The 54,207-nt window shown below is 69.9% G+C and carries 63 protein-coding genes (2 of these 63 only partly in view); 29 read left to right on the top strand and 34 right to left on the bottom strand.

Translation table 11 applies throughout. The features are described 5' to 3' along the window. The 5 genes from ACGFNU_RS33425 to ACGFNU_RS33405 form a co-directional block, all read left to right on the top strand. Positions 1-137, top strand: partial view of an ArsR/SmtB family transcription factor gene (locus tag ACGFNU_RS33425; protein ID WP_392600170.1) — the final stretch only. 232 nt of this gene lie to the left of the window's left edge; only the last 137 of its 369 coding nucleotides appear in the window; its start codon lies off the left edge, out of view; its stop codon occupies positions 135-137. Next, positions 134-802: a cation transporter gene (locus ACGFNU_RS33420; protein WP_392600168.1), complete on the top strand. Its 669-nt coding sequence runs from the start codon at positions 134-136 to the stop codon at positions 800-802. The genes ACGFNU_RS33425 and ACGFNU_RS33420 overlap by 4 nt, the downstream gene beginning before the upstream one ends. A 25-nt stretch (positions 803-827) precedes the next feature. After that, positions 828-1,427, top strand: coding sequence for a methyltransferase family protein (locus tag ACGFNU_RS33415; protein WP_392600166.1), 600 nt, complete (start codon positions 828-830; stop codon positions 1,425-1,427). Positions 1,428-1,594: 167 nt separating this feature from the next. Next, entirely contained in the window at positions 1,595-2,035 is a 441-nt protein-coding gene (locus ACGFNU_RS33410; RefSeq protein WP_392600164.1) for a cysteine dioxygenase, read from the top strand. 311 nt (positions 2,036-2,346) lie between these two features. Beyond that, a complete protein-coding gene (locus tag ACGFNU_RS33405) occupies positions 2,347-2,793 on the top strand; it encodes an iron chaperone (RefSeq protein WP_392600162.1) in 447 nt (148 codons plus the stop codon). Here the strand turns inward: ACGFNU_RS33405 and ACGFNU_RS33400 are convergent. Next, positions 2,774-5,557, bottom strand: coding sequence for an ATP-binding protein (locus ACGFNU_RS33400; protein WP_392600160.1), 2,784 nt, complete (start codon positions 5,555-5,557; stop codon positions 2,774-2,776). The two genes, ACGFNU_RS33405 and ACGFNU_RS33400, sit on opposite strands and share 20 nt — an antisense overlap. Before the next feature lie 123 nt (positions 5,558-5,680). Between ACGFNU_RS33400 and ACGFNU_RS33395 the strand changes: the two genes are divergently transcribed. From ACGFNU_RS33395 to ACGFNU_RS33380, 4 genes are all read left to right on the top strand, one after another. Next, positions 5,681-6,025, top strand: a complete 345-nt coding sequence (locus tag ACGFNU_RS33395) for a VOC family protein (RefSeq protein ID WP_392600158.1) — start codon at positions 5,681-5,683, stop codon at positions 6,023-6,025. Between the two features lie 25 nt (positions 6,026-6,050). After that, complete coding sequence (locus ACGFNU_RS33390) at positions 6,051-6,296, top strand: hypothetical protein (RefSeq protein WP_392600156.1); 246 nt, start codon at positions 6,051-6,053, stop codon at positions 6,294-6,296. Beyond that, the gene (locus ACGFNU_RS33385; protein WP_392600154.1) at positions 6,293-6,436 is read left to right on the top strand and encodes a hypothetical protein; all 144 of its coding nucleotides are present in this window, start codon (positions 6,293-6,295) and stop codon (positions 6,434-6,436) included. Before ACGFNU_RS33390 ends, ACGFNU_RS33385 begins: the two co-directional genes overlap by 4 nt. Before the next feature lie 337 nt (positions 6,437-6,773). Then, the gene (locus ACGFNU_RS33380) at positions 6,774-7,040 is read left to right on the top strand and encodes a hypothetical protein (protein WP_392600152.1); all 267 of its coding nucleotides are present in this window, start codon (positions 6,774-6,776) and stop codon (positions 7,038-7,040) included. A 590-nt stretch (positions 7,041-7,630) separates the two neighbouring features. On the opposite strand, the gene ACGFNU_RS33375 is transcribed toward ACGFNU_RS33380, so the two are convergent. The 3 genes from ACGFNU_RS33375 to ACGFNU_RS33365 all read right to left on the bottom strand — a co-directional run bounded on the left by ACGFNU_RS33375 (position 7,631) and on the right by ACGFNU_RS33365 (position 8,657). After that, positions 7,631-7,834: a hypothetical protein gene (locus ACGFNU_RS33375; RefSeq protein ID WP_392600150.1), complete on the bottom strand. Its 204-nt coding sequence runs from the start codon at positions 7,832-7,834 to the stop codon at positions 7,631-7,633. Between the two features lie 181 nt (positions 7,835-8,015). After that, a complete protein-coding gene (locus ACGFNU_RS33370; RefSeq protein WP_392600148.1) occupies positions 8,016-8,267 on the bottom strand; it encodes a hypothetical protein in 252 nt (83 codons plus the stop codon). A gap of 111 nt (positions 8,268-8,378) precedes the next feature. Further along, positions 8,379-8,657, bottom strand: a complete 279-nt coding sequence (locus ACGFNU_RS33365) for a hypothetical protein (RefSeq protein ID WP_392600146.1) — start codon at positions 8,655-8,657, stop codon at positions 8,379-8,381. Positions 8,658-8,971: 314 nt separating this feature from the next. Between ACGFNU_RS33365 and ACGFNU_RS33360 the strand changes: the two genes are divergently transcribed. Next, a complete protein-coding gene (locus ACGFNU_RS33360) occupies positions 8,972-9,742 on the top strand; it encodes a hypothetical protein (protein ID WP_392600145.1) in 771 nt (256 codons plus the stop codon). Positions 9,743-9,827: 85 nt separating this feature from the next. Here ACGFNU_RS33360 and ACGFNU_RS33355 read toward each other — a convergent pair whose 3' ends face one another. The 3 genes from ACGFNU_RS33355 to ACGFNU_RS33345 all read right to left on the bottom strand — a co-directional run bounded on the left by ACGFNU_RS33355 (position 9,828) and on the right by ACGFNU_RS33345 (position 11,659). Then, positions 9,828-10,061 carry a hypothetical protein gene (locus tag ACGFNU_RS33355; protein ID WP_392600143.1) on the bottom strand — a complete coding sequence of 78 codons (234 nt, stop codon included), beginning with the start codon at positions 10,059-10,061 and terminating at the stop codon, positions 9,828-9,830. Continuing rightward, positions 10,058-10,537, bottom strand: a complete 480-nt coding sequence (locus ACGFNU_RS33350) for an RNA polymerase sigma factor (protein ID WP_392600141.1) — start codon at positions 10,535-10,537, stop codon at positions 10,058-10,060. Before ACGFNU_RS33350 ends, ACGFNU_RS33355 begins: the two co-directional genes overlap by 4 nt. Before the next feature lie 156 nt (positions 10,538-10,693). Beyond that, a complete protein-coding gene (locus ACGFNU_RS33345; protein WP_392600139.1) occupies positions 10,694-11,659 on the bottom strand; it encodes a LysR family transcriptional regulator in 966 nt (321 codons plus the stop codon). Between the two features lie 155 nt (positions 11,660-11,814). Between ACGFNU_RS33345 and ACGFNU_RS33340 the strand changes: the two genes are divergently transcribed. The 5 genes from ACGFNU_RS33340 (at position 11,815) to ACGFNU_RS33320 (ending at position 16,747) form a co-directional block, all read left to right on the top strand. Further along, entirely contained in the window at positions 11,815-12,189 is a 375-nt protein-coding gene (locus tag ACGFNU_RS33340; RefSeq protein WP_392600137.1) for a hypothetical protein, read from the top strand. 64 nt (positions 12,190-12,253) lie between these two features. Beyond that, entirely contained in the window at positions 12,254-13,987 is a 1,734-nt protein-coding gene (locus ACGFNU_RS33335; protein ID WP_392600135.1) for a multicopper oxidase domain-containing protein, read from the top strand. Between the two features lie 170 nt (positions 13,988-14,157). Further along, positions 14,158-14,532 carry a hypothetical protein gene (locus ACGFNU_RS33330; protein ID WP_392600133.1) on the top strand — a complete coding sequence of 125 codons (375 nt, stop codon included), beginning with the start codon at positions 14,158-14,160 and terminating at the stop codon, positions 14,530-14,532. Between the two features lie 4 nt (positions 14,533-14,536). After that, positions 14,537-15,562, top strand: a complete 1,026-nt coding sequence (locus ACGFNU_RS33325; protein ID WP_392600131.1) for a polyprenyl synthetase family protein — start codon at positions 14,537-14,539, stop codon at positions 15,560-15,562. Positions 15,563-15,592: 30 nt separating this feature from the next. Then, on the top strand, positions 15,593-16,747 hold the full coding sequence (locus ACGFNU_RS33320) for an oxygenase MpaB family protein (protein ID WP_392600129.1): 1,155 nt from the start codon (positions 15,593-15,595) through the stop codon (positions 16,745-16,747). Between the two features lie 9 nt (positions 16,748-16,756). On the opposite strand, the gene ACGFNU_RS33315 is transcribed toward ACGFNU_RS33320, so the two are convergent. After that, a complete protein-coding gene (locus tag ACGFNU_RS33315; protein WP_392600127.1) occupies positions 16,757-17,521 on the bottom strand; it encodes a hypothetical protein in 765 nt (254 codons plus the stop codon). Positions 17,522-17,618: 97 nt separating this feature from the next. Then, entirely contained in the window at positions 17,619-20,546 is a 2,928-nt protein-coding gene (locus ACGFNU_RS33310) for a helix-turn-helix transcriptional regulator (protein WP_392600125.1), read from the bottom strand. A gap of 230 nt (positions 20,547-20,776) precedes the next feature. Here ACGFNU_RS33310 and ACGFNU_RS33305 point away from each other — a divergent pair, with 230 nt between their 5' ends. Further along, positions 20,777-21,826, top strand: a complete 1,050-nt coding sequence (locus tag ACGFNU_RS33305; protein ID WP_392600123.1) for a trypsin-like serine peptidase — start codon at positions 20,777-20,779, stop codon at positions 21,824-21,826. Positions 21,827-21,906: 80 nt separating this feature from the next. On the opposite strand, the gene ACGFNU_RS33300 is transcribed toward ACGFNU_RS33305, so the two are convergent. The 6 genes from ACGFNU_RS33300 to ACGFNU_RS33275 all read right to left on the bottom strand — a co-directional run bounded on the left by ACGFNU_RS33300 (position 21,907) and on the right by ACGFNU_RS33275 (position 27,511). After that, entirely contained in the window at positions 21,907-22,095 is a 189-nt protein-coding gene (locus tag ACGFNU_RS33300; RefSeq protein ID WP_392600122.1) for a hypothetical protein, read from the bottom strand. A 65-nt stretch (positions 22,096-22,160) separates the two neighbouring features. Further along, entirely contained in the window at positions 22,161-23,087 is a 927-nt protein-coding gene (locus tag ACGFNU_RS33295; protein WP_392600120.1) for a TauD/TfdA dioxygenase family protein, read from the bottom strand. A 14-nt stretch (positions 23,088-23,101) separates the two neighbouring features. Then, positions 23,102-23,929, bottom strand: a complete 828-nt coding sequence (locus tag ACGFNU_RS33290) for an ABC transporter permease (RefSeq protein WP_392600118.1) — start codon at positions 23,927-23,929, stop codon at positions 23,102-23,104. Beyond that, positions 23,926-24,657: an ABC transporter ATP-binding protein gene (locus tag ACGFNU_RS33285; protein ID WP_392600682.1), complete on the bottom strand. Its 732-nt coding sequence runs from the start codon at positions 24,655-24,657 to the stop codon at positions 23,926-23,928. Before ACGFNU_RS33285 ends, ACGFNU_RS33290 begins: the two co-directional genes overlap by 4 nt. A 59-nt stretch (positions 24,658-24,716) precedes the next feature. Then, the gene (locus tag ACGFNU_RS33280; RefSeq protein WP_392600116.1) at positions 24,717-25,739 is read right to left on the bottom strand and encodes an ABC transporter substrate-binding protein; all 1,023 of its coding nucleotides are present in this window, start codon (positions 25,737-25,739) and stop codon (positions 24,717-24,719) included. 323 nt (positions 25,740-26,062) lie between these two features. Continuing rightward, positions 26,063-27,511 carry a pentapeptide repeat-containing protein gene (locus tag ACGFNU_RS33275; protein WP_392600114.1) on the bottom strand — a complete coding sequence of 483 codons (1,449 nt, stop codon included), beginning with the start codon at positions 27,509-27,511 and terminating at the stop codon, positions 26,063-26,065. Between the two features lie 109 nt (positions 27,512-27,620). On the opposite strand from ACGFNU_RS33275, the gene ACGFNU_RS33270 reads away from it, so the two are divergent. Further along, positions 27,621-27,764, top strand: a complete 144-nt coding sequence (locus ACGFNU_RS33270) for a hypothetical protein (protein ID WP_392600112.1) — start codon at positions 27,621-27,623, stop codon at positions 27,762-27,764. Between the two features lie 97 nt (positions 27,765-27,861). Here ACGFNU_RS33270 and ACGFNU_RS33265 read toward each other — a convergent pair whose 3' ends face one another. Then, entirely contained in the window at positions 27,862-28,314 is a 453-nt protein-coding gene (locus ACGFNU_RS33265) for a peroxiredoxin family protein (RefSeq protein ID WP_392600110.1), read from the bottom strand. A 41-nt stretch (positions 28,315-28,355) separates the two neighbouring features. Then, complete coding sequence (locus ACGFNU_RS33260) at positions 28,356-28,934, bottom strand: RNA polymerase sigma factor (RefSeq protein WP_392600108.1); 579 nt, start codon at positions 28,932-28,934, stop codon at positions 28,356-28,358. A 213-nt stretch (positions 28,935-29,147) separates the two neighbouring features. Here ACGFNU_RS33260 and ACGFNU_RS33255 point away from each other — a divergent pair, with 213 nt between their 5' ends. Together ACGFNU_RS33255 and ACGFNU_RS33250 are read left to right on the top strand one after the other, a co-directional pair. Next, positions 29,148-29,669 (top strand): EF-hand domain-containing protein, encoded by a 522-nt coding sequence (locus tag ACGFNU_RS33255; RefSeq protein ID WP_392600106.1) that lies wholly within the window; start codon positions 29,148-29,150, stop codon positions 29,667-29,669. Beyond that, positions 29,666-30,109, top strand: coding sequence for a cupin domain-containing protein (locus ACGFNU_RS33250; protein ID WP_392600104.1), 444 nt, complete (start codon positions 29,666-29,668; stop codon positions 30,107-30,109). The genes ACGFNU_RS33255 and ACGFNU_RS33250 overlap by 4 nt, the downstream gene beginning before the upstream one ends. A 489-nt stretch (positions 30,110-30,598) precedes the next feature. On the opposite strand, the gene ACGFNU_RS33245 is transcribed toward ACGFNU_RS33250, so the two are convergent. The 3 genes from ACGFNU_RS33245 to ACGFNU_RS33235 are packed head-to-tail and all read right to left on the bottom strand — an operon-like array spanning position 30,599 to position 32,690. Further along, positions 30,599-30,760, bottom strand: coding sequence for a hypothetical protein (locus ACGFNU_RS33245; protein WP_392600102.1), 162 nt, complete (start codon positions 30,758-30,760; stop codon positions 30,599-30,601). A gap of 25 nt (positions 30,761-30,785) precedes the next feature. Beyond that, positions 30,786-31,631 (bottom strand): LLM class flavin-dependent oxidoreductase, encoded by an 846-nt coding sequence (locus tag ACGFNU_RS33240; RefSeq protein ID WP_392600100.1) that lies wholly within the window; start codon positions 31,629-31,631, stop codon positions 30,786-30,788. Between the two features lie 39 nt (positions 31,632-31,670). After that, positions 31,671-32,690, bottom strand: coding sequence for an aldo/keto reductase (locus ACGFNU_RS33235; protein ID WP_392600099.1), 1,020 nt, complete (start codon positions 32,688-32,690; stop codon positions 31,671-31,673). A 97-nt stretch (positions 32,691-32,787) separates the two neighbouring features. On the opposite strand from ACGFNU_RS33235, the gene ACGFNU_RS33230 reads away from it, so the two are divergent. Beyond that, a complete protein-coding gene (locus ACGFNU_RS33230; protein ID WP_392600097.1) occupies positions 32,788-33,375 on the top strand; it encodes a TetR/AcrR family transcriptional regulator in 588 nt (195 codons plus the stop codon). A 100-nt stretch (positions 33,376-33,475) separates the two neighbouring features. On the opposite strand, the gene ACGFNU_RS33225 is transcribed toward ACGFNU_RS33230, so the two are convergent. Both ACGFNU_RS33225 and ACGFNU_RS33220 read right to left on the bottom strand, forming a co-directional pair. After that, positions 33,476-35,191, bottom strand: a complete 1,716-nt coding sequence (locus ACGFNU_RS33225; RefSeq protein ID WP_392600095.1) for an ABC transporter ATP-binding protein — start codon at positions 35,189-35,191, stop codon at positions 33,476-33,478. After that, entirely contained in the window at positions 35,188-37,074 is a 1,887-nt protein-coding gene (locus ACGFNU_RS33220; protein ID WP_392600093.1) for an ABC transporter ATP-binding protein, read from the bottom strand. The genes ACGFNU_RS33225 and ACGFNU_RS33220 overlap by 4 nt, the downstream gene beginning before the upstream one ends. A gap of 42 nt (positions 37,075-37,116) precedes the next feature. Between ACGFNU_RS33220 and ACGFNU_RS33215 the strand changes: the two genes are divergently transcribed. Further along, a complete protein-coding gene (locus tag ACGFNU_RS33215) occupies positions 37,117-37,638 on the top strand; it encodes a TetR/AcrR family transcriptional regulator (protein ID WP_392600091.1) in 522 nt (173 codons plus the stop codon). Here ACGFNU_RS33215 and ACGFNU_RS33210 read toward each other — a convergent pair. Next, positions 37,610-39,037, bottom strand: a complete 1,428-nt coding sequence (locus ACGFNU_RS33210; protein WP_392600089.1) for an MFS transporter — start codon at positions 39,035-39,037, stop codon at positions 37,610-37,612. The genes ACGFNU_RS33215 and ACGFNU_RS33210 overlap by 29 nt on opposite strands. Positions 39,038-39,124: 87 nt before the next feature. Here ACGFNU_RS33210 and ACGFNU_RS33205 point away from each other — a divergent pair, with 87 nt between their 5' ends. Then, a complete protein-coding gene (locus ACGFNU_RS33205) occupies positions 39,125-39,811 on the top strand; it encodes a TetR/AcrR family transcriptional regulator (protein WP_392600087.1) in 687 nt (228 codons plus the stop codon). A 236-nt stretch (positions 39,812-40,047) separates the two neighbouring features. After that, the gene (locus ACGFNU_RS33200; protein WP_392600085.1) at positions 40,048-40,332 is read left to right on the top strand and encodes a sterol desaturase family protein; all 285 of its coding nucleotides are present in this window, start codon (positions 40,048-40,050) and stop codon (positions 40,330-40,332) included. Between the two features lie 149 nt (positions 40,333-40,481). On the opposite strand, the gene ACGFNU_RS33195 is transcribed toward ACGFNU_RS33200, so the two are convergent. Beyond that, positions 40,482-40,952, bottom strand: a complete 471-nt coding sequence (locus tag ACGFNU_RS33195) for a hypothetical protein (protein ID WP_392600084.1) — start codon at positions 40,950-40,952, stop codon at positions 40,482-40,484. Positions 40,953-41,144: 192 nt separating this feature from the next. Here ACGFNU_RS33195 and ACGFNU_RS33190 point away from each other — a divergent pair, with 192 nt between their 5' ends. From ACGFNU_RS33190 to ACGFNU_RS33180, 3 genes are all read left to right on the top strand, one after another. Beyond that, positions 41,145-42,032 (top strand): alpha/beta fold hydrolase, encoded by an 888-nt coding sequence (locus ACGFNU_RS33190; RefSeq protein ID WP_392600082.1) that lies wholly within the window; start codon positions 41,145-41,147, stop codon positions 42,030-42,032. A gap of 62 nt (positions 42,033-42,094) precedes the next feature. Beyond that, positions 42,095-43,255, top strand: coding sequence for a sensor histidine kinase (locus ACGFNU_RS33185; RefSeq protein ID WP_392600080.1), 1,161 nt, complete (start codon positions 42,095-42,097; stop codon positions 43,253-43,255). Continuing rightward, a complete protein-coding gene (locus ACGFNU_RS33180; protein WP_392600079.1) occupies positions 43,252-43,911 on the top strand; it encodes a response regulator in 660 nt (219 codons plus the stop codon). Before ACGFNU_RS33185 ends, ACGFNU_RS33180 begins: the two co-directional genes overlap by 4 nt. 84 nt (positions 43,912-43,995) lie before the next feature. On the opposite strand, the gene ACGFNU_RS33175 is transcribed toward ACGFNU_RS33180, so the two are convergent. Then, complete coding sequence (locus ACGFNU_RS33175) at positions 43,996-44,163, bottom strand: hypothetical protein (RefSeq protein ID WP_392600077.1); 168 nt, start codon at positions 44,161-44,163, stop codon at positions 43,996-43,998. Between the two features lie 98 nt (positions 44,164-44,261). Here ACGFNU_RS33175 and ACGFNU_RS33170 point away from each other — a divergent pair, with 98 nt between their 5' ends. Then, complete coding sequence (locus tag ACGFNU_RS33170) at positions 44,262-45,506, top strand: LuxR C-terminal-related transcriptional regulator (protein ID WP_392600075.1); 1,245 nt, start codon at positions 44,262-44,264, stop codon at positions 45,504-45,506. Between the two features lies 1 nt (position 45,507). Here the strand turns inward: ACGFNU_RS33170 and ACGFNU_RS33165 are convergent, their stop codons facing one another. The 3 genes from ACGFNU_RS33165 to ACGFNU_RS33155 form a co-directional block, all read right to left on the bottom strand. Continuing rightward, complete coding sequence (locus tag ACGFNU_RS33165; RefSeq protein WP_392600073.1) at positions 45,508-45,906, bottom strand: VOC family protein; 399 nt, start codon at positions 45,904-45,906, stop codon at positions 45,508-45,510. Positions 45,907-46,248: 342 nt separating this feature from the next. Beyond that, positions 46,249-48,087 carry a pyruvate dehydrogenase gene (locus tag ACGFNU_RS33160; protein WP_392600072.1) on the bottom strand — a complete coding sequence of 613 codons (1,839 nt, stop codon included), beginning with the start codon at positions 48,085-48,087 and terminating at the stop codon, positions 46,249-46,251. Further along, the gene (locus tag ACGFNU_RS33155; protein WP_392600070.1) at positions 47,991-48,572 is read right to left on the bottom strand and encodes a hypothetical protein; all 582 of its coding nucleotides are present in this window, start codon (positions 48,570-48,572) and stop codon (positions 47,991-47,993) included. Before ACGFNU_RS33155 ends, ACGFNU_RS33160 begins: the two co-directional genes overlap by 97 nt. 691 nt (positions 48,573-49,263) lie before the next feature. Between ACGFNU_RS33155 and ACGFNU_RS33150 the strand changes: the two genes are divergently transcribed. Further along, the gene (locus ACGFNU_RS33150) at positions 49,264-49,518 is read left to right on the top strand and encodes a hypothetical protein (RefSeq protein ID WP_392600068.1); all 255 of its coding nucleotides are present in this window, start codon (positions 49,264-49,266) and stop codon (positions 49,516-49,518) included. Positions 49,519-49,608: 90 nt separating this feature from the next. Here ACGFNU_RS33150 and ACGFNU_RS33145 read toward each other — a convergent pair whose 3' ends face one another. Together ACGFNU_RS33145 and ACGFNU_RS33140 are read right to left on the bottom strand one after the other, a co-directional pair. Next, entirely contained in the window at positions 49,609-49,992 is a 384-nt protein-coding gene (locus ACGFNU_RS33145; RefSeq protein ID WP_392600066.1) for a hypothetical protein, read from the bottom strand. Beyond that, a complete protein-coding gene (locus ACGFNU_RS33140) occupies positions 49,973-50,281 on the bottom strand; it encodes a hypothetical protein (RefSeq protein ID WP_392600064.1) in 309 nt (102 codons plus the stop codon). Before ACGFNU_RS33140 ends, ACGFNU_RS33145 begins: the two co-directional genes overlap by 20 nt. A 132-nt stretch (positions 50,282-50,413) precedes the next feature. Between ACGFNU_RS33140 and ACGFNU_RS33135 the strand changes: the two genes are divergently transcribed. Further along, entirely contained in the window at positions 50,414-50,968 is a 555-nt protein-coding gene (locus ACGFNU_RS33135; protein WP_392600063.1) for a peptidoglycan-binding protein, read from the top strand. A 101-nt stretch (positions 50,969-51,069) separates the two neighbouring features. On the opposite strand, the gene ACGFNU_RS33130 is transcribed toward ACGFNU_RS33135, so the two are convergent. The 4 genes from ACGFNU_RS33130 to ACGFNU_RS33115 all read right to left on the bottom strand — a co-directional run. Beyond that, complete coding sequence (locus ACGFNU_RS33130) at positions 51,070-52,077, bottom strand: serine hydrolase domain-containing protein (RefSeq protein WP_392600061.1); 1,008 nt, start codon at positions 52,075-52,077, stop codon at positions 51,070-51,072. Further along, positions 52,064-52,987 (bottom strand): DUF6895 family protein, encoded by a 924-nt coding sequence (locus ACGFNU_RS33125; RefSeq protein ID WP_392600059.1) that lies wholly within the window; start codon positions 52,985-52,987, stop codon positions 52,064-52,066. Before ACGFNU_RS33125 ends, ACGFNU_RS33130 begins: the two co-directional genes overlap by 14 nt. Continuing rightward, complete coding sequence (locus ACGFNU_RS33120) at positions 52,984-53,661, bottom strand: hypothetical protein (RefSeq protein ID WP_392600057.1); 678 nt, start codon at positions 53,659-53,661, stop codon at positions 52,984-52,986. The genes ACGFNU_RS33125 and ACGFNU_RS33120 overlap by 4 nt, the downstream gene beginning before the upstream one ends. A gap of 521 nt (positions 53,662-54,182) precedes the next feature. Next, positions 54,183-54,207: the 3' portion of a hypothetical protein gene (locus ACGFNU_RS33115; RefSeq protein ID WP_392600055.1), read on the bottom strand. Its footprint extends 317 nt past the window's final position; 25 of the gene's 342 nt are visible here — the last part of the coding sequence; its start codon lies off the right edge, out of view; the stop codon is at positions 54,183-54,185.

Raw genomic sequence — 54,207 nt, 5'->3', positions numbered from 1 at the left:
CCCCCGAACTCCTGGACCTGCTGCGTTCGGCCGAGCACCTGCTGGCCGCCACCGACCGCGCCGTCGCGCTCTGCCCGACCTACGGCACCGGCGCCGACCAAGCGCTCGGCGCCTGCTCGCCTGAGGCGCGGCCATGACCACGCTGTCGCTCGGTCCCTCATCACGACGCCGGGCGGTGCTGGCTCGGCGGGTGCGGTGGCTGGTGGCCGCGACCATCGGCTACAACGTGATCGAGGCCGTCGTCGCGATCACCGCCGGGACCCTGGCCTCCAGCGGGGCGCTGGTCGCGTTCGGGCTCGACTCGGTGATCGAGGTCGCCTCCGCGTCCGCCGTGGCCTGGCAGTTCTCCGCGCGCGACCCCGAGCTGGTCGAACGGCGGGAGAGGCGCACGCTGCGGATCATCGCGATCTCGTTCTTCGCGCTGGCCGCCTACGTCACCGCCGAGTCGGTGCGCGCTCTGGTCGGCGGCGGCGAGGCCGAGCACTCGTCCGCGGGGCTGGCGCTGGCGGCGTTGAGCCTGGCGGTCATGCCGTTCCTGTCGTACGCCCAGCGCCGCGCGGGCCGCGAGCTCGGGTCGGCCAGCGCTGTCGCCGACTCCAAACAGACCCTGCTCTGCACGTACCTGTCGGGCGTGCTGCTGATCGGCCTGGCAGTCAACAGCCTGTTCGGCTGGTCGTGGGCCGATCCGATCGCCGCGCTGGTCATCGCCGCCGTCGCGGTCAGGGAAGGCCGCCGAGCCTGGCACGGCGACGCCTGCTGCGCCGTCCCCACCAAGGACCATGCGTCCTGCGAGTGCTGCTGACTTTCAAACGAACGCGGAGGACATCGTGGCAATCACCGCACTGGTCATCTACCTGCTCTGGGCCGCGCTGGCGTTCGGGCTGCGCACCTGGATCCAATGGCGCCGCACCGGCGACACGGGCTACCGCGGCGCCGGCCTGGCCAAAGGCAGCACGCAGTGGTGGGCCCGGATCCTGTTCACCGGCGCCCTGGTGATCGGCGCCGCGGGCCCGATCGCAGCGCTGGCCGGTCTGCCGGCCATCGACGTCCTGGATCACACCGCCCTTCACATCATCGGGGTCGCGCTGGCAGCGGCCGGAATGGCGGCCACGCTGGCCGCGCAGATGTCGATGGGCGCCTCCTGGCGGATCGGCGTGCAGGAGGACGAACGCACCGAGCTCGTCACCAGCGGCGCGTTCGCACTGGCCCGCAATCCCATCTTCACCGCGATGATCGCCACCGCCGCCGGGCTGGCCGCCATGGTCCCCAACCCAATCTCCCTGTTCGGCCTGGCCTTGACCGTCGTGGCGATCGAGATGCAGGTCCGCGCCGTCGAGGAGCCCTACCTCCTGCGTGCTCACGGCGCCACCTACGCGGTCTACACCGCCCGCGTCGGCCGCTTCCTCCCCGGCATCGGCCGCGCCTAGAAGACTATTCAGATTGACTTAGTATGGAATTTCGTCCATCCTGGGTTCCATGCATCCGAGCTTCCCTCTGTGGTCGCGCCTGCACGTCGACTTCCGGCGGCAGGCGAGCGACCTGTGTCGCTGAGCCTTGAAACCGAGGTCGGACGACACAAGGAGAGGAAACCCGGATGACCACGACCGTAGCGTCCCGGCTGGCCGAGACGGCCCGCGCGCTGGCCGCCGCACCCGACGAATGGCTGCGGCGGGTCCGGCTGAGCCCGGAGGGCCGCTGGTACGAACGCCTGCACCGCGACGACGACCACGAGATCTGGCTGATCAGCTGGCTGCCCGGCCAGGCGACCGGGCTGCACGACCACGGCGGCTCGCGCGGCGCGTTCGCGGTGGCGCTCGGCGAGCTGGAGGAGCACGACCTGGCCGTCACCCGGCAGCTCACCACCGGGCAGACCCGGGCGTTCGGCCCCGACTACGTGCACGACGTCCGCAACACCTCGACCGCGCCCGCGGTGAGCGTGCACGTGTACTCACCGCCCCTGAGCGTCATGAACCGCTACGACCTCACCGGATCCGGCCTCGTCCGGCTCGCCACCGAAGAGGCCGGACAATGGTGACGGACATGCCCGTCCAAGAGCTCGCGGCACACTTCCTCGGCGTCACCAACACCACGCAACACCTGTCCTCTCGCGGTGGTGCGTGACCACGGTCGTCGGTACGGCGGACGTGCGCACGCCATCGTCAAGCAGATGGCGTAGATCCGGACGGGGCGGGTGTATTGGCTGAGTTTGGGCACGCACGGAGTCGTGTTCCGTGGTGGTTCCGTGGTCGGCACGGAGGCGGCCTGTGCTCCTTCTGGGGGAGGTTATGACCACAGCGATCAGCCCGGTGGCATACGCCGCGGCGATCATGACCTCAAGGAGTGATCATGGGTAGCACCAGCACGTACGAGGGATTCACGGTCGAGGAGCGGGCCGCGATGAAGGAGCACGCCCAGGAGCAGAAGAAGGCCGTGCGCCGCGCCTCCCGCGCCGACAAGGCGGCAGAGGCCGAGCGGGACGTGCTGGCGAAGATCGCCGAGATGGGGGGCTCGGACCGCATCCTGGCCGAGCGCGTCCACGCCGTGGTCACGGCCAGCGCCCCCGTCCTCGCGCCGAAGCTCTGGTACGGGATGCCCGCCTACGCGCTGGACGGCAAGGTCGTCTGCTTCTTCCAGAGCGCGGCGAAGTTCAAGGCGCGCTACGCGACGCTCGGGTTCAACGACCCGGCGAAGCTGGACGACGGCGCCATGTGGGCGACCGCGTTCGCCCTGACCGACGTGACGGAGGAGGTCGGGGCGCGGATCGCTGGGCTGGTCAAGCGGGCGGTGAGCTGACCGGGACGAGGCCCAGGGCGGCGAGCGCGGCCTCGCCGGCGGCGGTGTGCTCGGCTCCGGCCAGCAGCAGTGTGCGCGCCGACTGATAGGGGCAGCCGGCTGTCTCGAAGGCGTTCGTTGTGGCGAGGATCCGCTGCTGGTCGTTGTCGAGCAGCGCTTCGGCCCGCTCCACGATGGCGCTCGCGACGGGGTTTCCGGCCGTGATGGTCCGGGCCTCGGCCAGGCGGTCGCGGGCGTCGGGGCTCCCGGCGAGGACGGTGGCCTCCGCGCGCAGCGCCACGTACCAGTGGAGCCAGATCCAGGTGACCCACTTCCAGACGTCAGAGGGTTCGGGAGCCATCCGCTCGAGCGCGTCGGCTGGTTGTCCACGGTGGAGCAGGAGCAGCGCGTCGAAGACCGCCCCGTAGCCGTGGACGCGCTCCGGCGGGGTACCGAACTCGTCCAGAACCGCGACCCATTCGCGCTGGGCCTCATGGTCGTCGCGGAGGCCGTGGATCATCAGCACCGCGGCCACCGCCGGGCCGAGGGCCGTCCTGGCAGGGCTGCCGGCCCGCCGCCACGCGTCGAGGAACCGGAGGCCGCCGGTGAGCACCTGGTCGACGTTGCCCGCCAACGCGTCGGCGACCAGCAGCCAGCCGACGGCGCGATGCCCGACCTCGGCGAGCAACGGGTGGTCCGCGAGTTGCCGTCCCCACCTGCGGGCCCCCGGCAGGTCGCCGGTGCCGAGGTCGGCCTCGGCGGCCTCACCGAGCGCCTCGATCAGCTCATGCGTGGCGGCCGGCGTATCCGGTGCGGACGCCAGCAGCGTGACCCGGCGGCGGGCCGTGGCGGCGGCGGCGAAACTGTCACCGGCCCAGCTCAGGGCGCCGGTCAGCACATCGAGCGCGGCGGACTCGGCGAGCGGATCACCCGTACGGCGGGCCAGTTCGACGGCACGTTCGGCACGTTCGATCGTCTCCGGCACGGAGTCGCCGGGACGGCCCTGGGCGGCGCCGACCGCGTCGATGAGGGCCCGCCCGGCCTCGGCCAGAGCCACCGCGGCCCGTGCCGCCAGGTCATCGCCGGCCAGGTCCCGCGCCTGGACGATGAGCGCGGCCGTCTCTTCCGGTGGGAGCTTCCGCACGAACTTGCTCGAGAACCGGCACGCCGTGGTGACGATGGCAGCCAGATCACAGGCGGCGCCGGCGGTGTCCCCCGCCTGGCGGGCCGCCTGCGCGGCGGCGCTGAGCAGGCGGTACATGTCGTCGCCACGCATCCGGCAGCCGGCCACGGCGGCGGCCAGCCGGAGCATCGACGCGGTGACGGCCGGGTCGCCGGCGAACGCGGCGGCCTGCTCGTAGCGCAGCTGGGACTCGCCGATCAGGTGACGGGTGAACGTCAGCTCCGCCAGGCGCCGGGCGAGGCGGTACGCGTCCGTGCGCTGTTCGGGCTGGTCGGCCGCCCACGCCAGGGCGGCACGCAGATCGTCGGCCACCGCGCCGAACCGGGCCCGCCAGTCCTCGCGTACCTCCGCCAGGCCATCGGCCTTGGCCAGGCACCAGAGAACGTGGCGTGATCGGGCGTCAGTCAGCTCACCGGTCTCGGCCAGGCGCTCCATCCCGTACTGGCGGATGGTCTCCAGCGCCCGGTACCTGGTCCCGTTCGCGGACGCCGTCACCACCAGCAGGCTCTGCTCGGCCAGCCGGGCCAGCCCCTCGGCGACGATGCCTTCCTCGGACCCGGCGACCTCCGCCGCGGCGGCAGCGGTGAACGGCGCCACGAACACCGACACCTGGCGCAGCAACGCCCGGTCGGCCGGCTCCAGCAGAGCATGGCTCCAGTCGAGCGCCCCCCGCACCGAGCGATGCCGATCGTCGGCACGAGAGCCGCCGGTCAGCATCCGGAGCGGATGGGAGAGGGCGGCGGTGATGCCGTCCAGCCCGAGCGCGGGATACCGGGCCGCGGCCAGCTCGATCGCCAGCGCCATCCCGTCCAGCCGCTCGCAGATCGCGGCGATCTGGTCGCGCGACGGGTGATCCAGCGGACGGCCGACCGCCGCCGCGCGCTCCATGAACAGCGCGACCGCGTCCGACTCGCCCTCGACGGGCAGCGACAGCGGCGCGACCTGGTACACCCGTTCGAACGGCACCATCAACCGCGCCCGGCTGGTCGCCAGCACCCGCACGCCGGGGCAGGCCGCCAGCAGCCGTTCGAGGAACGGCGCGACCCCGTCCACCACGTGCTCGCAGTTGTCCAGCACCAGCAGCGCCCGGCGGTCGGCCAGCGCGGCGACCACCGACTCGGTCATGTCGCGGCCGGGCTGCTCACCGAGGCCGAGCGCACCGGCGACCGCGGTGGCGATCATGCCCGGGTCGGTGACCGGGACGAGGTCGACGAACCACACCTCGTCGGAGTACCCGGCGGCCACCGCCAGCGCGAGCCGGGTCTTGCCCACCCCGCCGGGCCCGACCGCCGTCACCTGCCGGTGCGCCTTGATCAGCTCGGCCAGCTCGGCCCGCTCGTTCACCCGGCCGATGAACGAGGTCAGCGGCGCCGGCAGGACCGTCGCCGGCCGCGACGGCCCGGCGCCGGCCGGCTCGGGCGCACGCTGGGCGAGCGCCCGCCGGTCCGGCACCGCCAGCTTGCGCAGGAGCGAGGAGACGTGACTCTCCACGGTGCGTACCGAGATGAACAGCCTGGCCGCGATCTCGGCATTGCTGAGATGCGCCCCGACCAACTCCAGTACCTCGGCTTCACGAGGCGAGATGTCCACACCTGTCACCACCGTCCCAGTTTGCCGTATCGACCACGCACCGCCGATCAGTGGCCGGTTCCGTGGTCGCCACGGAGGCGGACCGGCCGGGCCGGAAGCCAAGCTTTGACCACGCACTCGACGACAGGAGCGCCCATGACCGGCTCTATCAAGACCGTTCTGCACCCCGTGTCCGACCTGGCCAAGGCCAAGGCGGTGTACGCGGCCTTGCTCGGTGTCCCACCGCAGACCGACTCGCCCTACTACGTCGGCTTCGAGGCCGGGGGCCAGCACATCGGGCTGGTACCGGGCGGCGGACCGCAGGGCATGACCTCGCCGGTGGCCTACTGGCACGTGCCGGACATCGAGGCGACGCTGGCGGAGATGATCGCCGCGGGAGCCACCGTGAAGGAGGCCCCGCACGAGGTCGGCGGAGGCCGCATGGTCGCCACCGTCGTCGACCTGGACGGCAATGTCCTCGGCCTCCTGCAAGACCACTGAACCCCGACACACAAAAGGATCCGCCATGACCTCCTTCGAATCCGTCACCTTGGAAGTTCCCGACCCCACCGCCGCGGCCGCGTTCTACAAGGCCTTCGGCCTGGACTCATATGTGAACGTCCGCGCCTCAGATGCGACGACGACCGGCTTTCGCGGCTTCGCGCTGTCCCTCGTGGTGTCCCAGCCGGGCAACGTGGACGCCTTCGTCACCGCCGCCCTCGACGCCGGCGCGACGACGCTGAAGCCGTCGACACCGCGTCGTCGGCCGTGACACTGGCGCTCTACCCGCGCCGTGCGCTCGCCAAGGACACCGGCGTCCCCCAGGAGGGCGACGGATCACACCGGATGGTGATCGGCAGCGATGCCGCAACCTTCACCGACCCCGACGGCTTCGTATGGGAGACCACCTGAGGCCGACGAAGCCACGTCACGTTCACTGACCGGCCACCGTCCGGATCATTGCAGAAGCCGGATCTGGGCCGCGACCGTGAGCCCTGCCGGGATCACGGGGCGGCCACGCTTGGCCGTCCATGCCCATGGCCTGCGGCATTGCCGGCGGGGTTGGAGCCAGTCCGATGCGTCGCGGGCATCGAATCTGAAGTGCGGTCAACGCCTGGCCGGATCGGGCCGGTAGGGGGACGGAACGCGCGGGGCCGGGCGGCGTACCGTCAAGGGCGTGGAGTCTGAGCGCCCGAACCCTCCCGCGACACGGCCAGGGGCCGGTCTCACACCTCGTGAGACGCGTGCCATGCGCGTCTTCTGCTTCCTGCTGGGCGTGGGGTTGATCGCCTGGGCGGCTTTTCGCCTGGTCACCGATGCCCCCATCGGCGTCAACGAAAGCCCGAGCCGGAACGACGTCCTGCAGCTGATCTTCTTCGTCCTCCAGGTCGGCCTCGGTGCCCTGCTCGTCTACATCGCCGTCTTCGACCCACCTGATTTCAGCGCGGCCGACAGTGCTGATCAGGAGGAGAGCGGATTCGGCGCGGACCTCGACTTCGACATCGATCTCGACTGACAGCGACACGCCGCTGGTAGCGCTGCGCCTCGGGAGCCCGGAACCCCTCTCTTTGGCAGCGGATATTGTGGTCAATTGGCCAAGTTGCGACAAATATAGGTTCTCCGCCTGCGATAGCTAATTGACTCCATCATGAACGAACGATGTGCTAATTTTTAGTAATCGGGTGCATGGCGGGCATCTTTGCTGTGGACCGTTTATTGACGGCCATACATTCACCCTCCCTTTTCGTTTATGGCGGCTTTGTGTCGTCGGCGATTGTGTGAGGAGACTCCCCCGTGTCTGCTCAATATGGCCGTCGGGCCCTGGCGGGCTCGTCCGTGCCGCTGGTGGTCGCCGCGCTGCTGGCGGCCTCCCCGTCGGAGCCGTGCTCATCGAATGGTGAGCGGCCGTCCTGCCAGTGGGCCAGGGTGAGGCGCGGGACGCGGTGCCCAAGCCCGATCCGACCCGGCCGCCTGCCTGTCTGGCCACCCTTGACCTCGCCGGTCTGGAGCGGGCCGCTTGGGCATTGAATTGTGTGCGGCCCCGGACCTGAGGTCCGGGGCCGCACAGTGAAGTGGTTGCGCATTCGCACCCGCGCTTGGCCGCATTCAGCTCCAGTCGCTGTCGCTCCAGTCGCTGTCACTCCAGTCATTGCCGCCCCAGTCGGGGTCGGCGAACGGCGCGGCCATTACCTTGGCCGACGGGGCGGCGGCGCTGTCAGCGGTACTGGCGGCGGCCACGGGCAGCGCGGCGGCGGTGAGTACGCCGCCGAGTACAGCGGCCTTGATGACGGTCTTGAACATGCCGGACATGACACCCTCCACTACATAAAGTAACAAGATCAATACTCTGTGTACCCATTGTGGGATGGGTGAATCAGCCCATGTCGACCGTCGCAGGGAATTGCGCCCGGGTCTGCGATCGAGGGTTGTTCAGAGCATGGCCTGGCTGCAGGGGTGCCGCCGTCGCGGGAGCGACTGGCCGCTGTGTGGGTCAGTTGGCTTCGCTGAAAGTGTGGTGGACGCTCGCTCCGCCAATGCCCGCCCGATAGTAGGAATCGCGGAAGCCGACCGCGCCGCGTTCGTCCACGTACGAGGAGCGAATGTGCAGCTGGCTGCCCATAGAGTCCATTTTTATCCAGGTCTGGACGTAATTGGCATCTGCATGTGCGACCCCGGGGGCAACGGTCAGAAGGCCGACCGCGGCGCACGCCATAACGGCGGCGCGACCTGACTTGGAGAGCATCTGAGTCCTTTTCTTAGGCGTGGTTGAGATGGCCCTCACGCACCGCGCAGGCGGCCCCGTCCAACGGGGCCGCCTGCTTAACCAGTGTGCGCTGGTCCTGCGAGAACGCTATCAATCAGCGGCGCTGAAGACCTTGGACGAAGTGGCGCCCCCCGGGCCCGCCGTCTGGGTCTTCTTGACATAAATCACCTTGCCGCCGCCGTGGTGGTGATGGCCCCTGCCCCAGTCGCCGTTGAAGGCGCCGGAGAACAGGTCGGTGGACGAAGCGCCACCGGGGCCCGCCACGTCGCTGCTCTGGCCATGGATGGTGTCGGCCATGGCGGCGGGACCGGCGAGCGCCAGGCCGGCCGCGGCGAATCCGATGACGGCGATGCGATGCACCTTGTTCATGAACCCATTCCCTCTCGTCCGCGCCAGGTCAGATCACTGCGCGGTTTAGGTCTCTCCAGTCGGGACACTCCGCATTTCGGGCGAAGGTCCGATGCGTACAGGAGTCTTCATTACCAGCCGGAGTTGGTTCAATACAGTGCGTGAGTAATAGTCATTTTGTGCGTCCATGGCCCTTTGCGGGGCCACCGGCCGCAAGTTGCCGCGTCCACCCGGTACGCGGGGGATGTGGTCCGCTACTCGTAGTTGCCGGTTGATTACAATAGGCGCCTGTACGGGTGCGATCGCCGCATCCAGCGCACCAGAGAAGGCAGCACATGTGGGGATTCATCAATGCCCGGCTCCGGGGGAGCGGACTGCTGTTGCTCCCGGCCGTCGCCGCGGCGCCATTGCTCGCGACCTCTTCGTCCGCACTCGCCGCGCCGACAGGGTGTACCAACAAAGTGGGAGATGTGGCGGTTCTGGCCGAAGCCTTCCGGGCCGGAGGTGATCATCAATTGGGCAAAGACTGCGTCTATACGCTGTCCAAGCGCGCGGGGAAGGATTCCATACTTCCGGCCATTACCAAGAACACCACCATAGACGGCAATGGAGCGTCCATCGTCTGGTCCGGCCGCGACTCCGTACCCATGCTCGATATCGGCGCGGGCGTGCGTCTCAGGTTGGCCGACGTCACCGTTGTGACAAGGGGACGGGCCGCCACCACTCCGTCCTTCCATATGGAGCCCGGCGCGACGTTGTTGCTCACCAACGGCGATCTCGCCGTCAGGTTGCATCGGCCCGGACCCGTGACCACTCCGGACAAGTCCAGCGACACATCCAGCGCACATACGGTCGGATCATGCGAGGCCACCGTAATCACGACTTTCAACGCATCACCGCGCCAAATCACCTCTGATCTGGCGGTCCCAAAGGTAATCAACCCGGACCCTTTGGACGAACTCAGCTCGGCACGTACCGCCACGTCCGCGCCAGTGGTCACGCACGGCTCGCCCTGCGAAGAAAGCAGCAGCAAGTCCGTCACAGAGCTCGCCACCTCGGCCGGCACGACACGCCAAACGGCATGCTGCACCACCTCGGCACATTGACCAGAGGCGACTCGGCTCGCCCAACACCGAACAGGCCGCTGAGCACCTCAGCGGCCTGTTCGCTGTCACGAAGAACTGCACATCGTCAGCGCTGGCCCGGCTTGTCGACGACCTTGCCCGGCAGGTAGCCGACGTTGATCAGCACCTGTCCGGCGCGCTGGACCTCGGGGCTCCGGTCGGACGGCGGACGGGACGTCCCCGGAGCGCTCCTCTTGGGCATGGTCCGGTCGCGGGTGGCGACCGTCCGGTATCCGAGGAATCGGTAGGTCGTCGGGTCCAGGATCAGCTCATCGCGTTCGGTTCCGTCGTCGCGGGTCACGGCGATGCCGGGGCGTCCGCCCAGGCGATCATCAGCAGCAGGTCGCGTTCCCGTGCCGAGAGCCTGCTCAGCGCCGACGCGATCCGGGGGGCCATGTGCTGCGCGCTGAGCCGCGTGTCCGCGCCGTCGCCGTCGAACGGCGCGACCCACTCGGCGTTCACCTGGGCGAGCACCTGATGGCGGCGCCGCTCGGCCCGGCGGTGCTGGCCGATCAGATTGGTCGCGATGCCGTACAACCACGGCCGCGCGTCCGTGCGGGTCAGGTCGTACCGCGCGCGGCTGCGGAAGGCCACGGTGAAGACCTCCGCGCTGACGTCCTCGGCGTCCGCCGGGCCCAGCCGCCGGTAGACGTAGCGGTGGATCTCCTCCCAATGCCGATGAAAGATCTCGGCGAACCTCTCCGGGTCCGTGATGGACGCGCTGATGGCCGCGTCATCGGACACCTCCTCGGCACCGAGCGGGTCGCTGGTCGCCACAGGCGGTTTCTCCCTTCGACCGGACAATTGACATCCGGTACTTGGCACGGCGATGCCCCGCTGTTCCCTGTTTTTCTCGCGGCCGGCCCGCCGGTGCCGCGACCGCGGCGCCTGCCCCGACCCGAGCGCGCCCCACTCAACGCCCAGCCCGGCCCGTCATCGGTCTCTGTGCGGCTCGCCGGTGGTCCAGTTCCAGTCGGTGATCGTGGTGCGCATCAGGCGGGCGGCGGTCGAAAGATGGCGGTCGGCGGCCCAGATCAGGGTGAGCCTGCGACGGCAGTCGGGGTCGTCGACCTCGATCCAGGCGGCGGGGGCGCTGACGGCGGTGCGCCGGGCCATGGCGGGGACGAGGCCGATGCCGAGCCCCGCGCTGATCAGGTCCGCGATGGAACCGGCTTCGTCGCCCTCGCAGACGATCTTCGGTGTCAGGCCCCGTCCCGCGAAGAGCCGGTCGAGAAGCCGGCGCTGCCAGTGTCCCGCGCGGGCGGTGACGAAGGGCTGGCCGGCGAGGTCGTCGATGCTCACCGAGGAACGGCCCGCCAGCGGGTGATCGAGCGGCGTGGCGACCCAGACCGCCTCGTCGAGCAGCTGGACCACCTCCAGGCCGTCGGCGGCGATCGGCTGCGAGGCGATGCAGAGGTCGACGTCCTGGGCCCGCAGGTGGCGGGCCATGTCCTCCGCCGGCATCTGATGCAGCACCACCTCGACAGAGGGATGGGTTCGTTTGAACGCCGCGAGCGGCCCGGTGAGGGTGAAGAACGTCTCCGATGCCAGCCGCACACTGCCGAATCCCTCGCCGGTGGCCTCGGCAACGGCTCGCCGCCCCGCCTCGAGCTCCCCCAGGGAACGCTCGACGTAACCGCGGAAGAGCTTCCCGGCGTCGTTCAGCCGGAGCCGGCCGGCCCGATCGAACAGCGGCGTGCCGAGTTCGTTCTCCAGCCGGGTGATGGTGCGGCTCAGCGACGGCTGGGCGACGCGAAGCTCGTCGGCCGCGCGGCTGAGATGTTCCAGCCGTGCCACCACGAGGAACTGCCTGAGCGTATTCAGATCCACGGGCCCCATGCCTTCCGGGTCATAACGGCATAGCAATATTGATCTTGGACAAGATAACTCACCACTCATAGTTTCGTGGGCGATCGCGAATCGGGAAGAGAGTGAGGAGGTCGCCCATGGTCACCGCACCCAGCGGGTTCCGCCCGGCCCTGCCGGCCCGGTCCGACGCCGCACATCGGACCAGGCCCTCCGGGTGGGTACTCCGGGCCGTCGTCAGCGCCCACGTGGTCGTCATCTTCGGTCAGCCGGTGTTCGCCGGCGTGTACATGAGCGGGGACTACGACGGCCTGAGCCGGCATCTGGCCGGCGCCAACATCGTCACCTCGATCGGCTACCTGCAGCTGATCGTGGCGATCGCGGTCTGGGTCCGGCTGCGTCAGGTCTGGCCGTTCCTCGGAACGCTGGCCCTGGTGGCGGCCGAGACGGTGCAGTACTTCGCCGGGATGGCCGGCGCGCTTTGGCTGCACTTTCCGCTGGGCGTGATGACCATCGTCGCGCTCGTGGTGCAGTTCATCGCCGTATGGCGCCGGCCTCTCCGGCTGCGGCCGCGGGGTGACCAGGCGCAGGCCGCGGCGGAGCCGGAGGCCGGCGATGCGTGAGCAGGACGACCGTCTGGGCCGTGCCGATGGATCGGACAGGGACCGATCCGGGCCTGCCCGTGGCATGGGCAGGCGTCACGTGCTGGGCATCGGCGGGGCGCTCGGCCTGGTGGCGGTCACCGGGCTGTCGACGTCGGCCGCCCTGGCCCGCCGCCCACCGGCCACGGGTGCGCAGTTGCGCAGCGCCGTGCCGCTGCCGCCCGCGTTCCAGGTGCCGTTGCCCCTCCCCGCCGTACTCGCGCCGGTCAGCCGCTCAGGCGGTGCCGACCGGTACGAGATCACCCAGCGCGAGGCGAACTTGGAGGTCCTGCCCGGTGTCAGAACGCCGATGTGGACGTACGAGGGCACCTTCCCGGGCCCCACGATCGAGTCGCGCCGCGGCCGCCCGATCGTCGTGACGCATCGCAACGAACTGCCCGTGCCGACCGTCGTCCACCTGCACGGCGGACGCACCCCGGCGGCGTCCGACGGCTACCCGACCGACCTCGTCCTGCCCAACCACTGGCCGGACGCGCTCGCCCGAACCAGTCACGGCACGGCGAGCGGGCACAGCCCGGAGCCCACCGGTCAGGGCGGGCACGGCACGCCGGGTATGCGCGGCATGCAGGGCGGACACCCCGCGCAAGGCGGCCACGACATGCAGGGCAGGCAAGGTGGGCACGCCGCGCAGAGCGGGCATGGCGCTGGGCACGGCACGCACAGCATGCATGATCCGCGGGCCGTGGTGACCACGCTGACGCGGGACTACGCGTTTCCACTGGATCAGCGGCCGACGTTGCTCTGGCACCACGACCACCGGATGGACTTCACCGCCCCCGCGATCTGGCGGGGCCTCGCCGGGCTGCAGATCGTGCGCGACGACGCCGAGGACTCGCTCGGCCTGCCCGCGGGACGGCGCGAACTGCCCCTCATGATCGCTGACCGCGCGTTCGCCGCCGACGGCAGCCTCGAGTACCCCGCGCTCGACCCCACCCTGCGGGAGCGGCCGGGTGTTCGCGGCGCCTATGCCGCCGGAGTCCTCGGTGACGTGATTCTGGTGAACGGCGCCCCCTGGCCCGTGCACGAGGTCGACGCGGCCCGGTACCGGCTGCGCGTTCTGAACGCCTCGAACGCCCGGCACTACGGGCTCGAAGCGGTTACCGACGACGGGCGCCGGCTCGATCTCGTCCAGATCGGCGCCGACCAGGGGCTGCTCACGGCGCCGATCACCCACCGGAGCCTGCCGATCGCGCCCGCCGAACGCTACGACGTGGTCATCGACTTCTCGGGTGTCCCGGTCGGCGGCCGCGTCCGGATCGTCAACCGGCTGGGCTCCGGGCGCACCCGCGACGTGATGGCCTTCCGGGTCGCGCGCAAGGCCACCGACGACAGCCGCGTCCCGCGCGTCCTCTCGAACGATCTGCCGGCATGGCGCCGGTCGGACGCCGTCAGGGTGCGCGAGTTCTCCTTCCGCGCCGGACGCATGCGGGGCGACCACGGATGGCTGATCGACGGGCTGCCGTTCGACCCCGCCCGGTCCGACGTCACCACTCGTCTCGGCGACATCGAGGTGTGGCGGCTGGTCGCCGACGTTCACCATCCCGTTCACCTGCATCTGGCCGGCTTCCGGGTGCTCTCGCGTGGCGGCCGGCCGCCGCTGCCCCACGACGCGGGCCTCAAGGACACCGTCTCGCTGCGGCCCGGCGAATCAGCGGAGATCATCACCCGTTTCGACGGCTATCGCGGCCGCTATCTCTTCCACTGCCACAACGCCGAGCACGAGGACATGGGAATGATGGCCAACCTCGAAATCATCTGACATGTCGGGCGAATGGGGCGTCCGACATAGACCATTGTATTTGGCAGGGCTCCTGGAATTAACCGTGCCGCGAACCTAGGGTTATTGACGAGAACTGTGCCAGCGAATGACCTGTGCCAGGGCATTCCGGCCGGATCCGCTCATGATCCACTGTTCCCCCGGGAGGCGTCATGTCGGCTGAATCCGACAAGATCAAATTGAGCGATCTGGTGTACGTCGCGGCGGGCGCGGTCGACGTGACCCTGACCGCCATGCAGCAGCCGTTGCGGCGCCTCCAGAGTCAGCTGCGCAGGTCTGACCTGGCCGACATCGCCGGGGAGGGGCACGACGACCTCAGGGTTCGCGGCAGGCTGGCGGTCCGGCGGCTGCGGCCGGAGCCGCATCTGGAGCACCTCGCCCAGCGGGCGATCGCCCGGCGGGCCGCCGGGCACAGCGTGATTCCCGAGCAAAGAACTCCCGAGCGGAAGGCCGCCGCCGGGCAAGAGGCAATTGCGACGCAAGAGATAAATCCGGAGGAAAAGATTGCCGGGCACGACCATGCATGACTTCTTGCGGACGAGGATCGACGCGGCCCTTGAGACGTTCATGGCCGAAGAGATCGAACAGCTGCTCGGCCTGCATGGCGAGCTGGTGCCTTTCCTGGCGCAGGTGCAGACGTCCGTCCGGGGTGGCAAGCGCGTGCGCGGCGCGTTCTGCTACTGGGGCTGGCGCGCGACCGGGCAGCCCGACGACGACTCGGTGATCCGGGCGGCCGCGGCCATCGAACTCGCGCACGCCGCGGCGATCGTCCACGACGACATCATCGACGGCAGCGACGCCCGGCGGGGCGGGCCGTCGTCGCACGTCGCTCTTGAGGCACTGGTCAAAGACCCGCGGCACGCGTCAGTCCACGCCACCGGCCTGGCGATCCTGACCGGCGACCTGCTCATGGCGTGGGCGGGCCAGCTGTTCCTGGCGTCCGGGTTGCCGCGGGCCTATCTCGGCCGCGCCCGCGCGCTGTGGTTCGACCTCGCGCGGGAGCTGGTGGCGGGGGAGTGCCTGGAGATCCTCAGTACCCACGGCGAGCCCGGGATCGACCGCGCGCTGGAGATCATCCGGTTGAAGACGGCCAAGTACAGCATCGAGCGTCCCCTCCACATCGGCGGCACCCTCGGCGGCGCGTCGCCCGGGCTGCTGGCGACGTTCACCGCGTACGGCATCCCGCTGGGCGAGGCGTTCCAGCTCCGCGACGACCTGCTCGGGGTGTTCGGTGACCCGAGCCAGACCGGCAAGTCCAACATGGACGACCTGCGGGGCGGCAAACCCACCGCGCTGCTGGCCGCCACGATGGCGGCGGCGGACGAGACCGAACGCAAGGAACTGGACCGGCTGCTGGGGTGCCCCGACCTCGATCGCGACGGCCTCGACGCCGTCAGGCAGATCATGGAGCGTACCGGTGCCCGCCGCCGCGTCGAGACCATGATCGAGGAACGGACCGAGGCGGCCCGGGCCGCGATCGCGAGCCCGCTGCTGTCCCCCGACGCCTCGACCGCACTGGCCCGGTTGGTGTCGCCGACGGCCGTCCGAGAGTTCTGACCCGCTTCCCCGACCCCGACGGAGAGCCCCGTGGCCTACACGACCGAGTACATGGACTCGCTCCGGCAGCGCAGCGACACTCTGGCCGACGACGTCGTGCGCAGTCTCTTCGAGAGCGGCGAGGTCGGAAAGTTCAACACCCTCATGCGGTGGTTCACCACGTCCGGTCAGCCGCTGCCGCCGGGCCTTCCGGACGCCGCCCGCGAGTACCTGGAGTCGACCAGCACGCCGCCCGACTGGGTCGACTGGGACACGATGGAGCTCGCTCGGCAGTTCTTCATCGACAACAACGCGCACATCTCCACGGCCCTGGCCTTCGCCGCGATGCCCGCCGGGTACGCCGTCCCGCCGCTGGCGAAGCTGCTGAGCTGCACGCACGGCCTGGCCTACCCGTCCCGCCGGATGGCCGAGACCGGGCAGCTCACGACCTACATGATGCAGCCCGACTCGTTCGAGGCCGGAGGCAAGTTCATCCCCGCCGCGCAGAAGGTGCGGCTGATGCACGCCGCGATCCGTCACCACCTGCGGCGGCAGAACCTCTGGGACGAGGAGACCTGGGGCATGCCGATCTGCCTGGAAGACATGATCGGCTCACAGATGTGCTTCTCGATCTTCGTTCTGGACGCCCTGCACCGCATGCACATCCGCATGTCGCCCGAGGGGGCGGAGGCCTACTACTACGCCTGGAAGGTCGTCGCGGCCATGCTCGGCGTCGACGTCGACGACATGCCCGCCGACACGACCGCGGGCCGGGAGTTCAGCGACCTCTACTTCATCCGCCACATGGCGCCCACGCCGGAGGCGGCGCATCTGACCAAACAGCTGATCGACCTCTACCAGGAGGTCGTGCCGGGGACCTTCGCCGACCCGGTCGTCCCCGCGCTGATCCGTTTCCTGGTCGGGGAGACGGTCGCCGACTGGCTGGAGGTGCCGCGTTCCCCCTGGGACGCCGTCGCCACGGTCGTGCCCGCCATGCTGAACGTTCTCGAACGCATTGAGGACGCCAGCCCGTACGGCAACTGGCTGCTGGACCGCGCGCAGCGGGCAGTCGTGTCGCTGGAGCTCAACTCGCTCACGCGGGGACGGGTCATGCACTACTCGATCCCCACCCAGCTGAAGAAGGACTTCGGCATGTCCTCAATGAACGCCCGCCGCTGGACCCCACCCCCGCTGACCCTGCCGTAGACCGCCCTGTCATGAGCCAGTCGTGCGTGTGGCGGCGACCAAGACGGCGCCCAGCTGCACGGCGACCGACCTGCGGATCTCGATGGACGGCAGGGACTCGGCCTCGGCCAGCCAGCGCTCGAAGCGTTCGGTGAGCACCTGGTGCTGGGAACGGATGGCCGGAGTGGGATTGCCCGCGCTGATCTCGGCGTCGAGCATGCGCGGAAAGGTGCCGAGCAGCCGTAGCCGGAACAGATGCACCGCCTGCCGGTGGTCAAACCGCTCGGCGACAGTGGCAACCCGCCCATCCCCGCCAACCGATCCGGGGTCCTCGGTGAGTGATTCGGTCTGCTCTGTGAGGGTGCGGAACGTCTGCAGGGTGGCTTCGGTGGAGCTACGGAACGGCGATCGTACGGTCAGGTCGTTGGCGACGGCCGCCAGCGCGTCCTCCAGCATGCCGATCAGTTCGTGGCGAGCCGCCAGCGCGGTGGCGACGACCTCTCGGTAGCCGACGTCGGTCTCGGTCTGGTCGGCCACCCGTTCGTCGGCCCACATGGGCACCTCGGTGACCAGGTGCAGCGCGCCGAACCGGGTGGCGTAGTCGGCGCTGCTGGCGCCCGCACCGAACGCCGCGCCCACCTCCGCTCCGCTCGGGGTCAGGTGGACGGCAGGAGCGATCGGCCGGGAGCCCGGCAGTTCCGGCTCGCCATGATGCAACGGAAGCCCCTCCAAGCCCGGGAGTAGCGACGGCTTCACCTCGTCCATCAGCCGCATCAGCGCCGCGGTCTCAGGCAACGTCCGGTCGAAGCGGGACGGTCAGCTTCCGAAGGGTGCACTTCGCCGGAGGCAGGGTCGCGCAGTACTTCGCGTCCCGGCAGGCTTGAGCGGCTGGTTATGGTGGGGCGAATCCGGATTCCTTGGCTACGGCGGCGGCTTGGACTCTGGTGGTGACGCCGAACTTTCGGAGGATCGCTGAGACGTGCACGCTCGCCGTCTTGGTGCTGATGAAGAGCGCCTGGGCGATCTGGCCGTTGGACAGGCCCTGAGCGAGCAGGGCCACGACCTCCCGTTCGCGGCGGGTGAGGTCGAAGTCGCAGCGGTCGTACGAGACGGGTGGCTTCGGCGGCTCGGTGAGGGCGATGCCGGCCCGCCTGGCGAGCTCTTCGATGTCGGCCGCCAGCGGCGCCGCACCGAGCTCCCGGGCAAGGCGAAGGGCCTCGCGCGCCGGTGGCGCGGCCTTGCTCCGGGGGCCTCGGCGCAGCAGGACCGCCTCAGCCTGGCGGAACCGACCGTAGGCGGTGAGAAAGGGGTCGGTGGCGGCGGTGCGGTTGGTCGCGAACTCGGCCCAGATCGCCGGATCCGGCTCGGTGGCGAGCCGGGATCGCTCCGCCCTGGCGAGCAGCAGGTGGCCGAGCAGATCGGGACCCGCGGTCTCGATCGCGGTGACGATGGCCTCGGCCCGGCGGACCAGCCGATCGGCCTCGGCCAGTGCCGCCTCCCGGCTCGAGCGGCGGCCGTTGATCACCGCGTCGTGGTGGGCGTCGGCCTCGGCGCGGGCACCCAGCGCGCACAGTGTCAGATCGAGCGCAGGGCTGTGGGAGGCATCGACGCACAGGCCCTCCCGTACGGCTGTGCTCGCCTCGGCGAAGCGGCGCTGGGCCAAGGCGAGTTCCGCGCGCTCGGCGGTGAACGATTCGCCGCCGTCCTCCTCGATCAGGCGGTCGAGCAACGCAGCCGCCTGGGTGAGGCGGCCGCGTCTGGTCTCCAGCAGCAGGACGTGCGGGTGGACGAACTTGACCAGGGCGCTGCTCGGCGCGTCCTCCAGCCCGGCCAGCGCTTTCTGTGCGGCGTGCTCGGCGTCGTCCCAGCGGCCGAGCCGGGTGAGGGCACGGGCCGCATAGCCGTGGAACTCCGGTTCGTAGGCCGGCGCGATCCCGCAGCGGCGCATGTGCGCGATCGCCTCCTCGGTGGTGCTGAGGGCCTCCGCGTGCCGCCCTACCTCGGTGAGAGATTCGGTCAGGTTGTTGAAGGCCCGCTCGATCTCGGCCGCGTCGTCCAGCGTGAGCGCGATCGTCACCGCCCGGCGCAGCAGGGGCAGGCCTTCCTGGGGACGGCCGAGAACGCACAGGCAGGTGCCGAGCGTGTTGCTCGCATGGCCCTCGGCCGCGGCGCACCCGACCGCGCCGGCCATCTCGATCGCCTTCCTCGCGCAGGGGATCGCCTCGCCGTCTCGTGATCGCAGCATCAGGCTCTGCGACAGCGCCGCGAGCACCTGGGCGCCCTCGGGGGACGGGGGCCGGTGCGCGACCAGACGACCGGCCTCCTCATAGGCGGCCCACGCGGCGGACGGGGAACCCGCCAGCCACCTGTGCCGGCCGAGCCGTTCGAGCAGCGCCGCGGCACGGACGGGGTCGGACGCCTCGTCCACCAGCGTCAGCGCCTCGGCGACCAGGTCACCCGCCCGCTCGTAGCGCCCGGCGAGCGACGCGACCTCCGCGGTGCCGGCCAGCAGCGCGAGCCGGTCGGTGCCGGCGAGCGCCGCCGCCTCGGGGACCGCGGGCCACAGCCGCAGGGCCCGCTCGTACTGGGCATGGGCCTCCGCCGGGGCGGCCAGCGCCTCCGCCGCGCGGCCTGCGCGCATCGAGGCGGCCAGGGCTTCGGGCGCCCGCCCGGCCGCGTCCCAGTGGTGCGCGATCTCGGCCGCCGTGACCGCCTCGTCGAGAGCCTGGGGGACGCTCTCGGAGAGGGCGACCGCGATCCGCCCGTGCAGCCGGGTGCGCTCTCCGGGGAGCACCGCCGAGTAGACGGCTTCATGGATCAGGGAGTGCCGGAAGGAGTAGCCCTCGTCCGTGGCCACCAGCAGCCCGTGCGTCATGGCCTCGCGAAGCCCGGCCTCCAGCCGGCCGGCGGGCAGTCCGCAGGCCGCCGCGACCGCGTCGTGGCCCATCGCCCGGCCGATCACCGCTGCGGCCCGGACGACCTGGCCCGCGGCACGCGACAATCCGGACAGCCGCGCCAGGACGATCTCGCTCACGGTCGGCGGCACCGTCCGTCCCTCGGGGTCGGCCGCCAGGAGCTCCTCGACGAAGAACGGGTTGCCCTCCGCGCGTCCGTACAGGCTGCGGGCCAGGGCGGCGGGCGGCCGCGCGCCGAGGATGCCGGTCAGCTGCTCGGCGACCTCACCCCGCCCGAACGGCCGCAACCGCAGCCGGACGGCCCGCCTGCCACGGGTCAGCTCGGTGAGCATGGCCAGCAGCGGCCCGCCCGCCGTGAGCTCGTCGCTGCGAACCGTGGCGACCAGCAGCACGGCGGCGTGCTGGAGCGCCCGGGAGAGGAAGACCAGCAGGTCACGGGTGGACGTATCGGCCCAGTGCAGATCCTCGATAACCACCAGAGTGGACGCCTGCACACTGGCCTTCCCACTCGCCTGCCCGCCCGCCAACTCGCCCGTCACGCTGCCCGCCAGCTCGCCCGCCGCGCCGCTCGTTGCGCTGCTCGCCAGCGTGTCGGCGACGTACCGGAAGAACTGGTCGCGGCGCCCCGGCCAGGCTGGCGCTGCGTTCTCGCCTAGCTGATGCAGGATCTCCAGCATCGGGGCATAGGGCAGATCCTCGGAGAGCGGCAGGCAGCAGCCGCGCAGAACCCTGGCTCCCTGCTCGGCGGCGGCCCCGGCGAACGCCTCGACCAGGCGGGTCTTGCCGATGCCGGCCTCGCCCTCGACCACGACGAGGGCACCCGATCCGCTGGCCCACGCGGCGCGCAGGACCGCGAGCTCCTCCGACCGCCCCACGAAGGTCGGGCACGACAGCGGCCGCGACATCACTGCTGCGTCACCCCGCTCACGTGTCCCTCGACGTTCACGTGCCCTCTCGGTGACGGAGAGGTCTTGACCGCTTACCGTACGAGTCCCCTCGAAGCCGGTCAACCCCGTATCTGAGGTAGCAGAGCGGTCGGAAATAAGGCATCGCCCGATGCGCGGCGAACACCGGCGGCGGACCCTCGAAGTCACCACATTCACCCCGCGACCCGAGGAGAGAAGAGCCAGGTTCCATGAACATGGGCATCAAGCTCATCACCACCGCGATGGCCGCAGCGGCGGCCCTCACCGCGCTGAACGGCCCGGCGATCGGCGCCACCGCCCCGTCCAGCGCCACCGGCCCGTCCAGCGCCAGTGACCCGTCCGCCTCGACCAGCGCGGACGCCAGGCTCGCCGACGGCAGCCGCGTCAACTCCCAGGCCGCCGCCGGCAAGGTCACGCGTTACTGGACCAAGGACAGGATGCGGCGGGCCGTCGACGTGTCCCAGTCCACCGACTCGTCGTCACCCGCTCTCAGAGCCGCCGCGCCGCACGGCAAGCCCGCGGCGACTCCAGCGGCCGATCCCACCGCACAGGCCGTCAAGGCGGCGGCCCGCAAGCTGGCCGGGGGCGACGCGAGGCTGGCGATCCAGATCGCCGAGTCGGCCACCGTCGGGAAGGTGTTCTACACCAAGCCCAGCACCGGCCTGCCGGGCTACAAGTGTTCGGCGAGCGCGCTGAACACGCCGTCCCTGCAACTCGTCATCACCGCGGGGCACTGCGTCCACGAGGGCGCCGGGGGCACCTGGATGCGGAACTGGACGTTCGTCCCCCGGTACCGCAACGGCGCGGCACCGTTCGGCACGTTCGCGGCCAAGCAGTTCCGGTCGTTCGACGCGTGGATGAACAGCAGCGACAACCGCCGGGACGTCGGCCTCGTCACGACGTGGCCGCTGAACGGCCAGAAGCTGGTCAACGTGGTCGGCGGCATGGGGCTGAGCTGGAACTGGCCGCAGGCCGTCCCGGTCACCACCTTCGGCTACCCCAGCAACTTCAACAGCGGCGAGATCCAGCAATGGTGCCAGGGCACGACCAGGGCCGTCTCCGACGGGCGCATCGAGATCGCGTGCAACAACGGCCCCGGCGCCAGCGGAGGTCCGTGGCTGCGCAACTTCGATGCCAACACCGGCCGAGGCTCCGTCAACGGGGTGTTCAGCACGATCACCACGAGCGGATGGAACCGCAGCCCCTACTTCGACGACGCCGTCAAGGCGATGGTCGACGCGCAGGGAAGCGTCACCTGAGTCACCTGATCACTTGAGTCACCTGAGCGAGAACCCGGCCGGGCCACCACCACGGTGGCCCGGCCGTCCAGCTGGTGAGGTCAGATCGACTCTGCTGGACGGTCCCGGTCATGCCGCTCGGGTCGCAGGGCGGCGGTGAGCATGGTGTCGAGCACCTGCTGGGACGATTCGAGCCGCGTGATCGCCTCAGTGATGCGGACCCTGGTCGCTCTGCTCGAGCAGGAATATGGGCCCCGCTGGAGTCCACGTGCGGTGAGCGTGCCGACCACGGGCGCACGGTACCCGTGGTCAGCGCGTTCACCGGTGCCGTTCACCGGCACGGTTTCCAGGCTGATCAGTTGAGGGCGGCCGGTGCCAGGGGCTTGGGCTCCGGGGCGGTGTCGTGGGACGAGGTATCGGTGTAGTGGGCGGCCTCGTCGCCTTCGATGATGTAGCTGGTCTCGCCCGTCACGCCCACGGGGACGTCGCCGGCGACGGTGACGCGGTGAAGGCGGCGCGGCTGGTCGCCGTAGTCGTCGGGCGCGTAGTGCTGGGTGATGCGGTTGTCGAACAGGACGAGGTCGCCCGGGTTCCACTGGACGCGCAGGATGTTCTCCGGGCGGGTCACATAGGCCTGGAGGAGGCGCAGGATGTCGCGTGACTCCGTCCCGGAGAGGCCGATGATCCGCTGCGCGAAACCGCCGATGAACAGGCCGCGCTCGCCGGTCTCGGGATGCACGCGCACGACCGGGTGGGCGGTCTGGTAGCGGCGGGACGTGAACACCTGGCGGTACTCGGCGGCCTTGCCGCGGTTGGTGCGGGGGAGCGCGTAGTCGTAGTCGTTGGTGTGGACGGCCCAGAGCGTGTCGGCGAAGTCGCGCAGCACGTCCGGGAGGTCGTCATAGGCGGCGGCGGAGTTGGCGATCAGCGTGTTCCCGCCGTGCGGGGGGACGACGAGGGCGCGCAGCGTGCTCAGCTTCGGCGGCGTGCGGACGAACGTGACGTCGGTGTGCCAGGTGTTGGAACGGATGCCCTCCTCGCCGTCGACCGGGAGGATGTCGGGCTGGCCGTCCACGGACGGGACGGTGGGGTGGGCGCGGGTCAGCGCGCCGAACCGGGAGGCGAAGCGGAGCTGGCCCGCGTCGTCCAGCCCGGCGCCGCGGAACACCAGCACCCGGTGCTTCAGCAGCGCGGCGTTGATCTCGTCGAGGGGCAGGGCGTTGGGGTCGGCGCCGGTGTACTCGGCACCGATGCGGCCGCCGATCGAGCGGATCTCGGACATGGGGTTCTCCTTTGTCAGCGGACGGTCGGGTCGGCGAGCCGCAGCAGAAGCCGCAGCAGGCCGTCGAAGGCGAAGCCGAGGACGGCGATCTCGGCGATTCCGGCGAAGATCAGTGGTGTCTGGAGGTAGTTGCCGGCCTGGAGGATCAGATAGCCGACGCCGCCGGTGGCGGCGATCATCTCGGCGGCGATGATGGCGGTCCAGGCGCCGCCCATCGCGATGCGCATGCCGGTGATGACGGCGGGCACGGCGGCGCGCAGCCGGACGTGCAGCATCGTGTGGAAGGACGAGGCGCCGAGGCTGCGGCTGGCGTTGAGCAGGTCGGGGGAGACGGCGTCCAGCGCGCCCAGCGTCGCGACGGTGACGATCGGCAGCACCCCGAAGAAGATCAGAGCGATCTTCGAGGTCTCGCCGATGCCGAACCACACGACGAGCAGTGGGATGAACGCGATCGGCGGCAGCGGCCGCATCACGCCGATGATCGGGTCGGCGAACTCGCGGATCACCCGGACCCCGGCCATCGACGCGCCGAGCAGCAGCCCCGCCGCGGTGCCGAGCAGGAACCCGGCCAGGATGCGGCCGGTGCTGATCAGCGCGTCCTCCAGCAGCGTCTTGCCCTGCACCTCCGGATACGGCTTGGTGACGTACTCGGCGAAGGTGCGGGCGGTCTCGGTGACCGTCGGCAACGTGACCGTGTCGCCGATGATCCGCGCCGCGACCTCCCACACGACCAGAGCCAGCGCGAGCGAGCCGGCGCCCGTCCAGAGCCGGCGGTACGAGCGGCGCCGTCGCGGCACCGCCCGGACGGCCTCCGCGAGCGGAACCCGAGTCGTGGCGGTCATCTCTCCAGCACCTCCCTGATCCGCCGCTTCGCCTGCACGAACGCGAGCGTCTCGGTGTCGTCGTAGGAACGGGGGCGGGGCAGGTCGATGTCGAGGACCTCCTTGGTGCCGCCGGGCGGGGCCGACAGCACGCACACCCGGTCGCCGAGCAGCGCCGCCTCCTCGACGTCGTGGGTGACGAAGACGATGGTCGTGCGCCGCCGCTGCCACAGCTCCAGCAGGAAACGCTGCATGCCGGCCCGGGTGATGGCGTCGAGCGCGCCGAACGGCTCGTCCATCAGCAGGACGCCCGGATGGTTGATCAGCACCCGCGCGAACGCGGCCCGGTGCCGCATGCCGCCGGACAGCTCGTGCGGGTACGCGTCGCGGGCGTCGGCGAGCCCGACGGTCTCCAGCAGCTCGGCGGCCTCGTCCCGGACGGCGGACGTGAGAGCGCCGCGCGCTTTCGGCCCGTACAGGACGTTCTGCCAGGTGGTCAGCCACGGGAACAGGTTCGGAGTCTGAAAAAGCACACCGCGGTCGTGCCCGGGCCCAGTGACCGGACGCCCGCCGACCAGCACTTCTCCGGAGTCAGAGTCGGTGAACCCGGCGAGAATATTGAGCAACGTGGACTTGCCGCACCCCGAAGGCCCGAGCAAGCAAAGGAATTCGCCCGGCTCGATATCGAGGCTGACCCCATCAAGAGCAATACGCTCAGCCCGCCGCCGTCCGCGAAAGGTCTTGCGCACCTCCGTCAGCCGCACGGCCGTCGGCTGGCCGGTCACCGGAAGGCTCTCGGTCACGGCGCTCACTTGCAGGCCCCGGACTGCGCCTTGTCCCAGAACGTCGGATCGATGTGCGCGGCGATCTGGTCTGCGGACGGCACACTCTTCGCCCGGCCCTGGGCAACCAGGAACTCGGCCGTCAGCTTGAAGTTCTGGGCGAGCCTCCCGGACGCGGCCTTCCCGTCGGCCCCCTTGAGCCACGCCCCTTCCTCCGCCGCCGCAACGTACGGATAGCTCCTGGTAGCCGCAATCGCATCGGCCGGCTTCACACCCAGGAACTTGGTCGCGGGCGTTACGTACTTCTCAATATCCGGCCCCTTCACCAGGGTCTGCGCCTTGGAGATCTGGCAGACGAGGCCCTGCACAACCTCTGGATGTTCCTTGGCATACGAAGCGGTGACGGCGAGCATGTTCACCGCGGCGTAGCCGAGCTTGGCGACGTCGGACGAGGTCACCAGGACCTTCGCCTTGTGCTTCTGCAGCTCGATCAGGAACGACTGGCTGATGTAGACCGCGTCGATCTTCCCGGCCTTCCAAGCAGCCGCCTCAGCCGCCTCGCTGGCGAAGCTAGCGATCTGCACCTTCTCCGTAAGACCCTGCGACTTCAGCCACCCACGCAGCTGAAAATCCAGCGTCGAGCCCACCAGCACGCCGACCTTCGTCAGATCGCCCGGCGCCTTGATCTTGTCGTTGACGGCCAGCCCGGACGCGTCGATGCTCTCGACGAACACCGCGCGGACGTCCGTCCCGTTGGTGAAGGCGCCCACGAACGGCGGGTTCCCAACACCAGACACAAAGGGAAAGGCCCCGGCCCGCAACTGCGCCATCCCGGCGACGCCGCTGTCGATGGGACGCAGCTCGATCTTGCCTGGCACCTTCGAGGCGAGGTCTGGATTGGCCGCGACGACCGCCTCGGGCCCGGCGACCGCCCCCTGGAAGTAACCGACCTTCAGACCGGCGGCTTCGCCCTTCGCGGCCGAGGCGCACCCGGCGAGCACAAGGGCAAGGAGAGCGGCTCCCGCCGCGCGGTATCTGTTTTTGAGCATGGCGAAACTCCCGGAGCACGGATCGGAGTGGGTTCGGCGGGGGGCCTTGGCAGGGCGGGACGGTCAAGCCACCAAACAGCCCGCGGCCGTAACGCGGCGGAGGTCGACATGCCGCCGCCGGATCAGAACGAACCGAACTCGCATGCCGCTATAAGACCACGCACCCTGCCAAAACGCAACTATTCCTACCTTTTTAGTCCGAAATCATCGGACCACCAACGTCGTCCACCGCTCTTCCTGGGCCGAGTTCGCCGACCTGTTCGCCCCTGGCGCGACCGTTGCTCACGACTCGGTGCGGGGGAAATACGGCCGCTGATGCGGCACTAGCGATAGGCCTCGAAGAAGGGGTCATCTTTACCGCTGTTCGGTTGGAACGGGGTGTCCGCTGGTGGCTGTGGCGGGATATCGGGCCGCGGCAGTTCGTCACGTACGCGGAACGTGCCTTCGGTGACCGGAGAGGACGCCTGCCTGAACACTTCGGCCAGGCGGTCGTTGGGCCATGTCGTGGCGCTGTCCCAGGTGGCTCCGCTGAAGGAGGACTGCGCCAGGTGCACCTGCTCCGCGGTTGAACGCTCCGTGCCCATCCAGAATCTGGCCCCGGTGAAATCCGCGCCGGACAGATCCGCGCCGGTGAAGCCGGCATGCATCAGACAGCTGCCGGCGAAGGTGGTGCGTAGCAGGTTGGCGTTGATGAACAGCGAGCCGCCGACCTCGGGTGCACCGCCGAGGTTCAATCCGGAAAGGTCGGCGTCGGTCAGGTCCGCCCGGCTGAAGTCGGGGACGACGCCGAGATCGGCGCCGCGCAGATCGGCTCCGACGAGCTTGGCGTCGGCGAGATTCGGGTACACACCGCTGCCCTCCGGGTCCGCCTCGGACAGATCCGCGTCGCGCAGGTCGGTTCCGCTGAAGTCGGCGCGGGTGAGATCGGTACGAGGGGGAAACCGGACGCCGCGCAGATCGGCTCCACGGAAGTCTCCGCCGACGAGGCGGGCGATGGTCCAGGCGTCGCTTCTTTTGATCAGCTCGGCGAGGTCGGCGCGCGGCACGCGTGGAGAAGGAGTCCCGGCGGGCTCGGCGCGCGGCGCGGGTGGAGGAGTCCCGGCCCGTTCCCATTGGACGATGTCCACCTGGCTTACCCGCCCGTGCAGTGCGTACAGGCACCAGCCGTCGCGGTAACGCATCGCCGGGCCGTCGCGGCGGTGCAGCCGCACGCCCGCTTGACCGCCTTCGTGCCAGGGCTCGACGTGGATTTCGATCGGCCGCTCTGACACCACGCACACCCGCTCGAACGGCCACCAGCCGCCACACGAACCGACCAGGTCCCTCCACAGGACCAGCCGGTGCTCCCACACCTCCCGGCGGCGGGCTTTGGCCCGCCACCAAGGTGGCATCGGTCTCCGGCCGGGCAGGCTCGGCCATCGGCCGGACTCGCGGTCTGGAACATCGCCATTGAGTACGGGCAGCAGCCAGCCGCCCGGCGCCGGCCCACCGTGCGCCTCCGCGGCCGCCGCGCCCGTGGGCTCGCAGAAATCTTCGTCTGGCGGGCAGGCGGCCGCGGGCGAGTCGATCCACACCAGCCGGGGTTCGACGGCGCCGATCAGCCGGTACAGGCCGATGATCGCGGCTTCGGCGGCGGGCCGGTCGGCGGGAGCGGTGGCCCGGTCGTGCCCCGGCCACTCGCTCCGCAGACGGGCGGCCAGCTCGGCAAGTCGTGGAGTGATGATGTCGGCGCTGACGGAGATCTCTGTGTGGAACGGGTAAGGCAGCCCCATCTCCGCTACGTATCACGAGCGGGTGGGCCCGTCCATTGGTTGCGCCGAGGAGCACGAGCCGACCACCGTCAGGGCGCGTACGCGGTTCTTCCGAAATCCGCTCAGCACAATGACCGGCACGACAAAGATCAACACCTCTCCAGGTGATCGATGGCGGCAAGCATCCGAACCCACCATCTCGACCTTTGGCCTGATCGGCTCGACGAAAGCCATGCGTCGCGCCTGGCAGAAGGGGCTGCAACTACACCGCTGATTCCGCCGATGGTCATACCTTCGCCCCCTGCTCGTCGCGCGAACGACCGGACGACCACCGAGATCTGGACCGGCACCGGCTCTCCTGTGGTGCCGCATCAAGCGTGGGTGCGGAGCGCCTGGATGGCGGCGGTGATCCCCTTCTTGTCGTAGCCGCTGGTGGGCAGGGTGGCGCTGTGGGCGTGGCGGATGACGCCCTGGGAATCGATGAGGACGCTGCCTGACTGTTGCAGCGCGCCGAAGACCTTTCTGGTCAGGCCGATCGATTCGTGCGGGGTGCCCCGGCGGCCCACCACCACGGGGAACGGGACGCGGCGCTTGGCCTTCCACGCGGCGGCCTCCTGGCGATCGGCCGGAACCGCGATGAGCACCTGGACGTCCTCGAACTCGTCGCGGCGCTGGACGAGGTCGTGGACGTGCCTGTTGCAGACCGGGCATGACGTTGACCGCATGAAATAGATCAGCACGGCATGGCCGTTGCCCAGGCGGACGGTCTGGCCGTCGGTGTCTTCCAGCGCCACCTCGGGCGCGAGCGATCCGGTTTCAAGCATGGCGGAACCTTCCTTCGAACTGGGTTTGCAGAGATGTGGTCTCAGGTGCTGGGGGTTCCGGGGCCGCCGCCCAGACTGAGCCTGACCGCGCTACGCGCCCGGTGCAGGTGGGATTTCATCGCGGCGTTGCTCAGGCCGAGCGTCTCCGCGACGCTGCGGCCCGGGTGGCCCAGCACATCGCGCATGATCAAAACTCGGCGCTGGACGTCGGGCAACTCCCTGATCGCCTGCGCGACGAATTCGGCCTCCAGGCGTCCGATGGCCTCGTCCTCGGCCGAGCTCATCAGGCCGGCCTCGCCCTCGTCATGGCGTGAAAGCAACCGAGCGCGGCGCAGGCATTCGTTCCGAACGATGCGGAACATCCACGACGCCAGTGCTCCGGTGGCGCGCAGCGAGCCGATCTTCCGATACAGGATGATCAGTGCCTCCTGCGCCGCGTCCTCGGCATCCTGCGGAGACGCGCACAGGTGCGACGCGAAGCGCCGCACGTGCGGATGCGCGCCATGGATCACCGCGGTGATCGACTCGCGGTCACCCGCCTGCGCGGCCTCGATGAGCTGCGCGCTCGCCCACGAACGATCAGCCACCACCACACCCCGCCGCCACACATCAGGCACCATCCATCTCTCCTTCCGTCACCCCATAAGAGGCCCCCACGCCGCGAAAGGATTCACCGCCATTGTCGACGCGGCTTACCGACCCGGATATAGCACTGTGGTCGCAGCGAACGTCCTAGTGCTATTGGAGGTTGCCTGGGTGAGTTGCGGGGACACCGACTGTAACCATCGGTGACCGTGCGGAGTCGGCGCGGAGAAGCGGGAAAGGTCGGTGCCATGGAGGCCCAGCAGCAGGAGCGTTTGCGCGCCAGATTCGACCAGTTCGACGCGAACGGAAACGGATCGATCGAAGCCGGCGACTTCGATCTGGTGGCCGCACGGCTACTGCGGGAGTTCGGCCAGTCGGAGAGCTCGGAGAAGGGCCGGGCCGTCGTGGCCTCGCATCGCTCCTACTGGGAGCAACTGGCGGAGCAACTCGACACCAATCGCGATGGACGGATCTCCTTCGAGGAGTTCTGCCGCGGCGTCGGGCGGCCTGAGCTGTTCGATCGCGTCGTCCGGCCCTACGCCCAGGCGATCGTCGCCATCGCCGACCGCGATGACGACGGGTACGTCCAGCACGACGACTTCGTCGCCTGCCTGCGGGCTCTGGGCTTCGCCCGCGAGCGCATCGAAGCGGTCCACTCATCGCTGAGCACCGAGGACGGACGGGTCGGCGCCGGGGCATGGGTCGAATTCATCGCCGGCTTCTACACCGCCGGCTCCGGGCATCCGGCTCAGGCGTTGGTGGCCGGGTGAATCAGGACTCCTGCAGAGTCGTCCGGGCGGACGATGCGTCGCGGACCCGCTATGACGGCAAGCAAGCGGTTCATTTCGCCTCGGGAGTCAGCAGGCAGAGCACCGGCGCCCAGCACCTGTGCCTGCACCGGGTGGTGATTCCCGCCGGGAGCCGAGGCGAGCCCCATGTGCACCGCGACCACGAGTCCGCGGTCTACGTCATCAGCGGTGCACACGAGGTTCGGTTCGGGGACGATCTGCAGGAGCGGGCCTGGCTGGAACCAGGCGACTTCCTCTACATCCCCGCCAATGTTCCGCACCTTCCCGTCAACCGAGGCGAGCACGACGCCGTGGTACTGGTCGCGCGTACCGATGCCAGCGAGCAGGAGAGCGTCGAGCTGATCCCATGGCCGGCACCACTGGCCGAACTCCTCCACAGCATCCCCGCCTACCCAGGCTGAAGCCCGACCGGCCGATACGGCGTGACGCACCGTTAGCGACGGCGGCGGGCCGAGCAGGGCGGATGGCGTGTCGAAACTTCCAGCGGGCTCGGCGGTAAGCCGTCGGTCAGCCCCGAGCCCGGCGCGGAGCAACCACGGGCGCGACGGCAGACCCGGCGTCACGGGGCGTGTCTCGAAGTCAACCGCCCTACTGCACGACGCCCCAGAGCCGGGCCAGTGCTCAGCCGGCAGCACCCGGCGGTTTGGTGAGCCGGTCCCCGTAGCGCTCGGACCGGTCGCCGACACTCGCGCACGCCGGCGCCCGCATCCGGCTCAGAGGCGTGATGGCCCTCGTCGCCGGCGCCTTCGCCGCGATCCGCCACGCCGACGCGGAGACCAGCCGCGAACGTTCAGCCCATATCGCCCAGATCATCCTCGACGGTCTGCGACCAAGATAAGAGCCCGCCCCGGCCAGTGACATCCCGCACAGGCATCTCATCGCGCCTGTGTTCATGGGCCGACCTCACGCAGCACGTGCTTAATGCGGTCGGCCACCGACAGCGCCGACGCCAGCCGGGCGATATGGGAGCGCCGGTCGAGCGGACGGAGACCGCGTTCGGCCATGGACAGGAACCGCGTCAGGCGCGAGCTTGGGCTGGTAGGCGGCTGCACGTTGGCGACATTGATGGCGCCGCTTCTATTGGGGTGATGTGGTGATGAGTTCGTTGGTGAGCCACTGGGCGACGTTGGCCGGGTAGGGGGACGGCAGGCCTAGGACGATGTGCTGGAAGCCGGCGTCGATCGCTTCGCCGATCGCGTCCTTGGTGGCGGCGGGCTGATCGTAGGAGACGGGCAGGTGGACGGAGCGGGTGATCGAGGCCGGGTCGCGGCCGATCTCGGCGCAGTAGCGGTCCAGGAGGGCGCTGCGGCGGACGATGTCGTCGATGTCGCCGCCGGGGACGTTCCACAGGTCGGCGTGCTCGGCTGTGACGCGCAGTACGGCGGCCGAGCGGCCGCCGATGAGGATCGGCGGGTGGGGACGCTGGACGGGTTTGGGGTTGCAGAACGCTCCGGTGAGCTGGACGTGGGTGCCGTGGAAGTCGAACGGTTCGGGCTCGGTCCAGAGTCGCCGGATGACCGTGCACGCTTCCGAAAGGCTGGCCACGGCGTGGGCGGCGTCGTGGAAGGGCAGGCCGTGCGCGTCGTACTCGCGCCGGGCAAGGGGGTGGCTGGGGCGTGAGCCCGCGCCGATGCCGAAGTCGAGCCGTCCGCCGGAGACGATGTCGACGGTCGCGGCGATCTTGGCCAGCATCGCGGGCGGGCGGAAGCGGTTGCTGGTCACGAGCACGCCGAGGCGCAGCCGTCTGGTTTGTGCGGCGAGCGCCGAGAGCAGCGTCCAGCCTTCGTGGGTCGGTCCGGAGGGGTCGCCGGCGATCGGCATGAGGTGATCGAACAGCCAGGCGTGCTCGATCTCGGGGATCGTGTCCGCCTCGAGCCAGACCCGCAGGACGTCCTGGTAGTCGACCTGCAAGGGGGCCGTCATGATTCCGAAACTTGGGCGGGGCATGGGCTCGTCCTTTGGTCAGCGGCGGCGGAGGGCCGGGTCCAGCAGGGCGGGTGGGGTGTCGAACTTCTCTTCCGGGGCCAGGTCGACGCCCGGGGTGACGATCGCGTCGATCGCGTCGAGGACGTCGGCGGAGAGCACGGTGTCGGCGGCGGCGAGCTGAGAACGCAGGTGGTCCATGGTGCGGGGGCCGATGATCGCGCTGGTCACGGCGGGGTGCGCGGTGACGAAGCCGAGCGCGAGCTGGATCATGGTCAGGCCGGCCTCGTCGGCGACCTTGGCCAGCTTTTCGACGGCGTCGAGCCTGGCCCGGTTGGACGGGAGGGTGAGGTCGAAGCGTTGCGGCAGGAGCGTGGAGCGGCTGGTCGTGATCGCCTGGCCCTCGCGGACCGCGCCCGACAGCCAGCCCGAGGCGAGGGGGCTCCACACCAGCACGCCGAGTCCGTACTCCTCGGTCACGGGCAGGACGTGGGCCTCGATCCCGCGCTGAAGGATCGAATAGCTGGGCTGTTCGGTGACGTAACGGCTCAGGTGGTTCTGCCGGGCGGTCCACTCGGCCTGCACGAGCCGGTACGCGGGGAACGTCGAGCAGCCGAAGTAGCGGATCTTTCCGGCGCGCTGCAGGTCGGTCAGTGCTGAGAGGGTCTCCTCGTCGCTGGTCGTCGGGTCCCACCGGTGGATCTGGTAGAGGTCGACGTGGTCGACGCCCAGCCGGCGCAGGCTGTTGTCCAGTTCGGTGACCAGCCAGCGGCGCGAACTGCCCTGATGGTTGCGCTCCTCGTCCATCGGCATGGTCGCCTTCGTGGCCAGGACGATGTCGTCGCGGCGGCCGGCGATGGCCTTGCCGACCATCTCCTCCGACTCGCCCTGGCTGTACCTGTCGGCGGTGTCGATGAGGTTGATCCCGCCCTCCAGGGCGGCGTCGACCATGGCGGTGACCTCGTCCTGGGTGGTCCGTCCCAGGCTGCCGAAGTTCATCGCGCCGAGCACGAGCGTGCTGACCTGCACGCCGGTGCGGCCCAAGGTGCGGTACTGCATGGTTTCCTCCTGGTGGTTTGGCTGCGGCCCGGCTGTTCTGGCATCCTGAACAAGCGGAACCGTGTTCCGCTAACCAATATACGGAACATGGTTCCGCTTGTCGAGTGGAGGTGGCGCAGTGAGCGGATCAGCTCCGCGAAAGCGGGCCGACGCCCGGCGCAACGAGAAGACGTTGCTGGACGCGGCCGCCGCGGCCTTCGTCTCTTCCGGCGTCGATGTGCCCGTGCGCGACATCGCCGCCGCGGCCGGCGTCGGCGTCGGCACGATCTACCGCCACTTCCCGACCCGGGCCGACCTGATCGTCGCCGTCTACCGGCACCAGGTCGAGGCCTGCGCCGAGGCGGGCCCGGCACTGCTGGCGGAGAGCAGCTCACCGCACGCCGCCCTGGCGAGCTGGATCAACCTCTTCGTCGACTTCCTGGTCACCAAGCACGGCCTCGCCGAGGCGTTGCAGTCCGACGAGGCCGGTTTCGAGGCCCTGCACGCCTACTTCCTCGACCGCCTCGTCCCCGCCTGCGCCCAGCTGCTCGACGCCGCCGCCAAGGCAGGCGAGATCGTCCCCGACCTGGACGCGTACGAACTGATGCGCGGCGTAGGCAATCTCTGCATCGGCGCGAACAACGACCCCCGCTACGACGCACGCCGCCTGGTCGCCCTCGTCATCGCAGGCCTACGCCTCCACTAGGCCCGACGCCACCGTGAATTCCTCGCACGCCGTGCAGGCAGCGGTCCGCCTGCGCGTCGTGCTTGCACGGCTGCCTGCGCGGCGTGCTGACGTGGCTCGCTTACTTGCTTGGTGCCGAGGTCATGGAGATTTCCCAGAAGTCGGCGTAGCGGTCTCTGCGGCTCAGCAGTTCGTTGTGGGTGCCTTCCTCGGCGATCCGGCCTCCGTCCAGGAAGATGACGCGGTCTGCGCGTTGGACGGTCCGCATGCGGTGCGCGACCATGACCACCGTCCGGCCCCTCATCAGGCGCTCGATTCCCTCGTGGACGGCCGCCTCGTTCACCGGGTCCAGCGCGGAGGTCACCTCGTCCAGCAGGACGATGGGCGCGTTCTTCAGGAGGGCTCGCGCGATCGAGACCCGCTGGCGTTCGCCGCCCGAGAGCAGGGCGCCGCCCTCGCCGACGTTCGCCGACCAGCCGCCGGGCAGGCGTTCGATCACCTCGTCCAGGCGTGCGGCGGTGGCCGCCGCCCGTACTTCGGTCTCGTCGGCGTCGGGACGGCCGAGACGCACGTTCTCCTCGATCGTGCCGTCGAAGAGGTAGACGTCCTGGAAGACGATGGCGATCTGCGCCATCAGTACCTCGGTGTTGATGGCGCGCACGTCCACGCCACCTATGCGCACCACGCCCGCGTCCACGTCGTAGAAACGCGCGAGCAACTGCAGCAACGTGCTCTTGCCCGCGCCTGACGGGCCGACGACGGCGAGCCGCTGTCCCTGAGGCACGGACAGCGAGATGCCGTCGACTACCGTTCGGTCGCCGTGCCGGAAGGTGACCGAGTCGAACTCCAGGTCGTGGCGTTCTGGGCGGGTAGGTTCGTGAGCCTCCGGCAGCGGCTCGGTACGCAGCACCGTGTCTAGTCTTGCCAGTTCCGAACGAGCGCCGCGGAGCTGGCCACCGATGTCCGCCAGGGAAAGCAGAGGATCCGCGCAGCGGGCGGCGAGCACCAGGATCGCCAGGACCTCTGCCGCCCCGATGTCTCCGCCGAGCGCGAGGTAGGCGCCCAGGACGAGCAACACGGTGAACATCGTCTGCACCGTGAGCGTCAAGCCCACGACGCCGGGCAGCGCCGACAGCGTCGAACGGCGGGACGCGCGCTGGAGGCCGCGCAGCGAGTCGTCGAGCAACTGGAAACGTTCGGCGGTCCGCCCGCCCGCGCGCAACACCGGCTGGGCCTGGAGGTATTCGATGACCCGGGCGGTGGCCTCATGGTCGCGTTCGGCGCGCTCGGCATCGGCCGCGGCCATCGAACGTCCCGTCCAGAGCTGGATCGCCGCCACGACCGGCACGGCGGCCAGCGCGGCCAGCCCCAGCTGCCAGTTGAACGCGAGCATCACCGCGACGATCGTCAGCGGAGTCACGCAGGCGGAGATGAACGGCGACAGCAGATGCGCGATCACGCTCATCGCCTCCAGGACGCCGCGGCTGGCCAGGACCGACACCTCCCCGACCCGGCCCGCGCCGTACCAGCCGATGGGCAGCCGGGCCAGATGGTCGCCGAGCCGGTGGTACATGCCGCGCAGCAGCGTGGTCCCGACGCGGAAACCGGACAGGTCGCTGGCATAGCGCAGCACCGCGTAGACGGCCACCGCGGCCCCGAACGCGATCAGCCAGGGCCAGGCGTCCGCGGGATCACTCCCGAACAGCGCCCGCAGCACCGGCACGAGCAGCGCGTACGACAGGCCCTCGACCACTGCGGTCGTCGTCATCAGGGCCACGGTGCGGCGCACCGGCCGGGCATACTCGTGGCCCAGCACACGCAGCAACATTCGGATCATCGGGACTCGTCTCCTTGCGGCACGCCACCATCGGCGACTTGCGGTACGCCGCCATTCGTGACCTGCGGTGCATCGCTGGCGGCTTGCGGTACGTCATCGCTGGCGACGGCCGATCGATGGATCTGCCAGAACGCGGCGAACTTCCCGTTCTGTGCCAGCAGTTCGGCGGGTCTGCCGCGTTCGACGATCGACCCGTCCTCCAGCATCACGACGGTGTCGGCGTCGGCGACCGTCTCCAGCCGATGCGCGATGACGACGATCGTGCGGTCGCCCTTCAGCGTCGCCAGGGCCTGGCGAACCGCCTGTTCGGTCTGCGGGTCGGCGAAGGCGGTCGCCTCGTCGAGCACGAGGACGGGTGTGTCGGCGAGCAGCGCGCGGGCGATCGAGATCCGCTGTGCCTCGCCGCCCGACAGCCCGGCGTCCTCACCGATCACCGTCTCGTATCCGCGGGGGAGTTCGAGGATCCGGTCGTGGATGTTCGCCAGCCGGGCCGCGCGCACCACGTCGTCGAGGTCGGCCTCCGGCACCGCCAGCGCGATGTTGTCCGCGACCGATGCCCGCAGCAGGCGAACGTCCTGGAAGACGAACGAGACCCGCCGGTAGAGCTCCCGGCTGCCGAGCTCGCGCAGATCGACACCGCCCAGGACGACCGATCCGTGCGTCGGGTCGAAGAATCGCGGCAGCAGCTGCACCAGCGTCGACTTCCCGCTGCCCGACGGCCCGACGATCGCGGTGACCGTCCCCGGTTCGAGCACCAGATCGATCCCGCGCAGCACCTCGTGATCGTCCTCGTAGCCGAACCGGACGTCGCGCAGCTCCACCCGGTGTCCCTGCGGGGCGACCGGTTGTGCGGGCTCCGGCAGCGACGGGACGTCCAGCACGTCCCGGATCCGTCCGACCGCCCGCCGCGCGCCCTGCATGTCGTCGAAGCCGTGTCCGAGCGCCGCCACCGGAGCGGTCAGACCCAGCCCGAGCAGCAGGAACGGCAGCAGGTCGGCCGCGTCCATGCCACCGTTCGTGATCAGAGCCGTCCCGCCGATCAGCACGACCAGCAGCACGAACGGCGGCGACAGCGCCAGCTGCATCCCCGCGGCGATCCCGGAGAGGCCGCGCACCCACCGGTAGAACGTGCCGACGAAGTCCTCGACGGCCGTGCGGAACCTCTGATGGGCGCGCCGGCCGCCGCCGAAAGCCTTGACCACCGCGATGCCCTGGACGAATTCGACGGCCGAACTCGCGATGCGTCCCATCGCCTCGTCGAACTCCTTCTGCTCGCGCAGCCGGGCCGGCGTCATCATCAGGGGAACGAGCGCCACCGCCAGCGCCACCGGGATCAACGTGATCAGCGTGAGCCGCCAGTCGACGGTGAACAGGTAGATCAGCGACACCAGCGGCACGACGAACGCCGACACCAGCTCGCCGGGCGTGTGCGCGATGAACGGGTGGACGGCGCTCACGTCGTCCCCCACGACCTTCGCGAGCTCGCCGGTCGAGCGCCGGGAGAACCAGCCGATCGGCACGCGCCCCAGCCGCGCGGCGAGCCGCCTGCGGAACGTCAGTTGCACCTGGCCGTCGAGAAGGTGCCCGATCCCGGACGAGGCGGCCGTGAACAGCAACCGGACGAACAGGCCGGCCGCGCCCGCGATGACGACGGTCCAGACGTGGTGGTGATCGATCGGACCGGACGACAGCAACGTGCGGCCCAGCTCGACGACCGCCAGCAGCGGCGCCAGACCCGCGACGGCGCCGATGACCTGAAAGATCACAACGGCGGCGAAGCTCCACAGATGAGGACGCAGCAGCCCCGGCATGCTCGGCTCGGAACCGGTATCCGGCGGCGCCGCCGCCCGCTCTGGCGCCTCTACAAGATCAATAGTGCTCATCGTTCTCCCGTCATTGCGGCCGGGGATCCATCACCCGGCGAGGTGGTCTCGGAGGAACTCGACGATGTCGGCCCGCGCGGCCTTCGCCTGCCGCACCAGGCCCGGCATGCTGACGAACGCGTGTGTCGCGCCGGGGTATTCGGTGAGGCGCACGGACGTCCCGGCCGCCCGCGCTCCGGCGTCAACGACGTGGTCTTCGCCGCGACGCTGCGCACCGTCCACGAGCTCGGTTACGCGCGGGCCACCGTCGAGCGCATCGCCGTCGCGGCCGGTGTCGCCAAGACGACGATCTACCGGCGCTGGCCGTCCAGGGGCGATCTGATCGTGGACTGCCTCATCGACGCGTTCGGCCCGATCCCGATGGAGAGCACCAGCCCGACCGAGATCATGTCCACCGCCGTCCACTGGATCGCGGGGAAGATCAGCGAACCCGGGGTCGGCGACGCGTTCGCAGGCGTCTTCAGCGACGCGGTCAGCGACCCGGCCCTGCGCGAGGTCCTGTCCACGCGGTTGCAGGACCCGGTCGTTCAGTACCTCAGCGGTGGTCATCGCTCACCCCTTTGAGGACGGTGAGGGCGACCAGGACGGCCGCCACGAGCAGCACCGCGCACAGCGCCAGGCCGAACGTGTATCCGTCGCTGAGGGCTTCGGGCGTCACCGTCCGCCCGGTGCGGTCGTGGGCGGCGGTGCCGAGGGCGGCCAGTCCGAGCGAGGCGCCGATCTGGCGTGAGCTGTTGAGCAGGCCCGACGCGGTGCCGGCCTCATGGGACGCGACGCCGGCGGTGGCGATGGAGACGAGCGGCCCGAGGCAGAGCCCGAAGCCGACACTCGCCAGGATCGACGGGCCGAGGACGTCCGTGAGGAACGCGCCGTCCGCGCCGGCGAAACCGAACCAGGCGAAGCCGGTCGCGGTCAGCGACCCGCCGCCGACCAGCAGGCTGCGCGGCGCGAACCGGTAGCCGAGCTTGATGGCGAGCACCGAACCGGCGATCACGCCGAACGCGAACGGCAGGAACTGCACGCCGGTCAGCGCCGCGCCGTTCCCGAGCACCCGCTGCAGGTACAGCGACATGAAATAGAACGCCGACGCCATGGCCGCGCCGACGAGCAGGTTGAAGGCGTTCGCGCCGAGCACGGAGCGGTTGGCGAACAGGCCGAGCCGGACCAGCGGATCGCGGACGGTGGTCCGCTCCACGTAGATGAACGCGGCCAGGAGCGCGACGGCGATCGCCAGGGTGGTCACCGTGACGGCAGAGGTCCACCCGTGCTGGTCGGTGCGGACGACGCCGAACACCAGCAGACCCATGCCCGCCGTTGCCAGGAGCCCACCAAGGACGTCCGGGCGGCCGGCACGAGCTCTCACCTGCTCGGCAGCGACGCTCCGCCAGGCCATGGCCAGCGCGATCAGTGCCATCGGAACGTTCACGAACATCACCCAGCGCCAGCTCGCGTACTCGGTGAGCAGGCCCCCGACCAGCACGCCGAGGGCGCCGCCCGCGGCGTTCATCGCGCTCCAGATCCCGAAGGCCCGCACCCGGGCCTTGCCGCCGGGAAACGTCGAGGTCAGCAGTGCCAGCGCGGCCGGGGCGAGAGCGGCGGCGCCGACCCCCTGGGCTGCGCGTGCCGCGACCAACTGGCCGGGCTCGGCGGCGAAGCCACCGCCCAACGAGGCGAGCCCGAAGAGCGCGAGCCCGAACAGCAGCATCCGCTTCTGGCCGTACCGGTCGGCCGCCTTGCCGCCCAGCAGGAGCAGCCCGCCGAACGTGAGGGCGTAGGCGTGGATCACCCAGGTCAGGCCCACCGCGCTGAAGCCGAGGGCGCTGCCGATCTGGGGAAGCCCGACGTTCACCACCGACAGGTCGAGCGACACCAGGAACTGGACCACGGCGACCGTGGCGAGGATGACCCCCGGCCGGGAGCCCGCCGAGATCGATGGCTCCCGGCGCGCTGTCTGAACCGTCATCGTTCCCTCCGATGCGACTTTCGGAACATGTTCCGAAAGTACCACCCGTTGCCGCCGATGGCACCCACGGGACGGCATGATGGGACCGTGCCAGCACGACGAGACCGCGAACGACTGCCCGGCCGCACCGGCCGGCCGCCGGTGACCTCCCGCGCGCAGATCCTGGCGGCAGCCCGCCTGCTGATCGACCGGGACGGCTGGGAACGGCTGACCATCCGCCGGCTGGCCGCCGAGATCGGCATCGGGGCGACGACCCTGTACCACCACGTCCGGGACAAGGACGACCTGGTGGTCCAGCTCGTCAACGAGTACGTCGACCAGGTCGCGCGTCCCGAACTGCCCGACGACCCACGGGGCCGGATCATCGTCGCGTGGGCCACGATCCACGACGCGCTCGCGAACTGGCCGCTGGGAGCGGAGGTGCTCACCGCCGACGGCTTCCTGGCACGTCTCGGCGACTCGGCCCTGTGGTTCGCCGAGACGATCGTGGCCGGGGCGGTCGACTACGGATGCACACCCCTGCAAGCCGTCGATGTCTTCCGCAGCATCTGGTACTACACCGTGGGCGAGATCCTCGTCCGCGCCCACACCGACAGCCGGAGAGCGGACGTCGGCGCCGCCGACTTCGATTTCAGTCTCCGCGACCTAGACCCGTCCCGGTTTCCGCAACTGGCCGCCATAGGCGACCAATGGCCGGCCCGAGCATCCCTCGACATCTACCCCCAGGTCCTGGCGATCCTCGTAGACGGATTGCTAGCCCAAGCAACCTCGTAGACGATGACGGGTCCCTGGGCGGTGGCAGTCCGGCTACGCCCCGGCCGCCTCGCCTTCGCCGGCCGGCTCGGCCCACACCCACGCACACGCCGCGGTGCAACTGCTGCTGGTAGCCAAGGGCCAAGCCCACCTCACCGACGCCCGCGGACACACGCTCCCGGTAGACGCAGCGGTAATCCGCGCTGGAGACCGCAGCCGGAGTCACCCCGCTGCTGATCGCGGGCCTGCCCCTGGACGTGGCGACGGCGCTCGCCCTGGCGGTGGCCGTGCAACTGCTGCTTCAGCACTCCAACGTCGACTACCGCGTAGGCCCGTTCAAGCATGTGCTGGCGCTGAACGAGGGCCACCGCTTCCACCACCTCAAATGGGCGGGCATCGGCGACGTCAACTTCGGCCTTTTCACCCTGATTTGGGACCACGTCCTGGGCACCTACTCGTACGACCCGCAACGCCGCTTCACCACCGACGATCTGGGCATGGCTGCTAAGCCGCACTACCCGACGCCTACCTGGCCCAGCTGACCGAACCGTTCAAGCCGTCGGGGTCTTGCGCCACCTCGGCCGCAGACCCTGGCGGCGCCATTCCGCACCTGACGAGGCCCTGGCTGCCGTGAATGACGAACGCCCAGTCCGTTGTCGGGCTGGGCGCTCGCTGGAAGCTGCGGCTGGGGTCAGAAGCAGTACTTCTTCCAGGCGCTTTCATAGGCGCCGCCGCCTGCGCGCTTGTCGAGGAACTGCTTGCCGTAGATGGTCACGCACTTGGTCTTCTTGAGCGTGCGCTTCACCGGGCCGGCGTAGTAGTGGTAGCCGCCGGTGTCGCTGCGGTTGCCGAGCTTGCTGAGGATGGTGACGCCGAGCGTGTCGGTCTTGCTCGGGCCCGCGTACTTGCCGACCACCCGGGTGATCGCGCAGACCGTGCGGCCCGACTTGCGGTAGTAGACGTAGACGTCACCGACGTGCTTGGTGACCCGCTTGTTGCCGACCCACCCCTTCGTGATGGGGATCTTGCCCTTGTACGCGTAGCCGGAGCCGCACGAGCCCTTGGGATATGCCGCGGCCTCGGCGGGGGCGGAGACGGCGGTGAAGGCGATGCCGGCGGTCGCACCCGCGACCGCGAGCACGCCGATCTTCTTAATGATCATACGGCCGGATGCTACCGAGATGCGCCGACGCGGTCGAGGTGACGATCAGCACCCTCGCCGTGTCCCCCATCCGAGCTACCTGTGAGTGTCCACCACACGGTGATGATCCCGAGGGTGCCGAATCCATACCGTTCTCGGAATCGCCGCCGGCGTTTCTCAGGACGCTCTCACCTTCTTTCCCGGAGGAAACACATGCTCCCCAAAATCAAGACATCCGCTGTGATCGCGGTGTGCTGCGCCGTTGCCGGGCTCACCGGCTGTGAGGACGTGACGGACGGGGATTCGTTCGCCAGCCCCAGCGCACAGAAGGCCGATGGCCTCTTCTCCGGGACCAAGAAGGTCGATGTCGGCGGGAAGTCGGTGAACGTGTCCTGTTCGGGCGACCCGGCGAAGGGAAAGCCGGTCATCGTCCTGCTGCACGGCGGAGGCGACGGGCTCGACAAGATGGCCGCCCTCCAGAAGACGCTGAGCGAGAAGAACCGGGTCTGTTCCTACGACCGGCTCGGCGCGGGCAAGAGCGACCAGCCCGACGGCCCGCAGAACTTCGCCAGCGGCGGGAAGGTGCTGACCGGGCTGCTCGACCAGATCGCCGGTGACAATCCGGTCGTCCTGGCCGGACACTCGCTGGGCGGGCTGATCGCCGCCAGGTACGCCCCCGGCCACCGGGACAGGATCAAGGGGCTGGTCCTGATGGACGCCACACCGCCGACGATGGTCGGCGACATCAGCAAGGCGATCCCTGCGTCCGCCAAGGGTCCGGCGGCCGAGCTGCGCGCACAGAACCTCGCGATCTTCCAGGGGCAGAACCCGGAGAAGCTCGTCATCGCCGACGGGAAGGTCCGCTCCGCCGGGAAGATCCCGGTCGAGGTGATCAAACACGGGAAGCCGTACCTCGCGGCCGTCCCCACGTACGGGCCGCGCCTGGAGCGGGCCTGGTCCGCCGGACAGCGCGAGTGGCTCGCGCTCTCCAGTCGCGGCAAGCTGAGCACGGCCACGAAGAGCGGGCATTACATCTACGTCGACCAGCCTGATTTCGCCGTCCGGGCCATTCAGCGCGTCACCGCGCAGGCCGCGCGCTAGGTGGCGCGGTGGAGGAAAGGCGCCTTTCGTCAGCGGCCGGGCGCGACCGCTACCCTCGCCCAGTGATCGATCTCCGGCGGGTGTCCGACCTGTGGCGGCGGTGCGACGTCACGGTCCGGGATCTTCCGCTCGCGCTGGTCCTGCTCGCGGGATCGCTGGTGCCGTCCTTCCACGGCTACGGGACACAGATCGGTGACCGGCCGGACCGCCCGTTCGACGCGCTGGCCGTGGTGGCGATCGCGCTGGAGTGCCTGCCCCTGGCGGTGCGCCGGCGATGGCCGGCCGTCTGCCTGGCGCTGGTGACGGTCGGTTTCGCCGTGGACCAGTTGCGCGGCTACCACGCGTACGCCGGGACGGGGCTGGCGATCTCGCTGGTGAGTGCGGGCGTCCATCTGGAACGTCACCGGCGCGTCACGATGGTCGCGCTGTCGGTGGCGTACGTGCCGCTGGCGATCGCGTTGAACCGGCCTGGCTCGGGCGAGAACGTGGGCGGCTTCGTGACGTTCTATGCGGCGTGCGTGCTGGCGTGGGGGATCGGGGCGTGGCTGCGCTCGACCCGGATCGCTGAGGCCGAACGCCGCCGCGGCCTGGCCGAGGCCACCCGCGCCGCCGAACGCACCCGGATCGCCCGCGAACTTCACGACGTCGTGGCCCACCATGTGACGGCGATGGTCGTCCAGGCCGAGGCGGCGCGCTATCTGACCGCCGCGCCCGATCGCCTCGACGCGACGCTGGGCGCCGTCACCGACACCGGACGGCGCGCCATCACCGACCTGCGGCATCTGCTCGACCTGCTCAACCCCGACCACGACCCCGCGAGCGAGGCGGGCAGAGCCCCGTCCACCGGTGACCTGCGCGCCCTCGTAGAACAGACACGTCAGGCGGGGCAGCCGGTGGAGTTCGCCCAGCAGGGCGAGCCCGCCGAGCCGGCCGGCAGCGCCGAGTTCGTGACCTACCGCGTCGTGCAGGAGTCACTGACGAACGCCCTCAAGTACGCCCACGGCAGGCGCACCGTAGTCGAGGTCCGCTATGGCCAGAGGGAGATCGACGTGGAGATCGGCACCGCCGGTTCCGGCTCGCCGCCCGGGTCGCCCGGGGGGAGTGGGCGGGGCCTGGCCGGGCTCCGTGATCGGGTCGAGGCCCTGGGCGGCGAGTTCAGCGCCGGCCGGCGGGCGGACGGCTTCGTCGTGCGGGCCCGCATCCCCGCGGGGAACCCGTCGTGACCGCGCCGATCCGCGTGCTGGTCTGCGACGACCAGGCGCTGATCCGCACCGGGTTCGCGACGATCATCGGTGCGCAGCCCGACCTGGAGGTGGTGGGGGAGTGCGGCGACGGACGCGCCGCGGTCGAGCTCACCGGCCGGCTGCGTCCGGACGTCGTGGTGATGGACGTGCGGATGCCGGTGCTCGACGGCATCGAGGCCACCCGCCTGCTGGCCGGTGCCGGCGTGGCGCAGCCGGTCAAGGTGCTCGTGGTGACCACGTTCAACCTGGACGAGTACGTGTACGAGGCGCTGCGCGCGGGGGCGAGCGGGTTCCTGCTCAAGGACGCCCCGCCCGCGCAGCTGCTGCACGGCATCCGCACCGTCGCGGCCGGCGCCGCGCTGCTGGCACCCGAGGTGACGCGGCAGCTCGTCGGCCGGTACGCGGCGCGGATCCGTCCCGCCGAGAACACCCCCGAAGAGCTGCCGCTGACGCCGCGCGAGCTGGAAGTGCTGCGCCTCATCGCCGACGGCCTGTCCAACAACGAGATCGCCACGACGCTGGTGATCAGCCCGGAGACCGTCAAGACGTACGTGTCGCGCATCCTCGCCAAGCTCGACCTGCGCGACCGCGTGCAGGCGGTGGTCTACGCCTACCGCAGAGGCCTGGTGACCTGAAGCGGCGTGTGAGCGCGTGCTCAGGTCGTGTCGCTGCATGCTCAGGCCGTGTGGACGCGTGCTCAGGACGTAGGCGCAGTGTGCTCAGGGCGTGTGGCTGTAGTCGAGGAACAGGGTGCCGTTCTTGCCTTGCTCCAAGCCGCGCAGCGTCCACTTCTGAAGGGTGTCCCCTTCGAACACCCGGTTTCCGTGGCCGACCACCGCGGCGGCGACGATCAGCCGGGGCAAGACCCGGCTGGTGCGGGAGTTCATGTCCGGGCTCGGCGCGTCCGCGCGGACGGTGACGGGCGGATGCACCGATCTGGGCGCCGACGGGCCGCCGCGCGTACGCGTACGCCGAACGCCACCGCATGCTCGACCGCGTCCTACGCCTATGGGACCGGCTCCCCGACCTACCGGCCCAGATCGGCGCCGACCGTTTCACGGTCATGGAGATGACCGCCGAAGCCTGCCTGAACGCCGGTGAGCTGGACGCGGGAATCGCCGCGGCGACCGCCGCCCTACTGATAACACGCGCAGCGCTACACGACCGCGACGGCCAAGACCCGCTACCCGACCTGCTAGAAGCCACCCACCTCCTACCACCCGCCTCCGCGTCGGTGGTGCGGGGGCGGGTGCTGGCCGAGCCGGCCACGTCCCAGCGCAACCATCGCCGGCTCGCGCCCGCGCGGGCGTCGGCCGAGGAGGCGCTGGAGATCGGCCGCCGGACGCACGACCGCGTCGTCCAGGCGAAGGCGCTCGTCACGCTCGCGGCTCTGGCCGCCGCGAACGCTGACCTGGCGACCGCGATCGAGCTGTACGGCGAGGCCGGTGCGGCCGCCGCGCAGGCCGGGGCGCATGACACCCAGCTGCTCGTGGCGATCACCGAGTCGGACACCCTGGAGGCCGCCGGCGAGCATGCGCGGGCGGCGCAGGTCGCGCGGCAGGGCATGGCCCTCGCCGCTGATCTCGGGCTGGCCCGCACGCGGGGCACGCTGCTGGCGCCGAACCTCTCGGAGTCGTTGCTCTCGCTCGGCCGCCGGCCCGAGGCGACCGAGGTCGACCGGGCCGCGCTCAGCCTGGCCCCGCCGCCGCTCTACCAGGCGTACCTGCAGATCATTCAGGCGACCGTCGACCTCCGGCGGGGCGACACCGGTCCCGCCTCGGCCGCGGCCGAGCAGGCCAGGGCCGCGATGCGCGGCAACAACCGCGGCGAGGAGTCGTGCCTGGAGCCCGACCTGCTGGACTGCCGGCTGGCCCAGGTCACGCAGGACGCGGGCGCCGTCGCCGCGATCATCGGCCATGTCCTCGACGATCACGATCTGCTGGTCAGCCCCCGGTACGGCTGGCCGCTGCTGTACACCGCCGCGCAGAGCCTGAACGACCACCGGCAGGGCGAGGGGTTGATCCAGCGGCTGGTCGACTGGAGCGGAAAGCTCACGGTCACCGGCCGGCTCCAGCGGGCGTACCAGCTGAGCAATCGCCAGATCGGCGAGCAGCTGTACATCTCCGCCAAGACCGCCGGCGTCCACGTCTCGAACATCCTGGCCAAGCTGGGCGTGACAACGCGCCTGGAGGCCGCCGCGTGGGCCCACAGAACGCGCCTGTTCGGATGACTCAGACGTCGGCTTCGAGGGCGAAGGTGTTGCCGTCCGGGTCCTGGAACCACGCGATGCGTCCGCCGCCGGCCCGAGGGGTGATCCCCCTGGCGTCGTGTTCGAACTGGTCATAGCGGACGAACTCGACGCCGGACGCCGTGAGCTCGTCCACGATCTGGTCGAGGTCGTCGACGTACCACACCGCCAGGGTCGCCTGGGTCTTCCCGGCGGTGGCCGACTGGTACACGTTCAACGCGGGCCCGCCACCAGAGCCATAGACGCGGCTGCCACCGGCGATGTGGGCGCTCGGGCCGGACCACAGCGCCTCCAGGCCCAGCTTGCCTTCGTAGAACGCGACCGCCTCCTCGATGTCGGAGACGGCGATCGAAGTCCTGAGTTGGTGCGCGCTCAAGGGCATGAATCACTTTCTCACACGCGAACAATGGACCGGTTGCGGACACCTTGCCGCCGACCCATCCACAGCGGGGTCCGAGCCGAATACCGTGCAACGGACGGATGACACTCCCCTCGGGGTGGTCGGAGGTACAAGATGCGCAAGACGATGATCGTGATCGCCACCTTGATCGCTGCTCTCTTCACGCTCCTGGCTCTCGCCGGCGCCGCCGAGGCCGCCACCGCGGTCGAGTACGCCCTGCTCGTCTGAGCCATCCAGCGCTGACGCTTCTCTCGGCCATCCCGCAGGCGCACGGGCAGGCCGTGGATCCCGCATGGACGGATGCTCGTCTGGATCTGGGTCGCCTTACCGGATGAGGTCCAGGGCGGCGCGGATGATGCTGTCGGTGTCCAGGTTGTGGTGGCGGTAGACGTCCTCCAGTGAGCCGGACTGCCCGAAGCGGGTCACTCCCAGCGCGGTGGTGGGCACTCGGTTGATGGTGGCCAGGAACGCCAGGGCGTGCGGGTGCCCGTCCAGGACGGTGACCAGGGGTGTGGCCCGGTCGGCGGGGAAGGCCTGGTCGAGGATCCACGACTCGGCCGTCTCGTGGCCTTGGCGGGCGCGGACGGCGCGGTAGAGCAGGTCGGGGCTGGTCACGCAGATCACGTCCGCTGCGATGCCGATCTGTTCGAGGCGTTCGGCGGCGTTCAGGGCTTCGGGAACGAGGGCGCCCATGGCGGCGATCGCGACCGTGGGCGCGTCGGTGCGGCGCAGCACGTAGGCGCCGGCGACGACCTGGCGGCGGCGGCGTTCGCGGGCGGCGGGGTCGGTGGGCACGGCCGCCAGTGACTGGTCGACCGGACGGGTGGACAGCCGCAGGTAGGCCGAGGAACCGTCGGGCTTGCCGAGTCGAGCCAGGCCGGCCAGGAGGGTCCATTCGGTGTCGATGACGAACGCGGGTTCGTAGCTCACGCAGCCCGGTTGTTCGAGGCCGATGGACGGGGTCTTGATCGACTGGTGCGCTCCGCCTTCGGGGGCCAGCGAGACGCCGGACGGGGTGCCGATCAGGATCGACTGCCCGCCCGCGTAGATGCCGTACGACCAGGGTTCCAGGGCGCGTTCGACGAACGGGTCGTAGAGGACGCCGATCGGCAGCAGCGGCTGTCCCCATCGGCTCCAGGTGGCGCCGAGTTCGCCGAGCAGGCTGACGAGGTTGACCTCGGCGATGCCCAGTTCGATGTGCTGGCCGGTGGGCTTCTCGCGCCAGTGCAGGATGGTCTCGCGGTCGTCGGCGAACCAGTCGGGGCGTTCCGAGGCCGACCACACGCCGACCTTGTTGACCCAGCCGCCCAGGTTCGTGGACGAGGAGACGTCCGGGCTGACCGTCACCACCCGGCGCGCGGCTTCGGGCGCCTCGCGGGTCAGGTCGAGCAGCACCCGGCCGAGCGCGGCCTGCGTGGTGGCCACGCCGGACGGGATGCGGCCGATGTCGGTGGGCAGGTCGGGGGCCGCCAGCGAGGGCGTGTCTGGACGCCGCAGACGCTGGGCGGTTCGGACGCACAGAGCCTGAGCCGGGCTGCCCTCGGGGAACGACTGCCAGGGATCGTCGGTGTCGGTGCCCATCCGCGTGGCCATCTCGCCCAGCTGCGCGTCGGACAGCAGGGCCGAGTGGTTCTGCGGGTGGCCCTTGGTGGCCAGGCCATAGCCCTTGATCGTGTAGGCGAAGATCACCGTCGGGCGGGTGTCGTCGATCGCGGCGAACGCCTCGTCCAGCGCGGCATGGTCGTGGCCGCCGAGGTCGGCGATCGCGTCGACCAGCGCGGCGTCGTCCACCTGGGCGACCAGCTCGGCGATCGGCGCGGCGCCCGGGCCGTCGCCGGGCAGGCGCCGCCGCACCTCCGGCGCGTCGCAGCGCAGCAGCCGCTGGTACTCGGGATTGGGCATCGCGTCGATGCGGCGCCGCAGCTCGTCGCCGCCGGGACGGGCGAACAGCTCCTGGAGCAGCCGGCCGTACTTGAGGCTGATCACCTGCCAGCCGGCGGCGCCGAACATGCCCTGCAGCTTCTCGGCTGCGATGTTCGGCACGACCCGGTCCAGCGACTGGCGGTTCAGGTCGACGATCCACACGATCTCGCCGAGCTCGGCCACCGCCGAGTCGAGCACGGCCTCCCACACCGCGCCCTCGTCCAGCTCGGCGTCACCCACCAGCGAGTACTGCCGGCCGCTGCCCGCGCGCCCGGCCAGGCCGTCCACATACCGGCGGGAGAGGGCACCCCAGATCGGCGCCGTGGCCCGATCCCGACCGATCCGGTGGAGTAGTCGACCGGGTCGGGGTCCTTGGTCCGGCTCGGATAGCTCTGCAAGCCGCCGAACTCGCGCAACCTGGTCAGGTACGAGGCGTCCAGCTCGCCCAGCAGATAGTTGATCGCGTGCAGCACCGGAGAGGCATGCGGCTTGACCGACACCCGGTCCTGCGGCCGCAGGTGCCGGAACCACAGGGCCGTCATGATCGACACCATCGACGCCGACGAGGCCTGATGCCCGCCCACCTTCAACCCCGACGGATTCGGGCGCACCCGGTTCGCATGATGGATGATCGCCGTCGACAGCCACAACACCCGGCTCTCCACCTCGCGCAAAACCGCGTGCTCGTCCCCCTGCCGAGGCCGGTCGGCCGCCGTGCTGCTCACTGAAGCACCATCCTGTTTCCGATCGTTCCCAGGCCCCTGTTGATCCGCAGGTCGTCGGGACCTCGACGAGCCGCAGGACATCAAGGTTGACGACGTCCCCGAGGCTAGCCGCCCCGACGAACTGCGTGAAAGCGGCCCAGACCGTCGGGGCCCGCGCGAACGAGAGCATCCCGCCGAAGCGCCGAGCCTGTTCGCCTCATCAGGCAACTTCTCCCGCCACCTCGCCACCCCGTCGATGTCCGTTGTCTACGCGTTCCGACGAGTCGCCAGGGCGGCGGGACCGCGAACGCGGTAGTTGCGGTGAGGGCGAACGCGGCGATGAGCGCCAAGGCAAGCGGATCGGTGGTGGGCCGCCCGGGCACCCGCCAGCGCGACGGCACCGGGCTGCGTCCCTTATAGCGTTCACTCCCAGTTCATTGCAACGAACAAGCGGCCCGTTGTTGCATTAAATCCGAGACCAGTGCAACGAAATAAGCGCATTGACATGCTCTGATACGCAAAGTGCGCAACATACGTGTTGCAGTGATTTGGAATGCAACGTAGCTTTTCCATCATTGGAAACGACGAGCCGCAAGGAGAGCACGATGCAGAAGTTCGACACCGCCGCCCCGATCACCGCCGCCTGGGGCCTCTGACCGCAGCCGCCCTCAAGCGCCAGGCGTACGCACACCCTGAAAGGAGGCGACGACCGATGCGAGAAACGCTCCTCAAGCTCTGGAACCTCACCCCTGTCCGCCTCGCGGTCCGCCTGGCCAACACGGGCCTCAACCTCGTCACCGCCCGAGACCTCATCACCGCCCTCACCCGCGCCGATTTGGGCCTCATTCTCATCGCGATCGCCTGGCTGATCCCTTGGGACAAGGTGGCCCTCCTGGCCTACGGGCTCATCCGCCAACGTCGTCCTCTCCAGCCATCCACGGCGAAAAGCGTGCCGACGGCTGCTTAGGCCGTTGCCGGCTCCGGTCCCAGGAGCCGGTGTCGGCGTCTCCCTAGCCGGATCGTTTTGCGCCGTAGTAGCCCCACCCGAGGCGCGTCCTCATCGGATCGGTGCCGTCGGCTGGATGTGCGCTACCAGCAGCGACGTCAGTGGCCGCGGCAGTTTCTTGCCGTGCGCGGTGGTCCACTCCATGCAGCCGAACAGGTTGGCCGCCCCGTCGAGCTGGGCCGGGCTCGGCGGCTCGGTGGTGAGGGCGGCGAAGATGAGATCGGCGGGTTCGGCCAAGAGTTGTTGCTCTACTGCCCGCTCGTACCAGTACATGCCACCGGGTTCCCGAGCGGCGAGCCCTGCCCATGCCAGCAGGGCACGGACGCGTTCGATCCCGTCGGGATAGCGGCGGCGTGTGAGAGCCGCCAGATCGACTTCGGCCGCCTGGACCCGGTGTGACCAGGCTTCAGGGTCATCACTTGGGCGAAGTGCCATGGCCTTCGCGGCCTCGGTCAACCCAGGTGGAGCGGCTTGTATCCAGCGCATCCGACGCTGTTCGTCGCGGGCGTCCCGCCGCCACCCGTTGGGATCCGGTCAGGCCACGCTCGGCCAGCCAGGCGGTGAGCGCCGGACCGTCGCGCAGATCGGCGTCGCAGTCACCGAGACTGCGGATGCTTTCCTGGTGGTGCAGCGTCCAGCGGTCGATCAGCTGATCGTGCGCATCGTGGATCAGGATCGTCGGCCATCCAGGGCACCGGCACCTGTCACCGGTTCCGCCGTCCACGATGGGTTGTCTGACGCACTCCGGCCGAGCATTGGTTCGCAGGTGACCGTACCCGGCCAGCGGCCAACTTCTTCTCACTTTCATGTCTCTAACCAGGACATACAACACAGTGTGAAGGAGATTGATCCCATCGTGAACGTCAAGCGTCTCGCAGTCATCGGACTCACCACGGCCGCCGTCGTCGCCGGTGGCGCAACGCTGGCCGGCCCGGCCTCGGCCGACACCGCCACCCGGACCAGCCCGAGCGGCCCGACCTGGCCCGTCCTGCAGCGCGGCCAGACCAGCGAGCACGTACGGACCGTGCAGTGGCTGCTCAACTGCAAGAACATCAAGGTGGACGTCCCCTCGCACTTCGGGCCCAAGACCCAGGCGGCCGTGCAGACCTACCAGAGCCGGTACGGCCTCAAGCCGGACGGCAACGTCGGCGCCTACACCTGGACCTCGATGACCAGCCGGGCGCAGGTCAGGTACAACGACCGCAACGACTGCGTGAAGGCGCTGCAGGTCGCGCTCAACGCCTTCCGCCACTCGACCGGCGCGGACGACCTGCCGGTCACCGGCTACTTCGGCCCGAAGACGCGGACGAGCCTGAACAAGTTCCAGAAGACCTTCTACCTGCCCGTCCAGGACTACGTCACCGTGGCCGCCTGGAACCGCCTGACCGGCCCCGAATCACCCGGCGAATGACCGAGGCCCGCGCCATTGACGACACAGATCCCAGGGTGGACGACGAAGTCCTCACCTGGGATTTCTTGTGTCCAAGTCTTCACGCCATGGGGAAAGGCCAGCTATGTGTTCGTGTGGTGGCGTAGGAGGCGTTGGGCGTCGCGGGTGAAGGTGCTTTTGCTGGTGATGCCGTTGCTGGTGAGTGCGACGAGGGTGGTGGCGGGGCGGGGGCAGAAGCCGATGTGGGCGGCTTGGCCGCGGGTGCCGCCGGAGTGGAAGTACAGGGTCTTGCCGTGGTGGGTGGTGGTGCCCCAGGCCAGGGGTGTGTGGGGGTCGGCCGGTGGGTGCAGAACGGTGTGCAGGGCCGAGCGCAGGGGCGCGGGGAGGTGGGCGCCGGGCTGGATGAGGTGGTGGAGGTAGTGGGTGAGGTCGTGGGCGCTGGAGCGCAGGATGCCGGCGGCGGGGATGGCAGGGACGAGGCACGGGGGCCGGGGCCGGCCGTGCCAGTGGCCGAGTGCTTGGGGAAGGGCGGGGTCGTCGGTGGTATCGGTCAGACCAAGGGGCGTGAGCACTTTTTCGTGCAGCAGGTTGCCGTAAGTGTCGTCGGTGGCGTGTTCGATCAGGTGGCCCAGGAGTCCCATAGCCAGGCTGGAGTAGGTGGTGGCGGTGCCGGGAGGGTGGCGTAGTCGGACGTGGCGCAGGTGGGCGAGCAGTTGTTCGGGGCGGTATCGGCTGTAGGGGTTGGGATTGAGTAGGGGCAGGTTCCGCAGCCGCAGCCAGAGTGGGAAGTCGGGGAGCCCGGAGGTGTGGGTGGCCAGATGGTAGGCGGTGATGCGGTGGGCGTCGGGTGGCAGCGTTTTGGCGGGGAGGTGGGGGGCGAGTGGTTCGTGCAGGTCCACACGGCCTTCGGCGGCCAGGACGGCGAACAGCAGGACAGTAAAGGTCTTGGTGAGTGAACCGATCTCGAACCGTGTTCGCTGGTCGGCCGGTAGCCCTTGGGACGGGTCGGCGAGTCCTGCGCAGTGCACGCTGGTCGCGTCGTGCCGGGTCACGGCGATCACGACCGCGCCATGACGGTCTGCGGCGCCGGCCACTGCGTGCAGCAGCCGCCGGCTGTCAGTGTCGGGCATCGTGCGCGCGGCGCAGGGCGAGTGCGCCGGCGGAGGCCGTGACGCAGGTCGTGTGCTGATAGCGGCCGAAAGCCTCCGCCTCGTCCTGGGGCTCGGGGTTTCCCTCGCACGGAAGGTAGCCGGTGGTGTGCCGGCTGTCGGCCAGTGCCTGCCACGCGGCCAGTGGGCATCGGGGTTCAGGGAGGCAGGCATCGACCAGGAGCAGTTCGGCGACCAGGTCCCAATGCCGGGTTTCGGTCCAGGCGTCCAGCCACACCGGTAGCCAGCGGTGAAGATAGTCGGCCAGGTGCGGTGGGATGTGCTGTGGACGGCTGCCCCAGTCGGTGAGGTGGTAGACGGTGTGGGTGAGACAGTAGGCGGCGTCCCAGTCCAGCGTCCATGGCTCGGGGGTGTGGCCCAGCCAGGTCCGGCGGGTCAACGTGTTCCAGTCGTGTGGTGTCGGCAATTGCAGCACGCGCAGGGCGTTGGCCACGGCCAGACGGCGGTTGGGGTATTGCTCCACCGCGTGGACGCCCTGCAAGCGGTGGCAATGCGCGGCGAGTTTCTCCAGCTTGGAGTGGCGATAGCCGAGTGGGGCCAGATGCGCGTACAGCTCTACTGGGTCGGTCACCAGCGTGTGGCGCAACTGGCGTTCATACAGCAGATCGCCGTGCCCCAGTTGCTCCCAGCAAAAGTCCAGCAACTGTTGTGCCCTGGCTTGTTCGGACGGCAGGACGGCGCCGGCAAGGGTCATGATGTGGCAGGTCAAGCTGAGTTCGCCGATGACCTTGTAGGTCTTGCTGTGCCCCTTGAGGTCGCCGGTGATGTCTGAAGGCAGTGCTGCCAATTGCCGGTTGCGGTGCAGCCAGCCGAACGCGCCCCGCGTCAAGGGCAACGCTGCCTGCGCCCATGGCGCGGTCGGTGTGTTCACGGCCCCTCCGCCGCCGCCGGTGTCATGCGCCGGGCGAGTTCGGTGTGCAGGGCCGTGCGCGAGCTTGCGTCACCGCAGAGATCCAGATGGCGCGTCACCGTGTCCAGGTCCAGTCCCGGGTCGGTGCCCAGGCGACCGGCCAGCGCGGCCCAGCGGGCGAGCCGCGCCGCCGTCGGATAGTCCCGGCGCAGCATCGCACGCGCCAGACCACGACCCACATCGACGGCACGACCGCAAACCGTCTCACCGACCGGGCCGCACAGCTGCGGCCACGCCATCGGCGCCAGCCACGCCACACGCCGAGACAGAGTGATCCAATCCCAGCCGGCTGTGGCCCGCGCCCAGCCCGCAGCAGCCGAGCCGACGCCGGTGGCATCCTCACCGCCGCACAAGGCGCGTGCGGCCTGGGTCAAGCACAGCACCTCAAGGCCATCAGCGCCCGTGACCGGATGAGCATCCAAGGCACGGACCAACACCATGCGGTCTGCGCCCAACGGAGCGGCACCGGCCAGCAGCGCGGGCGCCAGGGCGTCCGGCCCTAGCACCCGCACCGCCGCCAGTGCCACCTCCTCTTGCGGCGCCCCGGCCACGAACGCGGCCACCGCACCGCTTTGCCGACGGCGCAGGGCCGAATCGACCAGCCCGGCGAGCCCCTCCACTGAACCGGTGACCATCTCCTCCGAAGCAGGCATCGGATGCGCTCAGCCCTTCTTGCCGTCAGCCGAGACCTGCACCGTCCTCACCGGTCGCCTGGGTCATCCGTGGAGCCGTAGACGACAAAGGCAGCGAGGGCAGGAAGGGGAAGTGGAACGTCGCTGACCGGGGCCTCTGGCGGAGTCATCAGATCGGCCACCACCTCACCCAGACCGGAGTCGACGTCAGGATCGATCACTGACTGGAACACCGTGTTCCCCCCATCGGGTGGACCCGGGAACACCTGAGCCCACCAGACGACGCCGTAGCGCCCAAGACCGGATTTCGGCCTCACCCGACCACTTCCCGGCACACGACCGGTCACCAGCAAAACCGCAGACCGTCACCTTCTCGACAACACCCTGTGCCTATATGGAAACAATGAGTGCTGATGATCGGGTGTGCCGCATCCTGCACGGATTTGCTGCGGCAAGCGGTGTCGGGCGTCGCGTTGATGATCGTGGGCTTCCCGGGGCGCCTCGGCGGTGGGAGCGGGGCTCTGTCATTCGGCGCTGAAGCTCACCGAC

The organism is Spirillospora sp. NPDC048911, from assembly GCF_043198015.1.
Lineage (GTDB): Bacteria > Actinomycetota > Actinomycetes > Streptosporangiales > Streptosporangiaceae > Spirillospora.
This window is presented reverse-complemented; position numbering and strand designations above follow the sequence as displayed.

What these genes read in the sequence shown, in the direction of transcription:
- ACGFNU_RS33420 (WP_392600168.1), top strand. Translation starts at nt 134, where the DNA reads ATGACCACGCTGTCGCTCGGTCCCTCATCACGACGCCGGGCGGTGCTG.
- ACGFNU_RS33410 (WP_392600164.1), top strand. Translation starts at nt 1,595, where the DNA reads ATGACCACGACCGTAGCGTCCCGGCTGGCCGAGACGGCCCGCGCGCTG.
- ACGFNU_RS33405 (WP_392600162.1), top strand. Translation starts at nt 2,347, where the DNA reads ATGGGTAGCACCAGCACGTACGAGGGATTCACGGTCGAGGAGCGGGCC.
- ACGFNU_RS33395 (WP_392600158.1), top strand. Translation starts at nt 5,681, where the DNA reads ATGACCGGCTCTATCAAGACCGTTCTGCACCCCGTGTCCGACCTGGCC.
- ACGFNU_RS33390 (WP_392600156.1), top strand. Translation starts at nt 6,051, where the DNA reads ATGACCTCCTTCGAATCCGTCACCTTGGAAGTTCCCGACCCCACCGCC.
- ACGFNU_RS33380 (WP_392600152.1), top strand. Translation starts at nt 6,774, where the DNA reads ATGCGCGTCTTCTGCTTCCTGCTGGGCGTGGGGTTGATCGCCTGGGCG.
- ACGFNU_RS33375 (WP_392600150.1), bottom strand. Translation starts at nt 7,834, where the DNA reads ATGTCCGGCATGTTCAAGACCGTCATCAAGGCCGCTGTACTCGGCGGC.
- ACGFNU_RS33370 (WP_392600148.1), bottom strand. Translation starts at nt 8,267, where the DNA reads ATGCTCTCCAAGTCAGGTCGCGCCGCCGTTATGGCGTGCGCCGCGGTC.
- ACGFNU_RS33365 (WP_392600146.1), bottom strand. Translation starts at nt 8,657, where the DNA reads ATGAACAAGGTGCATCGCATCGCCGTCATCGGATTCGCCGCGGCCGGC.
- ACGFNU_RS33360 (WP_392600145.1), top strand. Translation starts at nt 8,972, where the DNA reads ATGTGGGGATTCATCAATGCCCGGCTCCGGGGGAGCGGACTGCTGTTG.
- ACGFNU_RS33345 (WP_392600139.1), bottom strand. Translation starts at nt 11,659, where the DNA reads ATGAGTGGTGAGTTATCTTGTCCAAGATCAATATTGCTATGCCGTTAT.
- ACGFNU_RS33335 (WP_392600135.1), top strand. Translation starts at nt 12,254, where the DNA reads ATGGGCAGGCGTCACGTGCTGGGCATCGGCGGGGCGCTCGGCCTGGTG.
- ACGFNU_RS33330 (WP_392600133.1), top strand. Translation starts at nt 14,158, where the DNA reads ATGTCGGCTGAATCCGACAAGATCAAATTGAGCGATCTGGTGTACGTC.
- ACGFNU_RS33310 (WP_392600125.1), bottom strand. Translation starts at nt 20,546, where the DNA reads ATGTCGCGGCCGCTGTCGTGCCCGACCTTCGTGGGGCGGTCGGAGGAG.
- ACGFNU_RS33305 (WP_392600123.1), top strand. Translation starts at nt 20,777, where the DNA reads ATGAACATGGGCATCAAGCTCATCACCACCGCGATGGCCGCAGCGGCG.
- ACGFNU_RS33295 (WP_392600120.1), bottom strand. Translation starts at nt 23,087, where the DNA reads ATGTCCGAGATCCGCTCGATCGGCGGCCGCATCGGTGCCGAGTACACC.
- ACGFNU_RS33290 (WP_392600118.1), bottom strand. Translation starts at nt 23,929, where the DNA reads ATGACCGCCACGACTCGGGTTCCGCTCGCGGAGGCCGTCCGGGCGGTG.
- ACGFNU_RS33280 (WP_392600116.1), bottom strand. Translation starts at nt 25,739, where the DNA reads ATGCTCAAAAACAGATACCGCGCGGCGGGAGCCGCTCTCCTTGCCCTT.
- ACGFNU_RS33275 (WP_392600114.1), bottom strand. Translation starts at nt 27,511, where the DNA reads ATGGGGCTGCCTTACCCGTTCCACACAGAGATCTCCGTCAGCGCCGAC.
- ACGFNU_RS33270 (WP_392600112.1), top strand. Translation starts at nt 27,621, where the DNA reads ATGACCGGCACGACAAAGATCAACACCTCTCCAGGTGATCGATGGCGG.
- ACGFNU_RS33265 (WP_392600110.1), bottom strand. Translation starts at nt 28,314, where the DNA reads ATGCTTGAAACCGGATCGCTCGCGCCCGAGGTGGCGCTGGAAGACACC.
- ACGFNU_RS33260 (WP_392600108.1), bottom strand. Translation starts at nt 28,934, where the DNA reads ATGGTGCCTGATGTGTGGCGGCGGGGTGTGGTGGTGGCTGATCGTTCG.
- ACGFNU_RS33255 (WP_392600106.1), top strand. Translation starts at nt 29,148, where the DNA reads ATGGAGGCCCAGCAGCAGGAGCGTTTGCGCGCCAGATTCGACCAGTTC.
- ACGFNU_RS33240 (WP_392600100.1), bottom strand. Translation starts at nt 31,631, where the DNA reads ATGACGGCCCCCTTGCAGGTCGACTACCAGGACGTCCTGCGGGTCTGG.
- ACGFNU_RS33235 (WP_392600099.1), bottom strand. Translation starts at nt 32,690, where the DNA reads ATGCAGTACCGCACCTTGGGCCGCACCGGCGTGCAGGTCAGCACGCTC.
- ACGFNU_RS33225 (WP_392600095.1), bottom strand. Translation starts at nt 35,191, where the DNA reads ATGATCCGAATGTTGCTGCGTGTGCTGGGCCACGAGTATGCCCGGCCG.
- ACGFNU_RS33220 (WP_392600093.1), bottom strand. Translation starts at nt 37,074, where the DNA reads ATGAGCACTATTGATCTTGTAGAGGCGCCAGAGCGGGCGGCGGCGCCG.
- ACGFNU_RS33210 (WP_392600089.1), bottom strand. Translation starts at nt 39,037, where the DNA reads ATGACGGTTCAGACAGCGCGCCGGGAGCCATCGATCTCGGCGGGCTCC.
- ACGFNU_RS33195 (WP_392600084.1), bottom strand. Translation starts at nt 40,952, where the DNA reads ATGATCATTAAGAAGATCGGCGTGCTCGCGGTCGCGGGTGCGACCGCC.
- ACGFNU_RS33190 (WP_392600082.1), top strand. Translation starts at nt 41,145, where the DNA reads ATGCTCCCCAAAATCAAGACATCCGCTGTGATCGCGGTGTGCTGCGCC.
- ACGFNU_RS33175 (WP_392600077.1), bottom strand. Translation starts at nt 44,163, where the DNA reads ATGAACTCCCGCACCAGCCGGGTCTTGCCCCGGCTGATCGTCGCCGCC.
- ACGFNU_RS33170 (WP_392600075.1), top strand. Translation starts at nt 44,262, where the DNA reads ATGCTCGACCGCGTCCTACGCCTATGGGACCGGCTCCCCGACCTACCG.
- ACGFNU_RS33165 (WP_392600073.1), bottom strand. Translation starts at nt 45,906, where the DNA reads ATGCCCTTGAGCGCGCACCAACTCAGGACTTCGATCGCCGTCTCCGAC.
- ACGFNU_RS33150 (WP_392600068.1), top strand. Translation starts at nt 49,264, where the DNA reads ATGCGAGAAACGCTCCTCAAGCTCTGGAACCTCACCCCTGTCCGCCTC.
- ACGFNU_RS33145 (WP_392600066.1), bottom strand. Translation starts at nt 49,992, where the DNA reads ATGGCACTTCGCCCAAGTGATGACCCTGAAGCCTGGTCACACCGGGTC.
- ACGFNU_RS33130 (WP_392600061.1), bottom strand. Translation starts at nt 52,077, where the DNA reads ATGCCCGACACTGACAGCCGGCGGCTGCTGCACGCAGTGGCCGGCGCC.
- ACGFNU_RS33120 (WP_392600057.1), bottom strand. Translation starts at nt 53,661, where the DNA reads ATGGTCACCGGTTCAGTGGAGGGGCTCGCCGGGCTGGTCGATTCGGCC.